Origin of the sequence: Mitsuaria sp. GD03876, assembly GCF_029840635.1 — a bacterium.
GTDB lineage: Bacteria > Pseudomonadota > Gammaproteobacteria > Burkholderiales > Burkholderiaceae_C > Roseateles.
The window spans coordinates 1-57,671 of sequence record NZ_JAOCCU010000016.1 but is presented as its reverse complement, the minus strand read 5'-3'; the positions used below and the strand labels follow the sequence as shown (position 1 = coordinate 57,671).

Sequence of the window (57,671 nt, the reverse complement as noted above, 5' to 3'; positions counted from 1 at the left end):
GAAGAACTCCTGCGGCGGCGTCGGCTGCATCTCCGACACGGCGCTGTAGGGGAAGGGCTCCTTGACGCTGATGGCGAACAGCTTGGCGTCGTGGAACTTGGCGAGCTTGATGGCGGTATCGATCGCCTTGGCGGTGATCTCGGAGCCGTCGGTGGGGATCAGGATGCGCTGGAACATGGCGAGCCTCCTTCGAGCGAACGGGTGGGCTGGGTGGGCCGGACCCCCTTCCGGGCGGGGTCAGGACTTGCCTTCGCAGTCTGACCTTCCCATGGTGCTCGCCCCATGCGCGTTGTCAATACGGACCGCCCGCCCGCCGGCGGTCCTCAGCCCTTGGCCAGCGGGTGGCGCGGATTGGCGCTCCATTCGCTCCAGGAGCCGGGGTAAAGCCGGCTGCCGCGCAGCCCGGCGTGGTGCATCGCCAGCAGGTTGTGGCAGGCGGTCACGCCCGAACCGCATTGGTGCACCGTCCAGCCCGGGTCGCCCGGACCGAGCAGCTCGGCGAATTCGTCGCGCAGCTGCGCCGCCGGCTTGAAGCGGCCTTCCGGCGTCAGGTTGGTCTTGAAGAAGCGGTTGGTCGCGCCGGGGATGTGGCCGGCCTGGGTGTCCAGCGGCTCGACCTCGCCGCGGAAGCGCTCGCCGGCGCGGGCGTCGATCAGGCGGACCTTGCCGAGCTGGGCGAGCAGCTCCTGCGCGGTCAACGGCTGTTCGAGCGCGGCGCCGGGTTCGAACACACCGGGCGTGGCCGTGGGCGTCTCGGCGGTCACCGCCTCGCCGGCCTGCTGCCAGGCGGCGAATCCGCCGTCCAGCACCGCGACCTCCGCGTGGCCCAGCCAACGCAGCATCCACCACACGCGCGCCGCGTACATGCCGTCGGCCGCGTCGTAGGCGACGACCTGCCGGCCCGGCGTCATGCCCAGCGCGGCCAGCCGCGCGGCGAAGGCGTCGCGCTCGGGCAGCGGATGGCGGCCGCGGAAGGCGCCGAAGGCGTCCTGCTTCGGGCCGCTCAGGTCGCGGTCCAAGTGAAGGTAGAAGGCGCCGGGCAGATGGCCCGCGGCGTAGGCGCGTTCGCCAGCGCCGGTGTCGGCGAGGTCGAAGCGCACGTCGACGATCAGTGGCGGCGTGGCCGACGCCATCAGCGCGCGCAGTTGCTCGACCGGGATCAGGCCGTCGGAGGCCGAGGGGGAGGAAGTCGTGCCGTTCATGATTCCTGGACCGAGTGCTGGGCGTCCTTGGGCGTGTTGCGGGCGCGCAGCAGCGTCGCCCCCAGGCCCGCGACGACGATCAGCACGATGCCGCCCCACGAGGCCAGGCTCAGCCGGTCGCCGAAAAGGAGGACACCATACAACGCCGAGAACACGATGCCCAGGTATTGCAGCGACGCGTTGACCAGCGGCTTGCCGGTGCCGTAGGCGCGGGTCATCAGCAGCTGCGCGGCGGTCGCCAGCACGCCGACGGCCAGCAGCAGCGCCGCGCCGGTCCAGGTGTGGCCATGCCAGCCGCCCTGCGTGACGATCGTCGTCAGCGCGCCGGCCACCACGCCGCCCATCGAGAAGTAGAAGACGATGCGGTACTCCGGCTCGCCCGCGCGGCCCAGCGAGGTCACCTGCAGGTAGGCCATCGCCGACAGCATCCCGGAGGCCAGGCCGGCCAGGCCGTGCCAGACCTGCTGGTCCTGCATGGCCGGCTGCAGCACCAGGCCCACGCCGACGAAGCCCAGCAGCACCGTGACCACCAGCCGCGGATCGACCCGGGCCGCGCCCATCAGCACCGCGCCGCCGATCAGGAACAGCGCCATCCAGACCGAGGACATGTAGTTCAGCGTCATCGCCGTGGCCAGCGGCAGCTTGCTGATCGCGAAGAACCACAGCGACAGCGCGATCACGCCCGACAGGCTGCGCCAGAAGTGCATCGCCGGCACGCTGGTCTTCAGCGACAGCCCCTTGGCCCGCGTCATCGCGAACAGGAACAGCGTGCCGACCAGGCCGCGGTACATGACGATCTCGCCGGCGCCGTAGTAGGCCGAAGCCAACTTGACGCAGACGCCCATGGTGGCGAACAGCAGCGTCGCCAACACCATCAGAAGGGGTGCAGACATGGCGCGGATTCTCGCGCCGGAGGGTCGCCACGCCCGTTGTGGGGATCCGCAAAAACGAACGCCCCGCGAGAGCGGGGCGTTGTGCGCACCGGGTGTCACGGCCCGGTGGGGCGGGTGTCAGCGCCGCGTCGGCGCGCGGGCGCTCAGCGCTTCATCAGGCCCCGGTACCACTCGTGGAAGTGCTTCATGCCGTCCTCCATCGGGCTCTGGTACGGACCGACCTCGTTGTCGCCGCGCTCCATCAGCGCCTTGCGGCCGGCGTCCATGCGCAGCGCGATCTCGTCGTCCTCGACGCAGGTCTCCATGTAGGCGGCCTGCTGGGCGTCGACGAAGTCGCGCTCGAAGGCGACGATCTCTTCCGGGTAGTAGAACTCGACGATGTTGGTCGTCTTCTGCGGGCCCTTGGGGAACAGCGTCGAGACGACCAGCACGTTGGGGTACCACTCCACCATGATGTTGGGGTAGTAGGTCAGCCAGATCGCGCCCTGCGCCGGGGCCTCGCCGCCGGAGAAGCCCAGCACCTGGTCGTGCCACTTGCGGTAGACGTCGGAGCCCGGCTTGGCCAGGTCCTTGTTCACGCCGACCGTCTGCACCGAGTAGTCGCGGCCGAACTCCCAGGCCAGGTCGTCGCAGGTGACGAACTGGCCCAGGCCCGGGTGGAACGGGCCGACGTGGTAGTCCTCGAGGTAGACCTCGATGAAGGTCTTCCAGTTGTAGTCGCACTCGTGGACATGGACCTTGTCGAGCTGGTAGCCGCTGAAGTCCAGCGCGCCGCGCGGGCCCAGACCCGCCAGGTCGGCGGCGATGTCGCGGCCGTTGTCCTCGAACAGCAGGCCGTTCCACTCGCGGATCTTGTAGCGGTTCAGGTGCAGGCAGGGGTCCTGCTTGAAGTGCGGCGCGCCGACGAGCTCGCCCTTCAGGTCGTAGGTCCAGCGGTGCAGCGGGCAGACGATGTTGCTGCGCGTGTTGCCGCGCCCGCGCAGCATCACGGCCTGGCGGTGGCGGCAGACGTTGGAGATCAGTTCCAGGCCTTGCGGGCCGCGCACGACCGCGCGGCCTTCGCCCTCCTGGGGCAGGGCGTAGTAGTCGCCGACCTCGGGCACGGCCAGCGCGTGGCCGAGGTAGCGGGGACCGTGCTGGAAGATCAGTTCCTGTTCGCGGCGGAACAGGTCCTCGTCGAAGTAGGAGGTGACTGGCAGCTGGAGGTGGCTGGGGGCCGTGCTGCGTTCAAGCGGACTGAGGGGGATGCTCAGGTCGGACATGATCCAAGAGGGTCTCCAAGAAACCAATGTCAACCGTCGCCGGCCGCCCCCCAGATTGGACGGACCGGCATGTTGGACTGAGTGAAACAACGCCGGACGAAGCCGGAGCCTCGAGGGGCCTCCACCGCGCGGCCGGTCGCCCGTACGAGGTACGGCAGGCCGGGCCGGGGGGGATGCCCCGGTGACCGCCGGGCCCTTTTAGGGCATCGGAACGGGCAGGGGAACCGGTGATTGTACCCGGGCGGCCTTCTCCGGGTTGGGGACGGCTGTCAACCCCGCTGTCGTTTGGCATGGATACACCCGCTGACGCCTGTGGCGCTCGGTTCACATCCCCCGACGGTCGGACCGGGGACGGGCGAGTGCCGGTGCTTACAATCAGCCTTTTCGCGTTTTGAAATGAGCAAGCCTTCCGCCAGCGCCAAGACGGCGCAGCCCGCGATCCAGGAGCAGGAGCCCGCCAGTTATGAACTGGCGGTCGAGGAGTTGGAGCGTCTGGTGCAGGCCATGGAGGCCGGACAACTGCCGCTGGACCAGTTACTGGCCAGTTACCAGCGGGGGGCGTCGTTGCTCAAATACTGCCGCGCGCGGCTCCAGGCCGTCGAACAACAAGTACAGGTCATCGAAGGTGGCAGCGCGCAGGCTTGGGGAGAAGAGTAAGTGGATGCGGGTGTGTTCGAACGTTGGGTGAAGCAGTCGCTCGAGGATGTCGAGCTGGCGCTGGAAGCCTGGGTGCCCGAAGACGCGCCGGCCGGTCTCGGCGAGGCGATGCGTTACGCGGTGCTGGGCGCCGGCAAGCGGCTGCGGCCGCTGCTGGTGCTGGCGGCGGCGGAAGCCGTCGGCGGGCAGCGCGAGGCGGCGCTGCGCGCGGCCTGCGCGGTGGAGCTGATCCATGCCTATTCGCTGGCGCATGACGACATGCCCTGCATGGACAACGACGTGCTGCGCCGCGGCAAGCCGACGCTGCACGTGCAGTACGGCGAGGCGCAGGCGATGCTGGCCGGCGACGCGATGCAGGCGCTCGCGTTCGACGTGCTGACGCCCGACGAGGGCGTGCCCCCGGCGCTGCAGGCGCGGCTGTGCCGGCTGCTGGCGCGCGCCAGCGGCTACGACGGCATGGCCGGCGGCCAGGCGATCGACCTGGCCAGCATCGGCAAGCCGCTGCACGAGGAGGCGCTGCGCGACATGCACCGCCGCAAGACCGGCGTGCTGCTGCAGGCCAGCGTGCTGATGGGCGCGGCCAGCGGCGATCTGCCGGCCGCGGCCTGGGACTCGCTGAGCCGCTATGGCGCGGCGATCGGCCTGGCCTTCCAGGTCGTCGACGACATCCTGGATGTCACCCAGGACAGCGACGTGCTCGGCAAGACCGCCGGCAAGGACCAGGACAACAACAAGCCGACCTACGTCAGCGTGCTGGGCCTGGAGCCCGCCCGCGCGTACGCGCTCCGGTTGCGCGACGAGGCGCACCAGGCTCTGGCCGCCAGCGGCCTGGCCGACACCGCCTGGCTCAGCCTGCTGGCTGACAAGGTCGTCGAGCGCGACAACTGACCGGCTGAACCGGCGAGAAAGAGGCCCGGCATGAGCGAGAACACCACGAACCCGACGGCGACGCAGACGCTGCTCGGCGCGATCGAGAGCCCCTCGGACCTGCGCCGCCTGTCGCGCGGCCAGCTGCCGCAGCTGGCCGACGAGCTCCGCGCGCACATCCTCAACAGCGTGTCCAAGACCGGCGGCCACCTGTCGTCCAACCTCGGCACGGTGGAGATGACGGTCGCGCTGCATTACGTCTACGACACGCCGCGCGACCGCCTGGTGTGGGACGTCGGCCACCAGACCTATCCGCACAAGATCCTCACCGGCCGCCGCGACGCGATGGCCACGCTGCGCCAGCAGGGCGGCATCTCGGGCTTCCCGCGCCGCGACGAGAGCGAGTACGACACCTTCGGCACCGCCCACTCGAGCACCTCCATCTCCGCCGCGCACGGCATGGCGATGGCGGCCAAGCTCAAGGGCGAATCGCGCCGCGTGGTCGCGATCATCGGCGACGGCGCGATGACCGCCGGCATGGCCTTCGAGGCGTTGAACAACGCCGGCGTCGCGCATGGCGGCCTGCTCGGCGACGTGCTGGTGATCCTCAACGACAACGACATGTCGATCAGCCCGCCGGTCGGCGCGCTGAACAAGTACTTCACCCGGCTGATGAGCGGCAAGTTCTACGCCGCCGCGCGCGAAGGCGCGAAGTCGGTGCTCAAGCACACGCCGCTGTACGAGTTCGCCCGCCGCTTCGAGGAGCACACCAAGGGCATGTTCGTGCCCGGGACGATCTTCGAGGAGTTCGGCTTCAACTACGTCGGCCCGATCGACGGCCACGACCTGGACGCGCTGATCCCCACGCTGGAGAACCTGCGCGACAAGAAGGGCCCGCAGTTCCTGCACCTGGTCACCCGCAAGGGCCAGGGCTACAAGCTGGCCGAGGCCGACCCGGTGAAGTACCACGGCCCGACGCCGTTCAATCCGGCCGAAGGCATCAAGCCGTCGACCGCGCCGGCGAAGAAGACCTTCACGCAGGTCTTCGGCGACTGGCTGTGCGACATGGCCGAGGCCGATCCGACGCTGGTCGCGATCACGCCGGCGATGCGCGAGGGCTCGGGCATGGTCGAGTTCCACAAGCGCTTCCCGACCCGCTACTACGACGTCGGCATCGCCGAGCAGCACGCGGTGACCTTCGCCGGCGGCCTCGCCTGCGAGGGCCTGCGGCCGGTGGTCGCGATCTATTCGACCTTCCTGCAGCGCGGGTACGACCAGCTGGTCCACGACGTGGCGCTGCAGAACCTGCCGGTGCTGTTCGCGCTGGACCGCGCGGGCCTGGTCGGCGCCGACGGCGCGACCCACGCCGGCAACTACGACATCGCGTTCACCCGTTGCATTCCGAACATGAGCGTGATCACGCCGTCGGACGAGAACGAGTGCCGCCGCGCGCTGTACACCGGTCACCTGCACGACGGCCCGGTGACGGTCCGTTATCCGCGCGGCGCCGGCGTCGGCGCGGAGATCCAGAAGGACATGGTCGCGCTGCCCTGGGGCCAGGGCGAGATGCGCCGCAGCTCGTCGCTGCCGCAGGCCAACGGCCGCGGCGCGCCGCGCATCGCGGTGTTGGCCTTCGGCACGCTGCTGTATCCGGCGCTGAAGGCGGCCGAGGCGTTGGATGCGAGCGTCGCCAACATGCGCTTCGTGAAGCCGCTGGACGTCGAGCTGGTGAAGGAACTGGCCCGCACGCACGACGCGCTGGTGACCGTCGAGGACGGTTGCGTGATGGGCGGCGCGGGCAGCGCGGTGATGGAAGCACTGCAGGCCCACGGCCTGGCGCTGCCGGTGCTGCAGCTGGGCCTGCCCGACGAATACGTCGAGCACGGCGAACCCGGCAAGCTGATGGCCCAGTGCGGGCTGGACGCCGCGGGCATCGAGCGCTCGATCCGCGAGCGCTTCCTCGCGCCGGCGGCCGCGCCGGTGGCGATCAAGGTCGCCTGATCGCCCGCTTCACCGCGTCGATGAAGTCCTGGCTCAGCGCATGCGCGGGCCGATGGGACGGCCACAGCGCCTGGATGCGGAACGGCACCGACACCGAGAACGGCCGCACATGCAATCCGGGACCCGCGCAGGCGCGCGCGGTCAGCGGATTCACGAGCGCGATCCCCAGGTTCTCCTGAACCAGCGCGCAGACGGCGATCGCGCTGTGCGTCTCCAGCTGCAGCCGCCGCTGGACGCCGGCGGCGCCGAAGATCGCGTCGAACTGCCGCCGATAGGGGTCCTCGGCGGACAGGCTCACGAAGCGTTCCCCTTCGAAATCGGCCGGCGTGAGCACCGCGCGGTCGAGCAGCCGATGCCCCGCGGGCAGCACGCAGACCTCGTCGAGCTCGGCCAGCGTCTCGCTGCGAGTGCCCGGCACGGTGGCGCTGACCTCGCTCAAGCCCAGGTCGAAACGCTGCGCCGCCATCCATTCCTCCAGGAGCGGCGATTCCTGCGGCGTGAGCGTCAGTTGCGCCTGCGGATGCCGGCCGAGCCAATCGGCGCTCGCCGCCGGCAGCAGCGCGTGGGCCAGCGCGGGCAAGGTCAGCACGCGCAGCCCTTCGTCCTCGGCCCGGCCCAGCGCCTGCGCGCGGGCGACCACCTGGTCCAGCCCCTGGTAGGCGCGCTGGACTTCGTCGAACAGCGCCAGCGCGCGGGCCGTCGGTCGCAGGCGGCCCGGGGCGCGGTCGAACAGCGTGTAGCCCAGCAGCGTCTCCATGCGCGCCAACTCGCGGCTCACCGTCGGCTGCGAGGTGAACAGGAGTTGCGCGGCGCCGGTGACGCTGCCGGCGGTCATGACGGCGCGGAAGACCTCGATGTGGCGATGCGTGATCGGTAAAGGCATCGGTTCAGCATATCAGGGCATATCAATGATGAATTCGGTTGGCAAAACAAAGCATTTGATTGAATGACGGCCGCCAGCGATGCTCGGGGAAGTTCCAGCACGCTCCCTGAAGGATTCCTGACATGCCGCAAGCCCTCACCCCCGTCCGCGCCCAGCAGCTGCAGGCGCTCGCCGCCCGGTACGGCAGCCCGCTGTGGGTCTATGACGCCGCCGTCGTCCGGGAGCGCATCGCGGCGCTGCGCGGCTTCGACACGGTCCGCTTCGCGCAGAAGGCCTGCTCGAACACCCACATCCTGCGGCTGATGCGCGAGCAAGGGGTGAAGGTCGACGCCGTCTCCCGCGGCGAGGTGCTGCGCGCGCTGGCCGCCGGCTACACCGTCGGCACCGGCGCGGACGCGGTGCATTCGGGCATCGTCTTCACCGCCGACCTGCTGGACCGGGAGACGCTCAAGACGGTCGTCGAACACCGCGTGCCGGTCAACGCGGGCTCCATCGACATGCTCGAGCAACTGGGCGACGCGTCGCCCGGCCATCCGGTGTGGCTGCGCCTGAATCCGGGCTTCGGCCACGGCCACAGCAACAAGACCAACACCGGCGGCGAGCACAGCAAGCACGGCATCTGGCACGAGCAACTGGGCGACGCGCTGGCGGTCATCGCCCGCCGAGGCCTGACGCTGATCGGGCTGCACATGCACATCGGCTCGGGCGTCGACTACGGCCACCTCGCGCGCGTCAGCGGCGCGATGGTCGAGCTGGTGCGCACGGTCCGGGCGCGGGGGATGGACCTGCAGGCGATCTCCGCCGGCGGGGGGCTGTCGATTCCCTACCAGGAGGGCGGCGAGCACATCGACACCGCGCATTACTTCAGCCTGTGGGATGCCGCCCGCAAGGAGGCGGAAGGCGTCGTCGGGCATCCGCTGGCGCTGGAACTGGAGCCGGGGCGTTACCTGGTCGCCGAATCCGGCGTGCTGCTGGCCGAGGTGCGGGCGGTGAAGGCGCAAGGCCGACAGCATTTCCTGCTCGTCGACGCCGGTTTCAACGAGCTGATGCGGCCGGCCATGTACGGCAGCTACCACGCGATGAGCCTGATCCCGGCGGACGGGCAGTCCCGGCCGACGAGGGAGACCGTCGTGGCGGGCCCGCTGTGCGAGTCGGGGGATGTCTTCACCCAGGCGGAGGGGGGCGTCGTGCTGGCGCGCGAATTGCCGCAAGCCCAGGTCGGCGACCTGCTGGTCATCCACGACACCGGGGCCTACGGCGCGTCGATGTCCAGCAACTACAACAGCCGGCCGCTGATCGCCGAGGTGCTCGTCGACGGCGGCTCGGACCGCCTGATCCGCCGGCGCCAGACGGTCGAGGAACTGCTGGCACTGGAAGCCTGTTGAGCCTGCGACAGGGATATGACGTTTTGCTATCGCACAATCGTTTCTTGATAGTTTGGCTCAATAGGAAATGGCAATAGGCCGCATTGGGGAATTCAACTCCGCCGATAGCCTTCGCCGCCTATCATTCCGTCCATCCCATCAACCCTGACCCCGAGAGACGAAGCAAATGTCCCTGATCAACACCCAAGTCCAACCCTTCAAGGCCCAAGCTTTCCACAACGGCAAGTTCATCGAGGTCACCGAAGAGTCGCTCAAGGGCAAGTGGTCCGTGCTGATCTTCATGCCGGCCGCCTTCACCTTCAACTGCCCGACCGAAGTCGAGGATGCCGCCGACAACTACGGCGAATTCCAGAAGCTGGGCGCCGAGGTCTACATCGTCACCACCGACACGCACTTCTCGCACAAGGTGTGGCACGAGACCTCGCCGGCCGTCGGCAAGGCCAAGTTCCCGCTGGTCGGCGACCCGACCCACGCGCTGACCAACGCCTTCGGCGTGCACATCCCGGAAGAAGGCCTGGCGCTGCGCGGCACCTTCGTGATCAACCCGGAAGGCGTCATCAAGACCCTGGAAGTGCACGACAACGCCATCGCGCGTGACGTCAAGGAAACTCTGCGCAAGCTCAAGGCTGCCCAGTACGTCGCCAAGAACCCCGGCCAGGTCTGCCCGGCCAAGTGGAACGAAGGCGACAAGACCATCGCCCCGTCGCTGGACCTGGTCGGCAAGATCTAAGGATCTCGCCCCGAAGGGGGCCGAAGGCGATCCGCAACGGATCCGCCTTCCCCCCGACCGGTGATCCGGATGAGGACGTTCCTCTCCCCCACCCTGCAAAGACGCCGCCCGTGGACCTCGCCGGTCCGCGAGCAGGCGCTCGGCCGCCCCTTCACTTGGACAGGGAGGCCGGTTCTCGAAGTCGCTTGAAGAAAACTGAAAGGAAGCAACGATGTTGGACGACAACCTGAAGGCGCAGCTCAAGGCCTACCTGGAGCGGGTCACGCTGCCGTTCGAAATCGAAGCCTCCCTGAGCGACTCCGAGAGCTCCAAGGAGCTCCAGCAGCTCCTGCGCGACATCGCCGCGATGTCCGACAAGATCACCCTGAAGCTGGACGGCAACGACGCGCGCAAGCCGTCGTTCAGCCTCAAGCGCACCGGCACCGACCAGAGCCTGCGCTTCGCCGCGATCCCGCTGGGCCATGAGTTCACCTCGCTGGTGCTGGCGCTGCTGTGGACCGGCGGCCATCCCCCGAAGGTGGAGCAGGCCACCATCGACCAGATCCGCGGCCTGGACGGCGACTACCTCTTCGAGGTGTACATGTCCCTGACCTGCCACAACTGCCCGGACGTGGTGCAGGCGCTGTCGCTGATGTCGGTGCTGAATCCGCGCGTCAAGACGGTGGTCGTGGACGGCGCGCTGTTCCAGGACGAGGTCAATGCCCGCGAGATCATGGCCGTCCCGACGATCTACCTGAACGGCCAGGAATTCGGCTCGGGCCGGATGACGGTCGAGGAGATCGCCGCGAAGCTGGACACCAACGCGGCGGCCAAGGACGCGGCCAAGCTGTCGGCCAAGGACCCGTACGACGTACTGATCGTCGGCGGCGGCCCGGCCGGCGCGGCGGCTGCGGTCTACGCGGCCCGCAAGGGCATCCGCACCGGCATCGCCGCCGAGCGCTTCGGCGGCCAGGTCAACGACACGCTGGCGATCGAGAACTACATCTCGGTGCTGTCGACCGACGGCCCGAAGTTCTCGATGGCGCTGGAATCGCACGTCAAGGATTACGGCGTCGACGTCATGAACCTGCAGCGCGCCGACAAGCTGGTCCCGGCCGCCACGCCGGGCGGCCTGGTCGAGCTGCAGCTGGCCAACGGCGGCTCGCTCAAGAGCAAGACGGTGATCATCTCCACCGGCGCGCGCTGGAGGAACGTCAACGTGCCGGGCGAGCAGGAATACAAGAACAAGGGCGTGGCCTACTGCCCGCACTGCGACGGCCCGCTGTTCAAGGGCAAGCGCGTGGCGGTGATCGGCGGTGGCAACTCCGGCGTCGAGGCGGCGATCGACCTGGCCGGCATCGTGGCGCACGTGACGCTGCTGGAGTTCGGCGACCAGCTGCGCGCCGACGCGGTGCTGGTGAAGAAGCTCGAGAGCCTGCCCAACGTCGTGATCCTGAAGCAGGCGCAGACGACCGAGTTCACCGGCACGGGCGGCAAGCTTGACGGGCTGAACTACGTGGACCGCGCGACCGGCGAAGCCAAGCGTGTCGAGGTCGAGGGGTGCTTCGTGCAGATCGGCCTGGTGCCCAACACCGAGTGGCTGCGCGGCACGGTGGAGCTGTCCAAGCACGGCGAGATCATCGTCGACGCCCGCGGCCAGACCTCGGTGCCGGGCGTGTTCGCCGCGGGGGACGCGACGACGGTGCCGTTCAAGCAGATCATCATCGCGGCCGGCGACGGCGCGAAGGCGGCGCTCAGCGCGTTCGACCACCTGATCCGGAACTGACGGGCCTCAGCGCCCGGCCCGAGACAACGCCCCGACAGGGGCGTTGTCGTTTCAACGTCGGCTGCGCCAGAGGCTCTCCGCGCTGTACACCGCCAGCGCCGACCAGATCAGCGCGAAGCCGACCAGCCGCGCGCCGGCCAGCGGCTCGTGGTACAGCCAGACGCCGAGCAGGAACTGGATCGTCGGCGACAGGTATTGGACGAGCCCCAGCGTCGTCAGCGTGATCCGCCGCGCGCCGGCGGCGAACAGCAGCAGCGGCACCGCCGTCAGCGGGCCGGCCAGCAGCAGCCAGGCGATCTGGCCGGCGTCGCCGGTGGCCAGCGCGCTGCTGCCCTCGCGGGTCCACCAGAACAGCGCGGCGGCGGCGAACGGCGACAGGATCAGCGTCTCCAGCGACAGCCCCTCCAGCGCGCCCAGGTGCGCCGTCTTGCGCATCAGGCCGTAGATGCCGAAGCTCAGCGCCAGCACCAGCGCGATCCACGGCAGCCGTCCCGCGGTGACCGTCAGCCAGAGCACGCCCGCGGCGGCCAGCCCGATGGCCAGCCATTGCACCGGCCGCAGCCGCTCGCGCAGGAACACGAACCCCAGCATCACGTTGACCAGCGGATTGATGAAGTAGCCCAGGCTGGCCTCGACCACATGGCCGTGCTGCACCGCCCAGACGTAGACCAGCCAGTTGGTCGACAGCAGCAGCGCCGACATCGCGCAGGTGGCCAGCAGCTTGGGCGAGCGCAACACCGGGCCGAGCCAGGCCCATCGGCGCAGCCCGGTCAGCAGCAGCGCGACGAAGACCATCGACCACAGCGTCCGGTGCGCGATCACCTCGAGCGCGTCGACCCCGCCCAGCCGCTTGAAGTACAGCGGGAACAGGCCCCAGGCGATGTAGGCCAGCGCGGCGTAGAGCATCCCGGTGCGGGCGTGGTCGGCGGCGTTGGCCGGCGTGGAGGCCGGCGCGGCGGACGCGGAGGCAGGAGCGGACGGGGCGGTGCGGGTGTCGTTGGTCATGGGCGGTCGGGGCGAGGGTGCGCGATTCTGCCCAGGACCTCCGGCGAAGGGGGACAGGCGACCGGGCGACCCCTCTTTTCAGCGGGCGATCGCTGGCGCAGGATGCCGCCCCATGGCCTACGTCGAATTCACCTCGCAGCTGCATCGCTTCGTCGACACCCCCAAGCTCGACTGCGATGCCCGCACCTTGGGGGAGGCGTTGACGCTCGCCTTCGACCGCAACCCCCGTCTGCGCGGCTACATCCTCGATGACCAGGGGCACCTGCGCACGCACGTGGCCGTGTTCATCGACGGCCACCGCGCGCGCGACCGCAGCCTGCTCAGCGATCCGCTGACGTCGCAGTCCAAGGTCTACGTGCTGCAGGCGCTCTCGGGCGGGTAGTCGGCGGGCCCCGCCAGCGTCGGAACCCCGCGTCGGCCTGTCGAAACCCGGCCTGCCCGCGCGTCGTGTCAGATCCAGTTCCCACAAGGAGACCTCGATGATCACCACCGCCTGGGCCGCGACCCGCAAGGGCTTGTTCGAACTTCGGCACGATCCCGCGCAGGGCGGTTGGTCGATCGGCCGCCACAGCTTCGTGGGGGATCCCGTCAGCATGGTGTTGCCCGCGCCGGCCGGCGGCGGGCGGATGTTCGCGGCGCTGAACCTGGGTCATTTCGGCGTCAAGCTGCAGGCCTCCGACGACGGCGGGGCGAGCTGGCGGGAACTCGCGCCGCCGGCCTTCCCCGAGCAGCCCGAGGGCGCCGAGGGGCCGCCCTGGAAACTGCAGCAGGTCTGGGCGCTGGAGCGCGGCGGCGACGGGCGGCTCTGGGCGGGAACGATCCCCGGCGGGCTGTTCGTCAGCGAGAACCATGGCGAGACCTGGACGCTGGTCGACACGCTGTGGCGCAAGCCGGAGCGGCTGGGCTGGTTCGGCGGCGGCTACGACGCGCCGGGCATCCACTCGATCAACATCGACCCGCGCGATCCGAAGCGCGTGCTGCTGGGCATCTCCTGCGGCGGCGCCTGGCGCAGCGAGGATGGCGGCGCGAACTGGCGCATCAGCGCCAAGGGCATGCGCGCCGACTTCATGCCGCCGGAGCAGCAGGGCGAGGAGAACACACAGGACCCGCACCGCATCGTCGCCAGCGCGGCCGATCCGGACGTGCTCTGGTGCCAGCACCACAACGGCGTCTGGCGATCGGTCGACGGCGGCGCGAACTGGTCGGAGATCAAGCCGCCGCTGTCGGGCTTCGGCTTCGCGGTGGCCGCGCACGCCGGCGATCCCGGCACCGCGTGGTTCGTGCCGGGCGTGAAGGACGAGAAGCGCCTGCCGGTCGACGCCGCGCTCGTGGTGAACCGCACCCGCGACGGCGGCAAGACCTTCGAGACGCTGCGCGCGGGCCTGCCGCAGGCGCATTGCTATGACCTGGTCTATCGCCATGGGCTGGTCGTCCATGACGACGGCCGTCGCCTGCTGATGGGCAGCACCACCGGGAACCTCTGGTCCAGCGACGACGCCGGCGATCGCTGGCAACTGGTGTCGGGGCACCTGCCGCCGATCTACGCGCTGCGCTTCAACTGAGCGTCGCTGACGCCGGGCCGACGCGTTCCCCCGTTCGACGGGACCGGGCGAATCCGCGGGCGATGCCGCTCAGAGGAAGGGTGCCCACTCCGGCCCCAGAGGGGCCTCAAGCTCCAGCGTCTGCCCGCTGACCGGATGCGTCAGCGTCATCCGCTGCGCATGCAGCCACAGCCGTTGCAGGCCGAGATGAGCCGCGAGCGCGCGGTTCAGCGGGCCCTTGCCGTGATTCGCGTCCCCGACGATCGGATGGGCCACGTGCTTCAGGTGGCGACGAATCTGATGGCGCCGGCCCTGCACCGGCTCGCAGGCGAGCAGCGACAGCCGCGTCGTCGCGAAGCGCGGATCGGTCGTGACCGGCAGCTCCAGCCGCCGCAGGCAGGACCAGCCGGTCTGCGCCTCCAGGTGCGGCTGCCCGGCCGAGGGCAACTCCGGGTCGCGCGCCAGCGGGTGGTCGACGACGCCGGCCTCGGCGGCCGGCCATCCGCGCACCAGCGCGAGGTAGCGCTTGCGGGTGAGGCGCTCGGCGAGCGCCTGCCCGAGCAGGCTGGCGACCGCCGCGTCCAGCGCGAAGACCAACACGCCGGAGGTGCCTCGGTCCAGGCGATGCGCCGGCCAGACGGGGCGGCCGAGTTGGTCGCGCAGCCGCTGCAGCGCGGCGTCGTCCTCGTGCGCGTCGATCGCGCTGCGATGCACGAGCAGCCCGGCGGGTTTGTCGATCACCGCGAGGTGCTCGTCCAGATGGAGGATCCGCAACGGCGCCCGGAGCGCCGGCTCGGAATCGGAGGGGGACGGGGAGGGGGAGATCGGGGATGTCATCGCTGCAAGGGACGGCCAACGCACGCCTGGTGCGGTTTTTGCCCTCTTTTCCCCGTTTGGGGGGAGCGGACGACAACAGGCCGCTTCGCCAAAATCCTGTCATGCCGCCTGCCGATCATCGCAGCAGGCATCCGGGATCAGCAGCCGCAGTCAGCCAGGAGTTCGTCATGCCTCAGGAGTTTCACATCGGTCATCGGTCCGCCCTGGTCTCGTGGCTGGGGCGGGTGTCGACGGCGCTGGGCGCGGTGCTCGGACGCACGCCCGGCGTGCGGCTGGTCAGCCCAGTTCCCCGTCCACGTACAGCCACGCGCCGTTCTCCCGGACGAACCGGCTGAGCTCGTGCATCCGGTGGGCGCGGCCGCCGGACTTGCTGCGGGCGACGAACTCGACGGTCTCATGGTCCGCGTCCTGGCGCACATGCCGGCGCACTTCCAGGCCGAGCCAGCGCAGGTCGGGCTCGCCGCGCTCCAGCGCCGCGGGCCGGGTGCTCGGATGCCAGGTCGCCAGCAGGTAGGGCACCAGGTCCAGCGTGTAGGCTGCGTAGCGCGAGCGCATCAGCGCCTGCGCGTCCGGCGCGGCGAGCGCGCCGGTCTCGGCGAAGGCGCGGTGCAGCGCGCCGCAGCAGTGGTCGTAGGCCTGGCCGCTGCCGCAGGGGCAGGGCGAGGCGGGTGTCCCGGCGACGGCCGCGCTGCGCGGCGCGGTCTTGGTCTTTTCAGGTTTCATGGGGTCGGCATCATGCCAAAACGGCGGCCCCGCCATCACGGGCCCGACGCGGAACTTCCCTAGAATGGCTGGATGAATTCCCAGGATTTCGGCGACCAGCGCCCGACCCCGCCGCAGGACGACCTGTTCACGCCCCGCGCGCCGCGCGGGCTGCTGGACAACCTCAACCCCGAGCAGTACGCCGCGGTCACGCTGGGCCAGGAGCCCGCGCTGATCCTGGCCGGCGCCGGTTCCGGCAAGACGCGGGTGCTGACCACCCGCATCGCCTGGCTGATGAGCCAGGGCCTGGTGACGCCGGCCGGCGTGATGGCCGTGACCTTCACCAACAAGGCGGCCAAGGAGATGGTGACCCGCCTGTCCGCGATGCTGCCGGTGAACGTGCGCGGCATGTGGATCGGCACCTTCCACGGGCTGTGCAACCGCTTCCTGCGGGCGCACTGGAAGCTCGCCGGCTTGCCGCAAGGTTTCCAGATCCTGGACGCGGGCGACACGGTCTCCGCGGTCAAGCGCGTGATCAAGGCGATGAACCTGGACGAGGAACGGTTCGTCCCGAAGCAGGTCTCGTGGTTCATCGCCGGCGCGAAGGAGGACGGGCTGCGTCCCAAGGACATCGACCTGCGCGACGAGCAGACCCGCAAGCTGGTCGACATCTACCAGGCCTACGAGGACCAGTGCACCCGCGAGGGCGTGGTCGACTTCGCCGAGCTGATGCTGCGCTCCTACGAGCTGATGCGCGACAACGCGCAGGTGCGCGAGCATTACCAGCGCCGCTTCCAGTACGTCCTCGTCGACGAGTTCCAGGACACCAACAAGCTGCAGTACGCCTGGCTGAAGATGTTCGCGCCGCCGGGACGCGGGCAGGGCGTGTTCGCCGTCGGCGACGACGACCAGAGCATCTACGCCTTCCGCGGCGCGCGCGTGGGCAACATGGCCGACTTCGAGCGCGAGTACCGCGTCCGCCAGGTCGTCAAGCTGGAGCAGAACTACCGCAGCTTCGGCAACATCCTGGATGCCGCGAACGCGCTGATCAGCAACAACAGCCGGCGCCTGGGCAAGAACCTGCGCACCGAGGCCGGTCCCGGCGAGCCGGTGCGGGTCTACGAATCCAGCAGCGACTTCGCCGAGGCGCAGTGGCTGCTCGAGGAGGCGCAGGCGCTGCATCGCCAGGGCCTGCCGCGCAGCGAGATCGCGGTGCTCTACCGCAGCAACGCGCAGTCGCGGGTCATCGAGTCGGCGCTGTTCAACGCCGGCATCCCGTACCGGGTCTATGGCGGGCTGCGCTTCTTCGAGCGCGCCGAGGTCAAGCACGCGCTGGCCTACCTGCGCCTGCTGGAGAACCCCAACGACGACACCAGCTTCCTGCGCGTCGTGAACTTCCCGGCGCGCGGCATCGGCGCTCGCACGATCGAGCAGCTGCAGGACGCGGCGCGCCCCAGCGGGCGCTCGCTGGTGCAGAGCATCGGCGCGGTCGGCGGCCGCGGCGGCGCGAGCCTGGCCGGCTTCGTCGGCCTCGTGGACGCGATGCGCGAGGCCACCGCCGGCCTGACGCTGCGCGAGATCATCGAGCACGTCATCGAGCATTCCGGCCTGGCCGATTTCTATCGCGCCGAGAAGGAAGGCGAGGAGCGGCTGGAGAACCTGGGCGAACTGGTCAACGCGGCCGAGGCCTTCGTGACGCAGGAGGGTTTCGGCAAGGACGCGGTGGCGCTGCCGGTGGACGAGCACTCGCCCGGCGCGATCGCCGACGGGCTGCCCGCGGCGGTGGCGCCGGCGGCGCCGGCGACGCCCGACGCGGAGACCGGCGAGATCATCTCGCCGCTGGCGGCCTTCCTGACGCATGCGTCGCTGGAGGCCGGCGACAACCAGGCGCAGGCCGGGCAGGACGCGGTCCAGCTGATGACGGTGCACTCGGCCAAGGGCCTGGAGTTCGACGCGGTGTTCATCACCGGGCTGGAGGAAGGGCTGTTCCCGCACGAGAACTCGCTGTCCGACTCGGACGGCCTCGAGGAGGAACGCCGGCTGATGTACGTCGCGATCACCCGCGCGCGCCAGCGGCTGTACATCAGCTTCTGCCAGACGCGGATGCTGCACGGCCAGACCCGCTACAACATCAAGAGCCGCTTCATGGAGGAGCTCCCGGAGGAGACGCTGAAGTGGCTGACGCCGCGCAACCAGGGCTTCGGCTCGGGCTTCGCGCGGGACTACCAGCAGGCCTGGCAGCGCGGCTCGGGGCTGAAGTCGATGGTTGGCGCCGGCCGCGTCGACCCGGGCGCGTCGTTCCCGCAGGCGCCGGTGCCCAGCGCGATGAAGCAGTCGGCCGCCGAGAAGACCGGCGACGAACACGGCGGCCTGCGCGTCGGCAAGGGCGTGTTCCACAACAAGTTCGGCGAGGGCGTGCTGCTGACGCTGGAGGGCAGCGGCCCCGACGCGCGGGCGCAGGTGAACTTCGGCCGGCATGGCACGAAGTGGCTGGCGCTGAGCGTGGCGAAGCTGACGCCGATCGACTGACACCATCCGCTCCGGCAGCCTCGGCCGCTGGAGCGCAGAATGCGGCGGGGCATCAAAGATTCCAGCAAACAGGAATCACGATGGCCGGGGAGGGAGATTCGATGAACAGATCCTTGATCCTGGAATCTCCATGCGCACTGTTGTACCGATCGATCCTCCGGACGATCCCATGATTGAAGACGCGATGGCGCTGGGCGCCGCCGTGCGGGCCGCGCGGACCACCGCGCGCCTGCCGCTGGTGGAAGCGGCCGAGGCGCTGGGCATGTCGCGCCAGACGCTGATCAACATCGAGACCGGGCAGGGCGGCGTGAGCCTGTCCACCGTGCTGAAGGCGGCGCGGGCGCTCGGCGTCAGCCTGTTCGCGGTGCCGTCGCAGCAGCGCGAGGTCGTGCGCCGCGCGATCCGCACCGCGCGGGACTCGAAGTTCTCCGACCTCGACGAGGATGCATGACCGGTCTGGCGGTCTGGCTCGACGAGCATGAGGTCGGCTGGCTGAAGCCGGCCGGCGGCGGCGGCGCGGCATCGCGGCTGTCGCTGGGTTACCTGGAACGATGGACCTCGGAGGTGCTGGCCTTCCCGCTGGCGCCGCCGCTGCCGCTGCCGGCGCGCGGCGGACCGGGCAGCGAGCGCGAGGACGAGGCCGCGGGCCGTTTCTTCGAGCGCCTGCTGCCCGACGGGGACGCGCGGCGGCGCAGCGCCGCGGCGCTGGGCCTGGCGCCGGACGATGTCTTCGGCGCGCTGCGCCACATGGGCCGCGACGCGGCCGGCGCGGTGCGGCTCATCGACGAGGACCGCCCGCGGCCCGCCGGGCCGGCGCAGCGGCTGGTCACGCGCGAGGAACTCTCCGAGCGGCTGCGCCATCGCGACGCGGCGCCGTTCGCGGTCTGGGACGGGCAGGTGCGCGGCGTCCTGGCGGGCGAGCGCGACAAGCTCGGTGTCTACGTCGAACCCGACGGCGGCTGGTACCTCGTCGACGGGCCGCAGATGGCGTCGACGCATGTGCTCAAGCCGGCGCCCGCGTCGCCGGCCCGGCGCGACCAGCCCTTCGACGAGTACTTCTGCATGCGGCTGGCCGCGCGGGTGGGCCTGGACGTCGCGGCGGTGCAGCTGCACTGCGTGCCCGAGCCGGTGCTGCTGGTGGCGCGTTTCGACCGCCAGCGCCTGGAGGACGGGCGCGTGCGGCGCCTGCATGCGATCGATGCCCGGCAGGCGCTGGGCAAGCCGCCGAGACGGGCATCGGGACATGCGCCGGAGCAGGCCGAGGAACAGGCGCCCGGCGCATCGGACGTCACCGATGCCGAGCGCTTCGCGCTGATCAAGCACAGCCCCACGCCGCTGATCGACGGCCGCGCGCTGCTGCGCTGGACCGTGTTCCGGCAGCTGATCGGCAGCGACGCCGCGGCGGCGGACAACCTGTGCTTCTTCGTCGACCACGGCGGACTGCGCCTGGCGCCGGCGTTCGGACTGGCGAGCGGGCCGGCGGACGGACCGGCCGGCGGACCTGCTGGCGGCGACGGGGTCATCGACGACTGGGCCGGCTTCGCGCGCGACTGCGACCTCGCGCCGCGCAGCCTCGCGCTGGAGCTCCGGCGCATGAGCGACCTGGTGCCGGCGCAGGCCCGGGCGCTCGCCGACGAACTGTCCGGCGAGGTGCCGCGGGCCGTCGTCGAGCGCCTCCTGGACACCGTCGACGAAAAAGCCCGCCGGATGGCGGGCTTCGCGGTCAGGGGCTGAGCTCGATCAGATGCCGATCTCGCCGCCGTCCTTGCGGGTGATGACGACGGTGGCCGAGCGCGGACGCTTCTTGGCGGTGGCGTCGGCCTGGTTGGCCGGCCAGTAGCTGCCGAAGGTCTTGGCGGCGAAGTCCGGCGTCGTTTCCTCGCCCGGGTGCTGCACGTTGAAGAACAGCGTCTTGTTGTCCGGCGTCATCGCGATGCCGGTGATCTCGCATTCCTTCGGACCGACCAGGAAGCGGCGCAGCGTGTCGGCCGTGGCCTTGGTGCCGGCGCGCGTCTGCGTGCCGCCCGCGGCCGTGGCCACGCCGCCGTCGCCGACCTTGCCCGGCAGGGCGGCCAGCATCATGCAGTTGGTCACGTCGGTGTAGGCGCCGTCGTCGGTCTGGATCCACAGCATGCCGCGCTTGTCGAAGAACAGGCCGTCCGGGCTGGAGAAGTCGTTCACGTCGGTCAGCGACGACAGGTTCACGTCCGCCGCCGCGTCCTGCTGCGCGCCGAACAGGTACACGTCCCAGGTCATCTTGGTGACGTCGGCCGCGTCTTCCTTCCAGCGGATGATGTGGCCGTTGGGGTTGCCCTTCTGCGAGGTCGCGCCCTTCATGTCCTCGTAGTAGCGCGGGTTCGCGGCGTCCGGCTTGAGCTGGCTGCCGGTCGGCGTGGCGGTGTTGGCCACGCGGTTGCTGTTGTTGGTCAGGGTCATGTAGACCTCGCCGTTGGTGGGGTGCACCGCGCCCCACTCCGGACGGTCCATCTTGGTCGCGCCGAGGATGTCGGCGGCGATGCGCGCGTTGATCACGACGTCGCCCTGGTCCGCGAACGGGTACGCGGCGGTGGCGGTCAGGCCGTTCTTGTTGAACGTCAGTTCCATCCAGTTGCCGGTGCCGTCGGCGTTGAACTTGGCCACGTACAGCGTGCCCTCGTCCAGGTACTTCGCGCCGGCGGCCATGCCCTTGCCCACGTCGGCCGCGTCCCAGTTGGCCTTGGACACGAACTTGTAGATGTACTCGTTGCGCGAGTCGTCGCCCATGTAGATGACGACCGGCTTGCCGGCGACCGCCTCGGCGGGCCAGGCGCCTTCATGGTTGAAGCGGCCCAGCGCGGTGCGCTTGGCCGGCGTCGAGTCCGGCGCGAACGGGTCGATCTCCACCACCCAGCCGAAGGTGTTGATCGTGTTGCGGTAGTCGGCCGTGGCGGCGGCGCCGGTCACCGACGAGTTCCAGCGGGCGTACAGGTCGGCGCTGCCAGCGGTTTCCCACAGGTAGGGGCTCTTGCGGTTCTGCGGCAGGCCGTAGCGGTTCAGGCTGGCCACTTCCTTGGCGCTGCGCGAGGCGTCGTCGCCGGCACCGCGGCTGATCACGTTGAGGTAGTTTTCCTCGCAGGTCAGGTAGGTGCCCCACGGGGTGTAGCCGTTGGCGCAGTTGTTGTTGGTGCCGCGGGTCTGCACGGCGGTCGGGCTGAACAGCGTCTGCAGCTGCGCGTTGCCCTTGGCCGGGCCGGTGAAGTCCATCGTCGTGGCGGAGGTCACGCGGCGGTTGTAGCGCGAGCCGCGCACCATCGTCGTGTTGGCGCCGTCGCGCTTGACCTCGACGACGCTGATGCCGTGGGCGTAGATCTCCTTCTCGACCTCGGCGGCGTTGCGCGCGGCGCCGGCGGCGCGGCCGGCCGGATGCAGCACGTAGGGGGCGACCACGTACTCGTGGTTCACCGCCAGCAGGCCGCGGTCGGAGCGCTTGGCGTCGAAGGCGCCGGCTTCGCCCAGGCCGAACCAGTACATGCCGTCATGGCCGTCGCCGATGCGGCGGTTGTAGGAGTCGGCGGTCTCGGAGCCGTCGTCCTTCCAGGACTCGTCGCCGAAGTGCATCGGGTCGCCCAGCGCGTGCAGGATGCTGACGTTGTAGCCGTCGGCCACGGTGACCAGGTCGTTCTTGTTCTTGGCCACGGCGGTGAAGCCCAGCTTGAGCTGCGGCGCGGGGGCCGGGGCGGGCGCCGGGGCAGGATCGTCGTCGCTGCCGCAGGCGCTCAGGATCGAGCCGCCAAGCAGCGCGGCGGCCGTGGTGCTGATGCCGCCCTTGAGGGCGACCCGGCGCGACAGGCGCGCGGCGAGGATGTCCTCGAAATGCGGGTTCGCGGACGGGTTGACCACCGCGTCCTCGTCGTAGTCGTTGACCGCGTTCTGGCTGGCAACGATGTCGTGCTGCTTGCTCATTCGTGAAGGCTCCGCTGCAAAGAAAGTGCGGGCGGATTCTGCGAAGGGCAGGTGACGACGCCGTGAAAAAGTCGTTAGAGATCCTTCAATCCGTTCACCGCGCGACGGCGGTGCGAATGGCGTTCAGGACGGGGTGCCGGAAGTCTCGGGCAGGTCGCGCGGCGCGCCGAACATGAAGCAGTCGATGAAGGTGAAGTACAGCGAGCAGTAGAAGCCCGTGGTCAGGATCATCGCCAGCGGCACCAGCAGGTAGGGCAGGAAGTTGGCCAGCCCGAGCAGCAGGCCGACGATGGTCAGCACCATCGTCGTGCCGAAGGTCAGCCCGACCCAGACCAGGCCCGACAGCGCGAAGGCGCCCTTGTTGCGCCACACGCCCAGCGTGCTGGAGAACAGCGCCTGCATCACGCCCTGGCCGCCCCAGTGGATCAGCGCCGGCGCGTGCCAGAAGGGGATGGAGATCAGCCCGGTCAGCAGCAGGCGCAGCCCGATGCCGGTGGTCAGCGAGGGGTCGGCCATCGTGGCCTCGACCGCCTTCGGGTCGGCCTTCTCGGCGCCGGCGGCGATCTGCCCGACCGCGCGCACCAGCGCGCCGCCGTCCAGCCAGTGGGCCAGGAACATCACCGCGATCGTGCTGCCGGCGTAGAGCAGGCCCAGCAGCAGCTGGTCGCGGCGGCGTTCCTTGGTCAGCTGCAGCGGCTGCGCGAAGATGGCCGCGGTCGGCGTGTGGGACTGCAGCACCTGGTGCGAGGCCAGCATGAAGGCCAGCGACACCAGCGGCAGCGCCGCCAGCACCACCAGTTGGCCCAGCAGCGGCACCAGCTGCAGCAGCGAGGACACCAGCAGGAACACCGCGAACAGGCCGATCAGCGCGATCGGCTTGCGCTGCAGCACCTTGAGGCCGTGGCGCACCCAGAGCAGGCCGTTGCGCGGCGGAACCGATTGCAGGTGCAGGATCATGGCAAGGACTCCAGCGCATGCCACGGATTGGCGACGCGCTCGCGCAGGACGCGCTCGAAATGGGTGGGATCGTGGGGTTGGAGGAGGCTGGCCTCGCGGGGCAAATGGAAGTCCCACAGGCGCGAGATCCAGAAGCGAAGCGCCGCGGCGCGCAGCAGGCCGGGCAGCAGCCGGTGCTCGGCGCCGGTCAGCGGCCGCACCGATTCATAGGCCCGCACGAAGGCGGACGCGCGCTGCTCGTCCAGCCGGCCGCTGTCCAGGTCGATGCACCAGTCGTTCAGGCAGACGCAGAGGTCGAACAGGAAGCTGTCGATGCCGGCGAAGTAGAAGTCGAAGAAACCGCTGAGCTGCTCGCGGCCGGGCAGGCCCTCGAACATCACGTTGTCGCGGAACAGGTCCGCGTGCACCGGCCCGCGCGGCAGCGCGGCGGCCGCCGGGGCGAGCTGTTCCTGGAAGGCCAGTTCCTCGCTCAGCAGCGCGGCCTGCGCCGGCGCCAGGTGCGGCAGCACCACCGGCACCGTCTCGCGCCACCAGGGCAGCGCGCGCAGGTTGTCCTGGTGCATCGGGAAGTCCTGGCCGGCGACATGCATCCGGGCCAGGCCGGCGCCGACCTGCTCGCAATGGAACTGGTCGGGCGCGAGCTGGTGGCCGCCGCGCAGCTTGTCCACGACGGCGGCCGGCTTGCCGGCGACGCGGTGCAGGATGCGGTCCTGCGCATCGGCCTGCGGCGCGGGCACCGGCACGCCCTTGCGGGCGAGGTGGCGCATCAGTTCCAGGTAGAAGGGCAGCTGCTCGAAGGTCAGCCGCTCGAAGATCGTCAGCACGTACTCGCGGCGCTCGGCGCCACGGGCGGTGGTGACGAAGTAGTTGGTGTTCTCGATGCCGGCGGTGATGCCCTTGAGCGACTGGAGTTCGCCCAGGTTCAGCGTGTCGAGCAGCGTTTGCGCCTGCTCGGGCGAGACGTCGGTGAATACGGCCATGAAGCGGAAAAAGAACGGACCGGGGGCGGGCCTGCGGCGGCCGTGCCCCGCCGGTCAGAAATTGAAGATGCGCCAGACGCGCGAACCCGCGTTGCCGCGGTCGGCGCCCTGGCGGGTGGGGAGGTCGCGTCCGGTGTCGCCGAGCAGGATCTCGTACTCGGGCGCCTTGCTGTCCTTGTTCTTGACCACGACCTTTTGGGTCAGGCCCCGCACCCGGGTCTCCTCGATGCGAACCTTGTCGTCTTCGTTGACGAGCTGCTCGACCTTCACGTCCGGCACGTCGCGGAAGGTCTGCGGCGCCGGGGCCTTGGCCGGAGCGGGCGCCGCGCTCGCCGGCGCGTCGGCGGCGAAGGCCGGCAGCGCGAGGGCGGTCAGGGCGGCGAACAGCGGGGCGAGGCGGGTGGTGTTCATGGTGGGGCCGATTCTATGCGCCGGGCCCGTCCGGACCCCCTCCCTCGGGCGAGGGCCCGACGCAGGCGGGGTCTGCTGACAGGGCGGGTGGCGCGCGCCTGCAACAATGCCGGGATGAGCAAACCTCTGATGCTGCTGGTCGACGGTTCCAGCTACCTCTACCGCGCCTACCACGCCTTGCCCGACCTGCGCGGCCCCGAAGGGCAGCCCACCGGCGCCCTGCACGGGATGGTGGCGATGCTGAAGAAGCTGCGCGACGACTTCGGCGCCGAGCACGCCGCCTGCGTCTTCGACGCCTCCGGCCCGACCTTCCGCGACGAGTGGTACCCCGAGTACAAGGCCCAGCGCGCCCCGATGCCCGACGACCTGCGCGCGCAGATCGACCCGATCCACGAGGTGGTGAAGCTGCTGGGCTGGCCGGTCCTGACCGTGCCCGGCATCGAGGCCGACGACTGCATCGGCACGCTGTCGCGGGTGGCGGCGCAAGCCGGGCACCAGGTGGTGATCTCCACCGGCGACAAGGACCTGGCGCAGCTGGTCACACCCGACGTCACGCTGATCAACACGATGAGCAACGAGAAGCTGGACGAGGCCGGCGTGCTGGCCAAGTTCGGCGTGGCGCCGGACCGCATCGTCGACTACCTGACGCTGATGGGCGACACGGTGGACAACGTGCCCGGCGTCGAGAAGGTCGGTCCGAAGACGGCGGCCAAGTGGATCGCCGAGCATGGCTCGCTGGACGGCGTCATCGCCAACGCGGACAAGATCAAGGGGGTGGCCGGCGAGAACCTGCGCAAGGCGCTGGACTGGCTGCCGATGGGCCGCAAGCTGGTCACGGTGAAGCTGGATTGCGACCTGTGCATGCATGTCGCCGGCTGGCCGGCGCTGGAGGCGCTGGCCTTCAACCCGGTCGACGAGGCCGGCCTGCTGGACTTCTACACGCGCAACGGCTTCAAGACGTGGAAGCGCGACCTGGAAGGCAAGCTCGGCGGCGCGGCGCCGAAGCACGCGGCGCCGGAGGCCGACCTTGGCGCGCGCCCGGGCGACGCCTTCGCCGAGCACCAGCCGCCGGCGATCCCGGTCGACAAGCAGTACGAGACCATCGTCGACTTCTCCCGGCTGGACGCCTGGGTCGAGCGGCTGCAGGGCGCCGAACTGGCCGCCTTCGACACCGAGACCGATTCGCTCGATCCGATGCAGGCGCGCATCGTGGGCATCAGTTTCAGCGTCGAGCCCGGCAAGGCGGCCTACATCCCGCTGCGCCACGAGGGGCCGGACGCGCCCGAGCAGCTGCCGATGGACGAGGTGCTGGCCCGGCTCAAGCCGTGGCTGGAGGATCCGCTGAAGAAGAAGGTGGCGCAGAACGTCAAGTACGACACCCACGTGCTGGCCAACCACGGCATCGCGGTCCAGGGCACGGCCTACGACACGATGCTCGAGAGCTATGTCCTGGAGGCGCATCGCGGCCACGGGCTGGAGGCGCTGGCCGACCGCGTGCTGGGCCGCAAGGGCTTGAGCTACGAGGACCTGTGCGGCAAGGGCGCGCACCAGATCCCGTTCGCGCAGGTGGAGGTGGCCAAGGCGTCGGAGTACTCGTGCGAGGACTCCGAGATGTGCCTGCACGTGCATCAGACGCTGATGCCGCGGCTGGCGGCCGACGAGGGCTTGAAGTTCATCTACGAGCAGATCGAGATCCCGGTCTCGGCGCTGCTGGCGCGCATCGAGCGCAACGGCGTGCTGATCGACGCGGCGCGGCTGCAGGCGCAGAGCGCCGACCTGGGCCAGCGCATGGTCGCCGCGGAGCAGTCGGCCTACGAGATCGCGGGCCAGCCGTTCAACATCGGCTCGCCCAAGCAGATCGGGGAGATCCTGTTCAACCGATTGGGCCTGCCCGTGGTCAAGCGCACCGCCACCGGCGCGCCGTCGACCGACGAGGAGGTGCTGGAGAAGCTGTCGGCGGACTTCCCGCTGCCGGCGAAGATCCTGGAGTACCGGGCGCTGTCCAAGCTCAAGAGCACCTACACGGACAAGCTGCCGCTGATGGTGAATGCGAAGACGGGCCGGGTGCACACGACCTACTCGCAGGCGGTGGCGGTGACGGGACGCTTGTCGAGCAACGAGCCCAACCTGCAGAACATCCCGATCCGCACGGCCGACGGCCGCCGCGTGCGGGAGGCTTTCATCGCGCCGCCGGGACACCGGATCGTGTCGGCGGACTATTCGCAGATCGAGCTGCGGATCATGGCGCACATGAGCGAGGACCCGGGCCTGCTGAAGGCGTTCCAGGAGGGCCAGGACGTCCACCGCGCGACGGCGGCGGAGGTCTTCGGCGGCGACCTGGAGGCGGTGACGCCCGAGCAGCGCCGTTACGCCAAGACGATCAACTTCGGATTGATCTACGGGATGGGGGCGTTCGGGCTGGCGCAGTCGCTGGGCATCGAGAACAAGGCGGCGAAGGACTACATCGATCGTTACTTCACCCGTTTCGCGGGCGTGCGTCGCTACATGGACGACACGAAGCAGTTCGCGAAGGAGAAGGGGTACGTCGAGACGGTCTTCGGGCGTCGGCTGTGGCTGCCGGAGATCAATTCGGGCAACGGTCCGCGCCGCAGCGGTGCTGAGCGCCAGGCGATCAATGCGCCGATGCAGGGCACGGCGGCGGACTTGATCAAGCTGGCGATGATCGCGGTGCAGCAGGCGCTGGACGAGCAGGGCAAGAAGACGCGGATCGTGATGCAGGTGCATGACGAACTGGTCTTCGAGGTCCCCGACGAGGAACTGGACTGGGTGAAATCCGAAGTGCCGACCCTGATGGCTGGTGTCGCCGCCCTGAAGGTTCCCTTGCTGGCCGAGGTGGGTGTTGGCGCCAACTGGGACGAAGCGCACTGAGTGGGGGGCTCTCCGCGCGGACGGTAGGGACGGCGCCCGGGCCGGCGGCGCACGGAGCGTGCCGGGCTGACCAGGGCGCCGTCTGTTTGAACGAAGCGAGCCGCAGGTGAGCGGAGTGAGTTGGCGCCCGGCGGAGTGCGCCGCCGGCCCGGGCGCCGTCCCGGACGTCTGCTGCTCATCAGCCTCGCATAAGCGGCTGTCGCCGGGTGAGCGGTTAGCATCCACCCCCTATGAACTGGCCCTATGAGTTGCAGATTGGCTGGCGTTACACGCGAGCCGGGCGCGGAGGTCGCCGCAACCGTTTCATCTCCTTCATTTCCGGCGTCTCGATGCTGGGCATCGCTCTAGGCGTTGCCGCGTTGATCATTGTGTTGTCGGTGATGAACGGCTTCCAGAAGGAGGTCCGTGAGCGGATGTTGTCGGTGATCGCGCACGTCGAGCTGCTGAACGACACCGGCGAGGGTCTTCCGGATTGGCGCACCGTCGCCGACGAGGCGAAGAAGAATCCCGAGGTCGTGGCGGCTGCGCCTTTCGTGTCGGGCCAGGCGCTGATCGCGCGGGGTTCTGACATGCGCGGGACGATCGTGCGGGGGATTGATCCGGCGTTCGAGCCGAGCGTGACCCCGATCGCGGCGCAGCTGGCGAAGGAGGGCCTGCTGGAACGCCTGCAGCCCGGCCAATGGAACGTGATCCTGGGCGTGGAGCTGGCGCGGCAACTGGGCGTGCAGCGGGGCGACAAGATCACGCTGGCGATCCCCTCGGGGCAGGTGACGCCGCTGGGCGTGCAGCCGACGCTGCGTCAGTTCACGCTGGTCGGCGTGTTCGAGGCGGGACATTACGAGTACGACAGCGGCCTGGCGTTGATTCACGTCGTCGATGCCGCCAAGGTCTTCAGGACCGGCACGCCGAGCGGCGTCCAGCTGAAGCTGCGCGACGTGCAGCAAGCGCGCGAGGTGGGCGCGCAACTCCAACGGCAGCTGAGCCGCGGCATCTACGTGCGCGACTGGACGCGGACCAACGCGAACTGGTACGACGCGGTGCAGGTCGAGAAACGGATGATGGGGATCATCCTGACGCTGATCGTGGCGGTCGCCGCCTTCAACCTGGTGTCGACGCTGGTGATGACGGTCACGGACAAGCAGGCCGACATCGCGATCCTGCGCACGCTGGGCGCGAGCCCGCGCTCGATCATGGGCGTGTTCATGATCCAGGGCGCGCTGGCCGGCGTGATTGGCACGCTGGGCGGCCTGGGCTTGGGGCTGGTGGTCGCGCACAACCTGGATGTGATCGTGCCGTTCATCGAGCGGCTGCTGCACACCACCTTCCTGCCGGCGAGCATCTACGTGATCAGCCACATGCCCAGCGATCCGCAATGGGCCGACATCGTGCCGATCACCGTGATCTCGCTGATCCTGGCCTTCGTCGCGACGGTGTATCCGAGCTGGCGCGCCAGCCGCGTCCAACCGGCGGAGGCGCTGCGTTATGAATGAAGTCAAGGCCAAGGGCGCGGGCGCGCCGGGCCAGGTGGTCCTGCAGAGCCTGGGGCTGGGCAAGCGCTTCGTCGAGGGACCCCTCGACGTGCAGGTGTTCAAGGACCTGGACCTGACGGTCAAGGCCGGCGAGACGCTGGCGGTGCTGGGCGCGTCGGGATCGGGCAAGAGCACGCTGCTGCACCTGCTGGGCGGGCTGGACGAGCCGTCGGCCGGCCGCGTGGAGCTGATGGGCCGCGACCTCGCGACGCTCGGCCAGAAGGCTCGCGGCGACTGGCGCAACCGGCACCTCGGGTTCATCTACCAGTTCCACCACCTGCTGCCGGAGTTCAACGCGCTGGACAACGTCGCGATGCCGCTGCGCATCCGCCGCATGCCGCAGGAACAGGCGCGCGAACAGGCGCGGCAGGTGCTGACGCGCGTGGGCCTGGGGCCGCGCGTGCTGCACCGTCCCGGCGAGCTGTCCGGCGGCGAACGCCAGCGCGTCGCGATCGCCCGGGCGCTGGTCACCGGTCCGGCCTGCGTGCTGGCCGATGAGCCCACCGGCAACCTGGACCGCGGCACCGCCGCGACGGTCTTCGACCTGATGCTGGAGATGGCGCGGGAACTGGGCACCGCCTTCGTGATGGTCACCCACGACCAGGACCTGGCCGCGCGCTGCGAGCACCAGCGCCGCCTGGTCGGCGGCGCGCTGCAGCCGATCGTGGCCTGAGCCGCGGCCCGCAGCGCACCGCATCGCACTGCCCGGAGCGGCCGAGGCTGGGTTGCCCGATCGCGAGGCGTCCGACCCCATGGCCAGGCGCCGTCCGGGCCGGCGCCGCGCGATCGCTGGATTACGATGCGCGGCATCATGACCGCCTCGACGCACCCCTCGGCCACTCCGTCCACCCGCTTCATCCTGAAGCTCAGCTGCCCCGACCAGGCCGGCATCGTGCATGCCGTCACCGGCGTCCTGCTGGAGCAGGGCGCCAACATCCTGACCTCGGCCCAGCACGGCGACGCCGACCACCGCCGCTTCTTCATGCGCATCGAATTCGAATGCGCCGAGCCCCGTCCCGCCGCCGCGCTGCGCGAGGTCTTCACGCCGCTGGCCCAGCGGCTGTCGATGGACTGGGAACTGGTGGACGCCCAGCGCAAGACCCGCGTGCTGCTGCTCGTGTCCAAGCTGGGGCACTGCCTGAACGACCTGCTGTTCCGCGTCCAGACCGGCCACCTCGCGATCGAGATCCCGGCCATCGTCTCCAACCACCGCGACTTCTATCAACTGGCCGCGTCGCACGACATCCCCTTCCACCACCTGCCGCTGCTGCAGGCCAGCGACGAGCAGAAGCAGGCGCAGGAACGCAAGATCCGCGAGCTGATCGAGGACCAGCAGATCGACCTGGTCGTGCTGGCGCGCTACATGCAGATCCTGTCGCCGGAGATGTGCCGCTTCCTCGAAGGCCGCGCGATCAACATCCACCACAGCTTCCTGCCCAGCTTCAAGGGCGCGCGGCCTTATCACCAGGCGCATGAGCGCGGCGTCAAGCTGATCGGCGCGACCGCGCACTACGTGACCTCCGACCTCGACGAGGGGCCGATCATCGAGCAGGACGTCGCCCGGATCGACCACTCGATGACGCCGGACCAGCTCGTGGCCATCGGCCGCGACGTCGAATGCGTGACGCTGGCCCGCGCGATCCAGTGGCATGCCGAGCACCGCGTGCTGCTCAACGGCCACCGGACGGTGGTCTTCCGCTGAAGCGCGCCGCGCGTCCCGGCGGACCCGATGTGGACCGACACGCACTGCCATCTCGACGCGTCGGAGTTCGACGCCGACCGTGACGCGGTCGTCGCGCGCGCCCGCGCCGCCGGCGTGTCGCAAGTCGTGATCCCGGCGGTCGTCGCCGGGAACTTCGAGCGGGTGAGGGCGCTCGCGCACGAGCACCGTTTCGCCTACGCGCTGGGCATCCACCCGCTGTACGTGATGCAGGCGCGCGAGGAGGACCTCGGCCGCCTGGACCGGATGCTGGCCGAGTGCCGCGACGATCCGCGGCTGGTGGGCATCGGCGAGATCGGGCTGGACTTCTTCGTGAAGGGGCTCGACGAGGCGACGCAGCGGCATTTCTACGTCGAGCAGCTCAAGCTGGCGAAGCGCCACGGCCTGCCGGTGATCCTGCACGTGCGCCGCAGCGCCGACCAGCTGCTCGCCGGCCTGCGCCGCGTCGGGCTGGCGACCGGCGGCATCGGCCACGCGTTCAACGGCAGCCGGCAGCAGGCGGACGCCTTCCTCGAGCTCGGCTTCAAGCTGGGCTTCGGCGGCACGGTGACCTTCGACCGCTCGCTGCAGATCCGCCGCCTGGCCGCCGAGCTGCCGCAGGAGGCGCTGGTCGTCGAGACCGACGCGCCCGACATCCCGCCGCACTGGCTCTACCGCACCGTCGAGGAGCGCGCCGCCGGCGCGAGCTCGCGCAACGAACCCGGCGAGCTGCCGCGCATCGGCGCCTGCCTCGCCGAGTTGCGCGGCTGGACGCCGGCCGAGGCCGCGGCGATCACCGCGCGCAACGCCCGCGCCGCGCTGCCGCGCCTGGGCGCGCTGGATGCCCCGGCCCCGCATGGCTGACACGATCGACTCCGCCGATGCCCTGGACCCCGCGCGCTGGCAGGGCCTGGCGCCAGTCCACGCGCCGGACGCCGAGTGGCTGCTGCTGGGCAGCTTCCCCGGCGTCGCCTCGCTGCGCGCGCAGCAGTACTACGGCCACCCGCGCAACCAGTTCTGGCGGCTGGTCGGCGACGTCTTCGGCGTCGACCTCGCCGCGATGGGCTACCCGGAGCGCCTGGCCGCGCTCCGCGCGCACCGCGTCGCCGTCTGGGACGTGATCACCGAGACCGAGCGCGAAGGCAGCCTCGACAGCGCGATCCGCAATCCCTTCGCCAGCGACCTCGGCCGGCTCATCGAGCAGCTGCCGGCGCTGCGCACCATCGGCTTCAACGGCGGCACGGCGCTGCGTTTCGGGCTCAGGCAGCTCGGGCCGCTTGCAGCCCGTTACCGCGTCCTGGGGCTGCCCAGCTCCAGCCCGGCCTACACGATGCCCTACGATGCCAAGCTTCGCGCCTGGCGGCAGCTCGCCGGGCCTTCGAACGACATCTGAAGCGACCGGGCCGGTGAGCCCGGCGCGGGAACGGCAGCCGTGAGCAAGAACCGGGACTCGAGGAACAAGGGCGGCAGGACGACCGAATGGGTCGAGGCGACGCTGAGCGAATTCGACGGCGTGCGTTTCCTCCACCTCGACTCGATCTGGGTGCAGGGGGCGATGCGGGTCAAGAAGCCCGAGAAGCTGGAGCTCGAGTACGTCCAGCGCATGATGGCCTGGATGCTGTGGCGCGACGCCCGCGAGATGACGCAGGGCCAGGCGGTGCAGCTGGGATTGGGCGCCGGCGCGCTGACGCGCTTCACCCGCAAGCAGCTGAAGATGAAGACCACGGCGGTCGAGATCAACCCGAGCGTCATCAGCGCCAACCGCCACTGGTTCCACCTGCCCGACGACGATGAGCGGCTGCGCGTGCTCAACGAGGACGCCGGCCGCTGGGTCGCCGACGCGGCGAACTGGGGCACGGCGCAGGTGCTCAACGTCGATCTCTACGACCACGAGGCCGCCGCGCCGGTGCTCGACGACGAGGGCTTCTACGCCGACTGCCGCCGCGTGCTGGCCGACGGCGGGCTCATGACGGTCAACCTGTTCGGCCGCAGCGCCAGCTTCGCGCGCAGCGCGGCGCGCATCGGCAAGGTCTTCGGCAGCGACCAGGTCTGGCACCTGACGCCGACCCGCGAGGGCAACACCATCGTCGTCGCCGCGCGCGGCGTGACGGTGCCCGAGCGCGAGGTCCTGGAGCAGCGCGCCGAGCACATCGAGGCGCGCCATGAGCTGCCGGCGCGCAAGTGGCTCAAGCTGGTCCGGCCGCTGCCGATGAACGTGATTCACCAGATCCATGCGGCCGCCGCCGCCGACGAGTGACCATGAAGCACAAGACCAAGGCCGAGGACACCGCCGGCACCAAGCTCGACTGGCGCCAGCTGCTGCACTGGCTGGCGGAGGACGGCGTCATCGACGCGGAGCAGGTGCAGCGCACCGAGACCCGGCTGGGCGCCGGCCACAGCGCGCAGCATCCGCTGGCGCGGCTGGCCAGCGCCAGCCTGGTGCGCGTGTCCAACGGCCGGCCGCTGGACGTCGAGCTGCTGACCGAGTGGCTGGCCGGCCGGCTCAAGCTGCCCTATGTCCGGATCGATCCGCTGAAGGTCGACGTCGGCCGTGTCGCCGACGTGATGTCGGCCAGTTATGCCGAGGCGCGCCGCTGCCTGCCGATCCAGGTCGGCCTGACCGACGTGACGATCGCCACCGCCGAGCCGCTGGACATCGGCTGGGTGCCGCAGATCGAGTCGCACACCCGCAAGCGGGTCAAGCTGGTGCTGGCCAGCCCGCAGGAGATCTCGCGCCTGACGACCGAGTTCTTCACGCTGGCGCGCTCGGTGCGCGCGGCGACGAAGTCGGGCGAGATCAACCAGCCCGCCAGCTTCGAGCAGCTGGTCGAGCTCGGCCGCAGCAACCGCCAGCTCGACGCCAACGACCAGGGCGTGGTGCAGGTGGTGGACTGGCTCTGGCAGTACGCCTTCGACCAGCGCGCCAGCGACATCCACCTGGAGCCGCGCCGCGAGATGGGCGTGATCCGCTTCCGCATCGACGGCGTGCTGCATACCGTGTACCAGCTGCCGCCGACGGTGATGAGCGCGATGACCGCGCGCATCAAGCTGCTGGGCCGCATGGACGTGGTCGAGAAGCGCCGCCCGCTGGACGGCCGCATCAAGACCCGCAATCCCGCCGGCGAGGAAGTGGAAATGCGGTTGTCGACGCTGCCCACCGCCTTCGGCGAGAAGATGGTGATGCGGATCTTCGACCCCGACACCGCGGTCAAGGACCTGGCGCAGCTGGGCTTCTCCGGCCACGACGCCGAGCGCTGGAACCGGCTGACCAGCCGGCCGCACGGGATCATCCTGGTCACCGGCCCGACCGGCAGCGGCAAGACCTCGACGCTGTACTCGACGCTCAAGCGCCTGGCCACCGAGGAGGTCAACGTCTGCACCGTCGAGGACCCGATCGAGATGATCGAGCCGGCGTTCAACCAGTCGCAGGTGCAGCCGGCCATCGACTTCAACTTCGCCGAGGGCCTGCGCGCGCTGATGCGCCAGGACCCGGACATCATCATGGTGGGCGAGATCCGCGACCTGGAGACCGCCGAGATGGCGATCCAGGCCTCGCTGACCGGCCACCTGGTGTTCTCGACGCTGCACACCAACGACTCGGCCTCGGCGATCACGCGGATGGTCGACCTGGGCGTGCCCAACTACCTGATCGACGCGACGGTGATCGGCGTGCTCGCGCAGCGCCTGGTGCGCACGCTGTGCCCGACCTGCAAGGAGCCCGATCCGGACGTCACCCGCGACACGCTCAACGAGATGCTCAAGCCCTGGCGGCTCAACGGCGGCGTCAAGCCGTACCGCCCGGTCGGCTGCCTGGACTGCCGCAACACCGGCTACCGCGGCCGCTCCGGCCTGTACGAGCTGCTGCTGCTCAGCGACAGCGTGCGCAAGCACCTGCATCCCAACACCGACATGGGGGCGCTGCGGCGCCAGGCGCTGCAGGAGGGCTTGCGCCCGCTGCGGCTGGCCGGCGCGATGAAGGTGGCCGAAGGGTTCACCACGATGGACGAGGTCCTGCGCAGCACGCCGACCTGGGAATCCTGAGCGCCGGCCGGGGGGGCCGCCCCCCTCATCCGGGTGGCGGCGTGAAGCCCGCCTCAGGCGGCGTGCGATTGGCGCCGTTGCCGCTTACGTGATAACCACAGACGCCGAGGGGGCGCGCGATTCCTAGAATCGCGCCCATTCAAGCCGATAGAGGTCCCCTCGATGAAGATCAAGAGTCAACGCGACTTCTGGTCAGGGCTGATGTTCGTGGTCGTTGGCGTCGCGTTCGCGTGCGGCTCGATCATCAACTACAGCTTTGGCACGTCCGCCCGCCCCGGGCCTGGTTATTTCCCGTTCGGGCTGGGCATCCTGCTCGCGCTGCTCGGCGCGGTGGTGCTGTTCAAGGCGCTGACCATCGAGTCGGAGGGCGGCCAGCCGGTCGGCGCCTTCGCCTGGAAGCCGCTGCTGATCGTGGTCGGGTCGATCGTCCTGTTCGGCTTCGCGCTGCCGCGGCTCGGGATGATCATCACGCTGCCGCTGCTGATCACCTGCGCCTCGATGGCCAGCGACGAATTCAAATGGCGCGACGCGCTGCTGAGCAGCGTCGTGCTGACCGCCGGCAGCTACGCGATCTTCATCTGGGGTCTGAATCTCGTGATCCCCATCTGGCCGACCTTCCTGGGCGGCTGAGGAGACACGCATGGATCTGCTCAACAACCTGATGATGGGGTTCGGCACGGCGTTCACGCCGGAGAACCTCCTGTACGCCTTCGGCGGCGCGGTGCTCGGCACCCTGATCGGCGTGCTGCCGGGCCTGGGCCCGGTCGCCACGATCGCGATGCTGCTGCCGTCGATCTATTCGCTGGACGCGACGCCGGCGCTGATCATGCTGGCCGGCATCTACTACGGCGCGCAGTACGGCGGCTCGACGACCGCCATCCTGATCAACGTGCCGGGCGAGTCCTCGTCCGTCGTCACCGCGATCGACGGCTACCAGATGGCGCGCCAGGGCCGCGCCGGCGCCGCGCTGGCGGCGGCGGGCCTGGGCTCGTTCTTCGCCGGCTGCGTGGGCACGGTCATCATCGCGGCCTTCGCGCCGCCGCTGACCGAGCTGGCCTTCAAGTTCGGCCCCGCCGAGTACTTCTCGCTGATGGTGCTGGGCCTGATCGGCGCGGTGGTGCTGGCCTCGGGCTCGCTGGTCAAGGCGATCTCGATGATCCTGCTGGGCCTGCTGCTCGGGCAGATCAACACCGACGTGATCTCCGGGACGCCGCGCTTCTCGTTCGACGTGCCCGAGCTGACCGACGGCATCAACTTCGTCGTGATCGCGATGGGCATCTTCGGCTTCGGCGAGATCATCGCGAACCTGGGCCAGCCGGCCGAGCATCGCGAGGTCTTCACCAAGAGCGTGAAGGGCCTGTGGCCGACCAAGCAGGACTTCCACGACGCCTGGCCGGCGGTGCTGCGCGGCACGACGCTGGGTTCGCTGCTGGGCGTGCTGCCGGGCGGCGGCGCGCTGCTGGCGTCCTTCGCGGCCTACACGCTGGAGAAGAAGATCTCCAAGACGCCGGAGAAGTTCGGCAAGGGCGCCATCCAGGGCGTGGCCGGTCCCGAGTCGGCCAACAACGCCGGCGCGCAGACCTCGTTCATCCCGATGCTGACGCTGGGCATCCCGCCCAACGCGGTGATGGCGCTGATGGTGGGCGCGATGACGATCAAGGGCATCCAGCCCGGCCCGCAGGTCATGACCAGCAACCCGGAACTGTTCTGGGGCCTGATCGCCTCGATGTGGGTCGGCAACCTGATGCTGGTGATCCTGAACCTGCCGCTGATCGGCATCTGGATCAAGCTGCTGACGGTGCCCTACCGCTTCCTGTTCCCGGCGATCGTCGTGTTCTGCTGCATCGGCACCTACACGCTGAACAACAACAACTTCGACGTGTTCATGACGGCGGCGTTCGCGGTGATCGGCTACCTCTTCTACAAGCTGAGCTGCGAACCCGCGCCGCTGCTGCTGGGCTTCATCCTGGGCCCGATGATGGAAGAGAACCTGCGCCGGGCGCTGCTGCTGTCGCGCGGCGACTGGAGCACCTTCCTGTCCCGGCCGCTGTCGGCGGGGCTGCTGATCGCGGCGGCGCTGATGGTGGTGGTGGTGATGCTGCCGTCCATCAAGAACAAGCGCGACGAGGCGTTCCAGGACGCGGACTGATCCGGGCGAGATGCCCCGGCGGGCGGCGCTGCCCGCCCCTCAAGAGGCCCTTCGGGGCCTCTTTTCGTTGGCGTGGCGGCGACAGGCCAGGGCGCCAGCCAGCAGGCCGGGCCGGCCGGGGAGGCCGACAGGAGCGCCAGGTCCGGGCGACAGGCGGAAAGCGACCGGTGCGTCTCGGTAGAGATGCGGGGAGGATCCGCCGGGGGCGGCCGGTATGCTGCCGGCTGGCCCCGACCGGGGCGGCAGTGGACGGAATGCACATGGCAGCGGGCGAGCGGAGCGAACGGGGCGAACGGGCCGATCGGGCAGAAGGCGCCGGCAAGGGCCGGGGCGCGCGGGCACGGGCCGCGGCCGCGCCGCGCGGCGGGGCGCCGGCCAAGGCGGTGTCGAACCCGCAGGCGCGCTGGGAGCGCCTGGTGATGCGCCGTCCCGGGCTGGCGCTGCCCCGGCTGCAGCGGCTGATCGCCCGCGAGAGCGAGCCGCCGTTCCAGGTGCTGCTCGGCGCCTTCTTCATCCTCGAGCGCTGGGGCCGCGGGCCGGAGCTGCAGGCGGAGCTGGAACGGGCGCTCGCGCGGGCGCTGCAGCACCGGCTGCTGGAGGAGGCAGCCGAGCTCAGCGAGGCGCTGGGCCGCATGCACTACCAGCGTGGCGACTACGTCCAGGCCTGCAATGCCTGGAGCCAGACACTCGAGCTGGCCGATGACGAGACGCGCTGGGCCTGCCTGGCGCGGATCGGCCTGGCGCACCTGTGCTTCGCGCTGGGCGACTGGGCGCGCGGCGGCCGGGTGCTCGATCAGGCCGAGCTGCACTACCCGCAGCTGGGCGACGACCCCTACATGCGCTCCAAGATCGCGCTGAACCGCGCGGTGTCGCTGCGCGCGACGCAGGGGCCGCAAGCGGCGCTGCCGCGGCTGGACGAGGCCCGCGCCGACGCGCGCGCGGTCGGGCATCGAGATTACGAGGCCGAGGCGATGTGGCACCACGCCCGCTGCGCGCGCGACAGCGGCGCGGTGGAGCATGCGCTGACGCTGGCGGTCGAGGCAGAGGACCTGGCGCGCCGTTGCCGTTACCGCTGGCTGCAGGCGCAGACGCTGCTGCTGATCAGCGAGCTGCGCCGCGGCGCGGAGGCCGCGGTCCCGGCGCAGCAGGCGCTGGCGCTGGGCGAGGCGATCCAGTCGCGTTCGCTGCAGGCGGCGGCGCATGGTCGGCTGGGGCAGTTGATGGCGGAACAGGAACAGCTCGGCCCAAGCTGGTTCCACCAGCAGCAGCGCCAGCGGCTGGAGGCGACGCTCGGTCAGACGGAACTGCCGGCGCGGCTGGAACAGCTGGCGCGCTTCGACACCGATCCGCATGGCGCCGAAGGCCTGCTGCTGGCGCTGGGCCGCGGCGGGGCGCCGGTGACCTCGGCCGCCGATGTCGACACCCAATGGCAGCAGGCGCGGCCGCGCCTGATGGAGGCGCTGGCGGTCAGCGACCTCGAGTTGCGTTGGACGGGGCTGGGTGGCGCGCCGGCGCCGGTGACGCCCGAGCGTCGGGACCGGTCGTCGCAGACGATGCCGTTGCGGGACGCGACGGGCGCGGTGGTCGGGGAGTTGGTCCTGGCGCGCGCGGCGGGGGCTGTCTGGTCCCGCGCCGACCGGAGCCGCGCGGAGCGGCTGGCCGGTTGGCTGCAACGGTTGATCGTGCAGGTGCCGGCGCCGGGCGCCGGCGGCGCGGCGGATGCGCCCGGAGAGCCGGGGCCGCAGGCCCGGGAGTTGGTGGAGCTGCTGGAACGGCTCGCCACCGCGGCGGACGCCGATGCCGACGCGCGACGCGCCGGCCTGTCCCAGGCGCTGGCGCTCGCGCGGCGGCTCGCCGCGCGGCTGGGCTGACGGCAGGCGCCGGGTCACTGCACGACCGGGTCACCACACGACCGCACGACCGGACGACCGGACGAGCGCCTGCCTCGCCGCGCCACGACACCGGACCGAGCCGCCCGACAGCTGGCGGCTGCTGGCGCAAAGCGGCGCGGCGGCCCGGCTCGTCCGATCAGACCACCGGCAGGCCCGCGTCGGCGCGGAACGCGAAGACCTCCGCCGGCCACGCCGTCGCCGCGAGGACGCCGATGCCGAGCCCGTCGAGGATCTCGCCGCCGCTGGCCGTGTCCAGCCGCAGGACGACCTGCTCGTCCTGCTCGCGCGCGCCATTCGCATGCACGGTGAAGCGGATCGACTGTTGTCGCTCGCCCGGCGCGAAGTCGACCAGACCGCAGCTCGCGCCGGTGAAGTCATGCGCCGAGGCCGGCCCGTCGCTGGTCGATCCGGCCGTGCTCGCGTCGCGGTCCACGGCGAAGCGGACGCTCCCGCGCTCGCTCAGGTCCCCGTCGCGGGTGACGGTGAAGGTCAGCGCGCCGTCGCCATCGCCGCGCCCGTTCACCTGCCCGTCGGACAGGCTGAACGTCGAGCCCGCGACCGTGGCCTCGACGTCGCGCACGTTGACGTTGCCGGCCAGATCGACGGCCGTGACGCGCGCATGCAGCAAGTCGCCGCCGTCGAAGCGGATCGCCGTCCCCGCGGCCGGCACCGCCGTCGCGGTGTCGACGCGCCAGTGGCCGGCGCCGTCGGCGCGCACCGCGTAGCGCAGTTCGTACCCGTTGCCGGGCTGCTGGTCCGTGTCGATCCCCACCGTGACCGCCGCGCCCGGATCGGTGGTGCCGGCCAGCACCGGCCGCGGCGTGACCTCGCGTCCGATGGCCGGCAGGTTGTCCGGCGAGCGCGTGTCGACGGTGATCTCGTGGATCGCCGAGGTCAGGCCGTCCGCGACCGCGCCGAGGCGGTGGTCGCCGTCCGCCAGCGCGTTCCCGGCCAGCTTCCAGGACCAGCGTCCATCCCCGCCGGCCTGCGTCGTGCCGAGTGTCTCGCCAGCGCCCGCCAGGCCGTCGCCGTCGGCATCGCGGAACAGCGTCACCGTCGCCCCCGCGCGGGCGAAACCGCCGAGCGCCAGCGGCGCCGCGGCGCTCCCGTTGGCGGCGGTGAGGTCGTCGTCGGCCGACTGGCCGGTGTCCGCGCCGGCCGCCAGCAGGAGCACCGGCGTGCCGGGCGCGCGGACGTCGAGGCGCGCGGTCGGCACGATCGCGGTCACGTTGCCGGCGATGTCGACGGCCTCGATCGTCAGCGTGCGTTCGCCTTGGGCGGCGCCGGCGCCGGCGGTGTAGGACAGCCGCTGCACCAGCAGCGCCGTCTGCGCGACGGTGAAGGGCTTGTCCGGCGTGATCACGATGACCGGCGAGTGGCCGGGACCGCCGTGCAGCTCCAGCGCGAAGGTCGCGCCCAGCCCCGTGATCCACGCGCCGCTGCCCATGCCGTCGCCGTCCCGCCCGAGCCGGAACATCCGGTCGAACTGGCCCGGACGGTCCGTGCGATGGAAGCCGAACAGCTCCGCGCGGCCCGGATCGGCGATGTCGAAGGCGCCAGTGACCGCGCTCTGGAAGGTCACGGTCAGCGAGGCGATCCGATGGTCCTCGTCGACGGCGACGCGCGACGGGCGGCCGATCGGGAACGCATGCGGCAGTCCGGGCGTCACGGCCACCGCATGGTCCTGGCCGGGCAGGGTGCCGTTCAGGTCGATGACCGGGCCGATCGTGTCGTATCCCAGCGTGGCGCTCGCGGTGGCCGTGCGGTCCAGTGCGTCGGCCACGGTGACGGTGAAGCGGCGATCGCCTTGTGGCGGCGCGGCCAGCGGGTTGTGCAGCGTCAGCGAGGACAGCATCGCCTGCACCTGGGCCGCGCTGGCCGCCGTGCCGTCGGCGAGCCCGCACACGTGGCGCTCGGCCTCCCGCTGCGCGTGCCACTCGACGCCGCCGACCCGGAAGCTGACCGAGGGGCCGTCGAGCGCCGTGGCGACCCCGCCGTCCCGGCTTGACAGCACGTCACCGCCGCCGAGACCCGAGCCGCCACGGGCGATCGAGACCTGCTTGAAGCTCGCCGCCGGGTTGTCGTGCGCGAGCGCGACGCCCGCCGGGAACAGCGCCTGAGGCGTCGCCAGCGAGGTCGTCACGAGCGATGGGCCGGTCGCCGCCGACGCGGGATCGAGGTCGAGCCGAGGCTGGCGGGAATCCAGCGTCACCGCCACGGTGGCGTCGCCGCCGACATGGCCCGCCTGGTCGACGAGGCTCAGGTGGACGAGCCGTTCGCCTTCGCGGGGACGGCCCTGCGGGTTGGCCAGCCGGATCGCGTTGGTCAGCGCCGCCGCGTCGGAGCCGGTCAGCTCGCGGCCATCGGTCGTCCACACGGCGAGCGCGACGCTGGCGGCGTCGAAGCGGTAGGACAGGTGAGGCACGCCGGCGATCTCGACATCGTCCACCTGCAGCGTCCGGTCCAATGACACCGCGCGATCCAGCACCAGCTGATCGTGGGCGACATCCAGGCCATCGCCGTCCAGCCGCAGGCGCAGTTCCTGGAGGCCGTCGTCGACCAGCGCGTCGGGCATCGCCGTCAGCGGCACGCCGGTCGCGAAGGCGGCGCGATCCACGATCAACGCCCGGGTCGATTGAAGGCCGGTCGCCGGGTCGAGGTCGAGATCTCCAGCGGCCGCGCGCAGCGTGAAGCGCAAGGCGGCGGAGTCGCCGGTGCCGGCGGCGGTCGTCTGACGGGCGAGCAGCGCGATTCGGCCGCCATCGGCGCGGGCGTCGGCGATGGCGGCGGCGGACACCGTGTCGCCCTGGCCGGAACGCCAGGAGACGCCGGCGTCGACGCTGTATTCCCATTGAGCGTCAGCAGCGAGGCCGCCGACCTGGATCGTGCCGTCGCGAGTGACGTGGTCATGGTCGGACCGTCCCGAGTCGACCGCCAGCCGGAGCGTCGGCGCGGGCGGTGGGCGGGGCGTCGGCACCTTGGTGTCGGTCGGGTCGGTCGGGTCGGGGGGCGCGGTCGGATCGACGGGAGCGACCGGGCTGTCGGGATTCGACGGTGTCGAGGGATTCGAAGGCCCCGCGGGATCGGAGGGGTTCGATGGCGGCGTCGGCGGTCCAGGCTCCTGCGGCAGGGAAGGCATGGACGGCTCGGAGGGCTCTGAAGGCTCCGAAGGCTCCGAAGGCGAAGAAGGCTCCGAAGGGGAAGAAGGAGGAGAAGGAGGAGAAGGAGGAGAAGGAGGAGACGGCGGCATGGACGGCGTCGGCTCGGGCACGATCGGCTGATCGGGCAGGAGCGGAATGACGGGGGAGGTCCTGTGAGCGGTGCCGGACGAGCCGCCGAGCACGCTGACCACCGCCAGCCCGGCCACGGCCAATGGGCCGAGTGCCATCAGCGGGACCGCCCCGTCTTCGTCGCTCTCCGATGCGCCTGCGATCGCGGGGCAGGTCGGGGATGCGTCGCGCGGCCCGGAGGGCTCGCCGTCGGACGGCGGATTCGCGTCGGGAAGGCAGTCCGGCGGGGAATCGGCCGCCGGCTCGTCGGCGCCGTCATGGGCGGCTGCTTCGCCGGGCGTTCTCTTGCGCTCGAGCGGACGGGAGGCGGAGACGGCCGGTGCCGTCGGGGCTTTCGCAGTGGGGTGTGCGGACATGGCAGGAACCATCGGAGTCGGGATGGCCGGCAGTCTCGGCATCCGGTTCCGTTCGTTCCATGACCTAGCCTGACGCCAATCAGGCGATGACTAGCAAGTCCTTGCTAGTCACTGCTTGATCGCTGCTTGATCGCTGATGGCGAACCGGCGGCAGCCGCCGCCGCGCCGGACGCTCGGCTACCAGATGGCGAGGCTCGACGTCAGCACCCGTTGCAGCCAGCTGCGCCGCGCGGCATCGGAGACCTCGCCCTTGCCGGCGAGTTCCATCCGCGCGTTGACGACGTCGGCCGACGCCACCTGGTTGCCGACCCGGATGTCCTGCGGGTTGACCACGCCGGAGAAGCGCAGCGTCTGCAGGCCGCCGTTCATCGCGATGCTGCGCTCGCCGGCCACGACCAGGTGGCCGTTGGGCAGCACGTTGATCACCGACACCGCCATCTGCCCGCTGAGGCTGCCGCTGGCCTCGGTGTCGCCGCTGCCCTTGTACGAGTCGCTGCCCGAGGCGTTGGCGTCCGCCTTGAGCAGCCGGTCGATCAGGCCGACGCTGCTGGAGCCGCCCGGCCCCTTCACCGCGAGCTTGTTGTCGCGGCTGGTGTCGGTATGGCTCTTCTGCGTGGCGCTGAGCGATTCGCTGATCGCGACCTTGAGCGAGTCGCCGACCTGGCGCGCCCGGCGTTCGGTGGTGAACAGCGAGGCCGCGGCCATGCCGGGCTGGTAGATCGCGCCGTTGTTGACGCGCTCGACGTAGGCGCCATCGGGCGCCGGCATCACCTGCACCGGCCCCTGCACCAGCATCGGCTCGCGCGAGGCGCAGCCCGCCAGCGCGGCGAGCAGCGCCAGCGGCAGCAATGGCCGTCGCAGGCACGGCCGCCGCAGGCACGGCTGCCGCAGCCACAGCCACAGCCGCAGCAGCCGCAGCCGCAGCCGCAGCCGCAGCCGCAGCCGTGGCGACGGTGACGACGACGACGACGACGACGACGACGACGGCGACAGCGACGGCGACGCGCCTCGGCGCGCGGTCGTGGAAACGCTCGAAGCGTTGGACATGATTCCCTCCTCGATGTGATCGTCGCCGGGTCGCGGCCCCCGCCGCGCCCGTCCTCAGCCCTCGAAACCGGTCAACAACGCCCGCACCACCGGCGCGAGCTTGTTGCGCGTGCTCGCCCATTTCCCCAGCCCGAGCGTCGCGTCGTCGGCGCGGTAGCTGCTCGCGGCCATCAGCCGGCCGCCGGCGTCGTGCAGGCTCAGCGTCGCCTGCGCCAGGTAGGGCCGGATCTGCTCCGACAGCGGCGGCCGGTCCCATTGCTGCAGCCCCTGGTAATGCACCCAGGCCGGACAGGCTTCGTCCCCAGGGCGTACGCCGGGCTCGAAGACGCGGGCCTGGACCTCGTGCTCGCGCAACTCCGCGATCAGCGCCGGCACGAATTCCGGCAGCGCGAGCGCGCGGTTGTATTCGATGCACACGCGCGGCGGCAGGGCCTCGCCGTGGAACACCGTCTGCGTCGCATGCACCGGCCCCTGGCCGATCGCCACGGTCGCCATGCCGGCCGTGGCCTTGGCCAGCTCGATGCTGGGCATCGGGCTGAGCAGCGTGCAGCCGCCCGTGGCCAGCGCCGCCGCGGCGGGCAGGGCGGTCCGGAGCAGCCGGCGGGCGAGGGCGGCGCGCATGCTCAGAGGATCTCGTCGATCAGCGCCTTGCCGGCGACGGCGCCCGCGGCCAGGTAGCCGCCGACGGTGCTGCCCAGGTCGCCGGCCTCCTTCATGACGGTGCCGGCGCCGCTGACGACGGCGTCCTTGACCTCGCCGGCCAGCGCCTTGGCCTCGCCAACACCGGTCGACACCGCCTGCCCCACGGCCTTGGCGCCGTCCTCGAGCGCCTGCAGACCTTCCTCGCTCCAATGCACGACGGTGCTGACGGCGTTCTCCCCGCCCTGGACCGCGGCCTGCGCCAGGCCGATGGCGCCGGCGGCGACGCTGCCGTATTCCCGCGCGTTGATCTCGAAGCTGCCGCTCGGCCGGTTGACGAGCTGCCGCGAGGCGACCGGCGGAGCGCCGGTGCCGTTCGTGGTGGTGACCGTGGTCATGACCCCTCCAGGGCTGTGGTTGCGATGAGGGCCATTCTTCCGGGCGCCGGCACGGCGGATGCCCCGATGACCCGCGGCCCCGCGCGTCTCTACAAACTTTCTATATTTCCTGCCGCACATCTGCCGCCGGCGTTGTTCGGCGACGGTGAACAAGCGTTGCCGGCGCGGGCAGCGCGCGTGTCGGAGACCGCGATGCGCCCGTCCATGTCGTCTGTTTGTCGCGTGCGTGCAGGTGCATGTCGACCCGGTGCCGGGGTCGTCACACACCGGTCGCGCCATGACCCTGGGATATGCTTGCCCGCTATGAGCGAAGTGCCCCTCGCCCCCGCCGCCACGCCGCTGCCGGCCACCGCCGAGCCGGTCGCGCGGCCCTTCAAGATTCCTGAATCCGTCCTGGTCGTGATCCACACCGCGGCGCTCGACGTGCTGATGCTGGAACGCGCCGACCGGCCCGGCTTCTGGCAGTGTGTGACCGGGTCGAAGGACACGCCCGACGAGCCCTTCGACGAGACCGCGCGGCGCGAGGTGCTCGAGGAAACCGGCATCCGCGTGCAAGACCTGGCCCCAGGCGCGCTGGCCGACTGGGCGCTGGCCAACGTCTACGAGATCTACCCGGTCTGGCGCCATCGCTACGCGCCGGGCGTGACCCGCAACACCGAACATGTCTTCGGCCTGACCGTGCCGGCCGGGACCGCGGTGACGCTGGCGCCGCGCGAGCACCTGCAATACCGCTGGCTGCCCTGGCGCGAGGCGGCGGACCTGTGCTTCTCGCCGTCCAACGCGGAGGCCATCCTGCAACTGCCTCGCCACCGGGGGGCGCCATGATCCGCCGGACGCCGCGCCACGCCGCCGTGGCCAATGCCGCCACCACCGATACCTCGCCGGCGGACAGCGTCGGCCGGTTGCGGGTGGCGACCTACAACATCCACAAGGGCGTGCGCGGCATGGGGCCGGGCAAGCGGCTGGAGATCCACAACCTGGGCATGGGCGTGCAGGCGATGGACGCGGACCTGGTGTTCCTGCAGGAGGTGCGGCTGTTCCACCACCGCGAGGCGCGCCAGTTCGAGCGCACCTGGTTCGGCTGGCCGGAGCAGGGCCAGGCCGAGTTCCTGGCGCCCGACGGCTACGAGGTGGCGTACCGCACCAACGCGGTCACGCGCCACGGCGAGCATGGCAACGCGCTGCTGTCGCGTTATCCGATCGGCGACGTCGGGCATCACGACGTCTCGGACCACCGCTTCGAGCAGCGCGGCCTGCTGCACGTGCCGGTGCGCTGGCAGGACACCGAGGTGCACGCGGTGGTCGCGCACCTGGGGCTGATCCACGGCAGCCGGGTGCGGCAGATCCAGAAGCTCGCGGCCTTCATCGAGGACCATGTGCCGCACGGCGCGCCGCTGGTCGTGGCGGGCGACTTCAACGACTGGGGCGAGCGGCTGGACGAACCGATGCGCGGGACCGGCCTGAGCCGCGCGATGCTGCCCGGCGCCAAGCGCTCGCTGCCGACCTTCCCGTCGCGGGTGCCGGTGTTCTCGCTGGACCGCATCTACACGCGCGGCCTGCGCTGCGTGGACATGAAGGTGCCGCGCGGGCCGGCCTGGGCGCGCATGTCCGATCACCTGCCGTTGCTGGCGGAACTCGTCCTGGAATCTTGAAGCGGCCCAAGGAACCCCTCTTTCCCTGGACCCTCGGGTCCCAGCCCAGCTTCACCGGCGGCAACGCGGTGCGGCTGCTGTGCGGCGGCGACGCGCTGTTCCCGGCGCAGATCGAGGCGATCGACCGCGCCCAGCACGAGGTCTGGCTCGCCACCTACATCTTTCATGACGACGAGGCCGGCGCCGCCACGGTCGGCGCGCTGCGCCGCGCGGCGCTGCGCGGGGTGCGGGTGCGGGTGGTCGTCGACGGCTTCGGCACCAAGGGCAGCCTGGGCTGGCTGCGCGGGCAGCTCGACGACGCGCCGGTGGCGCTGGCGGTGTTCCGGCCGATCGACCGCTGGTGGAACTGGCTGCATCCCGGCCAGTTGCGCCGGCTGCACCAGAAGCTGTGCGTGGTGGACGGGGAGGTCGGTTTCGTCGGCGGGATCAACGTCATCGACGACCGCGTCGACCTGCACCACGGCCGGACCGAGACGCCGCGGCTGGACTTCGCGGTGAGCGTGGGCGGGCCGGCGGTGCGTTCCATCGAGCAGGCGGCGCGCGCGGTCTGGACCCGCGCCTGGCTGGGCCACGACTTCGGCGACGAGATGCGCGCGATGATCCGCAGCGCCTCGCCGGCGCGGCGCGCCAAGCGGTTGATGCGGCGCATCCGGATGCCGCGCGGCGAGCATCGCCGGCGCGATCCGGACCGGCTGGCGCCGGTGCGCGCGGCCTTCGTGCTGCGCGACAACCTGCGCCAGCGCCGCACGATCGAGCGCGCCTATGTCGAGGCGATCCGCGGCGCGACGCAGCGCGTGGACCTGATCACGCCCTACTTCTATCCGGGGCAGCGCTTCCGCCGCGCGCTGAAGGACGCCGCGAAGCGCGGCGTGCAGGTGCGGCTGCTGCTGCAAGGCAAGGTCGACTACAAGATCGCCGCGATGGCCGCGCACGCGCTCTACGAGGAGCTGCTCGGGCACGGCGTGTCGATCTACGAGTACACGCCGGCCTTCCTGCATGCCAAGGTCTGCGTCGTCGACAACGACTGGGCGACGGTGGGCAGCTCCAACATCGATCCGCTGTCGCTGCTGCTCAACCTCGAGGCCAACGTGGTGGTGCGCGACGCGCCGTTCGCGGGGGATGTCGCGCGGGAGTTCGACGCGGCGGTGGCGCGGTCCCGGAAAGTGGAAAGGCCCGAGGCCCGCGGCTGGCGCGGGGTCCTCGGGCGGGCGCTGGTGGCGTGGGTGGCCTACGTCTACCTGCGGGTGGCGGGGCTCACGGGCCGGTATTGACCCGCGAGCCGCCGCGCGTCACACGACCAGGATGCCGGAGGCGGTGCGGATGCTGACGGGCTCGGCCATCGAGACCTGCTGCAGCGAGATCGTCATGTCCGGCGTCGCGAACTGGCCCTGGCCTTCCCAGTCGACACGCAGCACCGCTTCGCCCTGCGCGTTGGCGACCTTCTGGATGTAGGCCGATTCGTTGCCCGCCTGGAAGTTCTTCAGCAGCGCGCTGAGGTCGATGGTGTCGCCCTGCGCGGCGCTGTAGTCGGCGATGCGCTTCTCGCCGCCCTGGCCGGGCAGCCAGAGGAACACGTCCGCGCCGGCGCCGCCGATCATCAGGTCGCGCCCGCCGGTGCCGACGAGGACCTCGCCGAAGCGGCTGCCCAACACCAGCGTGTCGATGCGGTCGGTGTCGTGGGAGATCGCCTTGCCGTTGAAGACGACCTGGTCGCCAGCGTCCATCGTGACGGTCAGCGTGCTGGCGCCGTTGCGCGCCAGGGTCGCGCTGTCCAGCGTCAGCGTGTTGGCCGCGCCGTTGTCCATGCGGATCTGCTCGATGCCGGTCATGCCTTGGGCGAGGCTGGACAGGTTCAGGTGGTTGGCGCCGGAGAGGTACAGCGTGTCCTGGCCGGCCAGGCCGCTGATGCCCTGGATCGCTTCGCCGGAGAAGGTCAGCGCGTCCGCGCCGGAGGTGCCGGCCAGCGACTTGGCCGTCGGCGAGCTGTTGTCCTTGGCGAGGTAGACGAGGAATTCGTTGTACATCGCCTGTTGGTGGCGTTCCGAGTTCGGACCCGCTTCGGCGTGTCGTGCCAGGATCCATTTGGAGGAGGTGGGGAATCGATCCCCCACCATGCCATCGGCGGCCACCGCGACGCCGTTCTCGAAGATCGCTTGCGCGGCGTCGGTGTAGTTCAGATCGGCGGATCCTGCACCCTGGCCGCTGTGCGCCTCGAAGACGATGTCATTGGCGTTCTGCAGCATGGTGCTCCCGACCGGCGTGACGCGTGTGAGTCGTCCGTCGCCGATGTTGTCCACGTCGAAGATGTAGCCGTTCTCGCTGTGGTTGACCGTGTTGACGTTGGGATAGTGGCTGCTCAGCCGGGCGGAATTGGTATCACCCAGGTTGAACAAGGTCCCGGAGCTCGTCCCTTCCGACTGCACCTTCGCGTAGACGGCCACGCTTTTCCAGTCGGATCCGGCGACCCCGTCCGCGACCATGTAATCGTCGTGCCAGCCGTTGCGGTCGTTGTTGAAGCTGATCGCGAGCGACCCATCGGAACGGCTCACGGCGGCGCCACCGTCGACGATCACCCCTTGCTTCGCGGCATTCGCCTGGTACATGTCGCGACCGTGCCCGGATTGGTCGTACCAGCGCGTCACGAAGCCCTTGTCGCCGGCACCTCGCCCGACGAAGTCGAGCAGCGCCTGCTGGTCCAGGTCGCCGTTGACGTCGAAGCCGATGTCGCGCTCGGCGTTGTCCGACGAACGCCGGACGCGGATGGCGAAGTCGTTGCGTTGCGGGCTGAGGTCGCGCAGGCCGTAGGCGGCTTGCAGCTGGTCGACATCGATTTCATTGATGTTGCCGACGCCGACGCCGTCGCCGATCGTCCCGCCGGTGGCCGACTTCAGGTTGACGACCAGCTTGTCGTTGACTTCGCGGAAGTGGTCGCCCTTGACCGTGAACTTCACCAGCTTGGAGGTTTCCCCCGCCGCGAAGGCGACGCGGCCGTTCAGCGCGCCGGCGATGTCGTTGTCCGCGGGCGCGCCCGCCGCGTCGGCGCGCGCGGAGCTCGCGGCCGTGTCGACGGCGTAGTCGACCGAGCCGGCCGTGCTCACGTCGCCGGAGCGCGTGACGACGAACACCATCTCGCGCTCGCCGCCGGTGCCCTCGATCACGTGCGAGTCGGAGACGTCGAACAGGGACCGGTAGGCGGTGGACGTCGAGGTCGTGACGGTGGTGTTGCCGGCCAGGTCCGTCGCCGTGACGCGCGCCTGCACCTTCGCGCCGTCCGCGTAGGCGAAGGCCTGGCCGGCGATCGGCGCGGCCGTGGCGGTGTCCACGCTCCAGTGGCCGACCCGGTCGCTGAGCACCTGGTAGCGGACCTCGTAGCCGTTGCCGGCGTTGCCGTCCGTGTCGAGTTCCACCGTGACCGGCGTGTTCGGGTCGGTGATGCCCGACAGCACCGGCCGCAGCAGCGTCGCGTTGCCCAACGCGAAGACGCTGGCCGGCGGCCGCGTGTCCACGGTCAGGTCCAAGGGCGCGGACGTGATGCCGCCAGCGCTGATCCGCAGGTGATGTTCGCCGTCGGCGAGCGGGGGCTGGGAGAGCGTGTCGAGCCGCCAGGTCCCGTCCGCGCCCGCCTGGACGCTGCCGAGGCTTTCGCCGGCATCGATCAGGCCGTTGCGATTGATGTCGTCGAACAGCGTGACCGTCGAGGACGGCGCGGCCGTGCCGGTCAGCAGCAGTGGCCGGCCCGCGGAACCGTCGCGCTGGGTCACGTTGTCGTTGAGGAAGAGACCGGTATCGGCGGCGGGGTCCAGGAAGATCGTCGGCGTGCCGGCGGTCGACACGGTGATCGACGACGTCGCCGGCGTGGACCCGTTGCCCGCGATGTCGAACGCCTGCACCGTGATCTCGCGGACGCCGTTGACCGCGTCGGCCTGCGCGCCGTAGCGCAGCAGGCGCAGCACGATCGACGCCTCCTCCTGCGTCAGCGGCGTGTCCGAGGTGATGGTGAGCGTGCGATGGTCGGCGCCGGTCATGGTCAGCACCACGGGTTTGCGGGACAAGGGATTGATCGCGGTGAGCGTGCCTGCTTCGCCGATGCGCAACCGGTCCGTCATGCCGTCGCTGTCGTTGCCGTCGGAGAAACCCACGTGTTCCGCGTGTCCGGCCGTCACGCCGTCCAGCGCCTTGGGATCCGTCGAGGCGAAGCGGACCTCCAGCCGGGTCACCCCGCCGGACTCGACGACGGTGGCGGCGTTGGCGGAGGCGACGGCGACGACCCAGGGCGTGCCGGCGGCGATCGAGCGGGTCACCGGACCGGCGTGCGCGGCGGCCAGGTTGAGCACCGGCGCGGTCGCGTCGAGCGTGATCGTCGCGGTGGACGACACGGTGTAGCCGAAGTGGTCCCTGATGCTGATCGCATAGGACCGGTCGCCTTCGGTGGCCTGCGACGACGTGTTCTGGACCTGCAGCCCGCGCAACAGCGCCTGCACCTGGGCCGCGGTGGCGAGCGCCTCGCCGGTGGGACGCTGGAAGACGTGGTTGTCCGCCGTCTGGGTGACCTGCCAGCGCACGCCGTCGACGACGATTTCGCTCGATCCCGCGGGCAGGCGCGTGGTCGTGCCGGCGTGCTCGATCAACAGGGCGTCGTCCCGGCTGGCGCCGCTGCCGGAGACGGCGATGGTCACGCGCGAGAAGCCCGCGCCGGGGTTGGCATGGGAAACGCTGGCCTGCGCGCCCAGCAGCGACACCGGGGCGGCCAGGCTGGCGATGGCCAGCTGGGTCTGTTGGCCGGGCAGCGGGCCGTTGAGGTCCAGCACCGGGCGGCGCGAGTCCACGGTCAGCGTCACCGTCGCCTGGGCGCCGGTGTTGCCGGCGAGGTCCTCGTAGCCGATGGTGGCGGTTCGTTCGCCCGGCACGGACGTGCCGGTGGGGTCGCGCAGCTTGGTGGCGTTGGTGATGATCGAGGCGTCCTCGCCCGAGAAGACGCGGCCGTCGGACCGGGTCACGGTGAGCGTGCGGGTCGCGGCGTCGTAGGTGTAGGACAGGCCGGCGATGCCGCCGATGGCGACGTTGTCGGCGCGGCTCGAGACCCGGAGGTCGAGCGCCTTGTCCAGGACGAGCTGGTCTCGCGTCACGTCCAGCGCCGCGCCGCCCAGGCGCACGGTCAAGGCGCGCATGTCGCTGTCCGCGAGCGCGGCGGTGGTGGCGGTGAGGGCGACGCCGGTCTTGACCTGGGTTTCGCTGGCGATCAGGTCGAGACGGGATTGCGCGTCGTGCGCGGCGCTCAGGTCCACGGCCGGGGCGCTGCGGTCCACGGTGATGTCCAAAGGCAGGACCGTGCTCACGTTGCCGGCGGCATCGATCTGACGGAAGGACAGGGTGTGCTTGCCATCCGTCAGCGCGCTGCCGGGTAGTTCGTTGCCGACGCCGTCGTGCCAGCCCGGCTCGCCGTCCACGCGGTACTGCCATTTGGCGCCGCTCTCTAGCCCGTCGATCCGGATGGTCGCGTCGCTGGTGACGCGATCGGAAGGATCCGCGCCGGTATCCGCCTTCAATGCGGCCTTCAAGGCGCTGGGCGGGGTGTTGTCGACAGTCACCGGGATGGTGGCGGCCGGACCGCGGTTGCCCGCGGCATCGACGACGGCGACCTGGACCTGGTTGCTGCCTTCCTTGAGCTCGGAGCCAGGGATGGTGGTGCCGGTGCCCGGCTTCCAGGTGGTGCCACCGTCGGTGGTGAATTGCCAGTTGCTGCCGCTCGGGACGTTGACTTGCACGCCGCCGGCGTTGTTGATGGCGCCCGTGCCAGTGGAGGTAACCACGGTGGCCTTCTCTGTCGGCGGGGTGTTGTCGACAGTCACCGGGATGGTGGCGGCCGGACCGCGATTGCCTGCGGCATCGACGACGGCGACCTGGATTTGGTTGTCGCCTTCCTTGAGTTCGGAGCCGGGGATGGTGGAGCCGGTGCCCGGCTTCCAGGTGGCGCCGCCGTCGGTGGTGAATTGCCAGTTGCTGCCGCTCGGGACGTTGACCTGCACGCCGCCGGCGTTGTTGATGGCGCTGGTGCCGGTGGAGGTGACCACCGCAGGCTTCTCGGTCGGGGGCGTGTTGTCCACGGTCACCGGGATGGTGGTGGCCGGACCGCGATTGCCGGCGGTATCGACGACGGCAATCTGGATCGTGTTGTCACCCTCTTTGAGCTCGGAGCCAGGGATGGTGGAGCCGGAGCCCGGCTTCCAGGTGGTGCCGCCGTCGGTGGTGAATTGCCAGTCGCTGCCGCTCGGCACGGAGACTTGCACGCCGCCGGCGTTGTTGATGGCGGCGTTGCCTGTCGAGGTGACGACCGCAGGTTTCTCCGTCGGAGGCGTGTTGTCCACGGTCACCGAGATCGGCGTGGCTGGGCCGCGATTGCCGGCCGCATCGACAACGGCGATCTGGATCTTGTTATCGCCTTCCTGGAGTTCGCCGGCCGGGATGGTGGAGCCGTTGCCCGGCTTCCAAGTCGTGCCGCCGTCGGTGGTGAATTGCCAGTTGCTGCCGTTAGGCACGGAGACCTGCACGCCGCCGCTGGCGTTGATGGCCTCGGTGCCAGTCGAGGTGACTGCAGCGGGCTTCTCGGTCGGTGCCGTGTTGTCCACGGTCACCGAGATCGGCGTGGCTGGGCCGCGATTGCCGGCGGTATCGACAATGGCAATCTGGATCGTGTTGTCACCCTCCTTGAGCTCGGAGCCAGGGATGGTGGAGCCGGAGCCCGGCTTCCAGGTCGTGCCACCGTCGGTGGTGAATTGCCAGTTGCTGCCGCTCGGCACGTTGACCTGCACGCCGCCGGCGTTGTTGATGGCACTCGTGCCGGTCGAGGTGACCACCGCAGGCTTGTCGGTCGGTGGCGTGTTGTCCACGGTCACTGGGATGGTGGCGGCCGGACCGCGGTTCCCTGCGGCATCGACGACGGCAACCTGGATCTGGTTGTCGCCTTCCTTGAGTTCGGAGCCGGGGATGGTGGAACCGGTCCCCGGCATCCAGGTGGTGCCGCCGTCGGTGGTGAATTGCCAGTCGCTGCCGCTGGGCACGTTGACCTGCACACCGCCGGCGTTGTTGATGGCGCTCGTGCCGGTGGAGGTGACTGCGGCAGGCTTCTCGGTGGGTGGCGTGTTGTCCACGGTCACCGGAATGGTGGTGGCCGGACCGCGATTTCCGGCGGCATCAACGACGGCAACCTGGACCTGGTTGGCGCCTTCCTTGAGCTCGGAGCCAGGGATGGTGGAGCCGGAGCCCGGCTTCCAGGTGGCGCCGCCGTCAGTGGTGAATTGCCAGTCGCTGCCGCTCGGGACGTTGACCTGCACGCCGCCGGCGCTGTTGATGGCCTCGGTGCCGGTCGAGGTGACTGCAGCGGGCTTCTCGGTCGGTGCCGTGTTGTCCACGGTCACCGAGATCGGCGTGGCCGGACCGCGATTGCCGGCGGCATCGACGACGGCGATCTGGATCTTGTTATCGCCTTCCTGGAGCTCGCCGGCCGGGATGGTGGTGCCGGTACCCGGCTTCCAGGTCGTGCCACCGTCGGTGGTGAATTGCCAGTCGCTGCCGCTCGGCACGGAGACCTGCAGGTCGCCGGCGTTGTTGATCGCGCTGGTACCGGTCGAGGTGACCACGGCTGGTTTTTCCGTCGGCGGCGCGTTGTCCACGATCACCGGGATGGTGGTGGCCGGACCGCGATTCCCAGCGGCATCGACGACGGCAACCTGGATCTTGTTATCGCCCTCCTGGAGTTCCGAGCCAGGGATGGCTGAGCCTGCACCCGGCTTCCAGGTGACGCCGCCATCGGTGGAAAACTCCCAGTTGCTGCCGCTCGGCACGGAGACCTGCACGCCGCCGCTGGCGTTGATGGCGTCGGTGCCGGTGGAGGTGACCACCGCGGGCTGCTCGGTCGGCGGCGCCGGCGGTGCAGGCGCCTCGACCGGCGGCATCGGCGACACCGGCAGCTCGACCGCCGGCGTCGTCTGTCCCGGCTTCGACGGCTTGACGACTTGTTCGGGCGGCTCAGACGGCAGCGGCTTCGCCAGCTCCTGGCCCGAGACGCTTCCCGCGACAGCGGCGACGCTGCCGAGCATCACCCCACCCATCGCCAGTCCCGTGATCCCGGAAACCGCCGACATGCCGAGGCTCGACGCCGCCTGCACCGTCCCCGATGCCTCGCCGACGATCCCCTCCGCCACGCCCGAACCGCCCTCGGCGGCCCCGACGTCTTCCGCGAGCGCCTCCGCCGGCGTCGCCGGCGTGCCGGCCGGGGCCTCGGTCACCTCCGCCTCGCCTGGCAGGCGCTTCGGTCGCCGTGCCGCTGTCTCCTTGACCGGGAGCGACGTGCCGTCGGCGGCAGGAAGGTTCGAGGACTGCAGGGGGCGATGTTGGCTCATGGCGGACTCGTTGAAGGGAAATGGCGCGCAGTCTGACCACCCGGTCATCGCGCTGCCATGACATCAATGAGTCGGCAGTCCCCCCATCAACTAGCGCCTATGAGGCGTCGCCATCCCCCATCAGGAGGTCAACGGAAAAATGCCTTGATCGAACGCAGGGTCATTCGCCCCCTTCAGGCCGACGGCCCCGGGCCTCACTGGTTGTACGTCCCCGGCCCCGGCGGCATCGACGGCCGCACGCCGCTCGGGAACGGATCGCGCTGTTCGCGATTGGACCGGCCCGGCTTGGCGTTGAACTGCCGATCGACGAAGCGCAGCATGGGCTCGACCCGCGCGGCCCAGCTGGCCTCGTCATGCGTCGCGCCCTGCGCCTCCAGGTAGCCGAGGTCGGCGCTCGCCCAGCCGCGCGCCTCCAGCACGCCGCGCAGCTTGCGCAGCTGCGGGATGGCGTCGGGGCCTTCGCCGGTCCCCATGTCCAGCCACAGCTTGGGACGCGGCACCGACATCGGCAGCGGCGTCGTCTTCGTGTCGCGGATCGGGAATTCATCGTCCCACCACAGCGACGGCGACACCACCAGCGCCGTGCCGAACACGTCGCCGTGGTGCACCGCCAGCCACAGGCTCATGATCCCGCCCAGCGACGAACCGCCCACCGCCGTGTGCGCCGCGTCGGGCTGCGTGCGGTAGCGCGCGTCGATCGCGGGCTTGAGCTGCTCGATCAGGTAGCGGGCATAGGCCGGCGCCTTGCCGCCGCGCGAGACACCTTCATGCGTGCGCGCGGTCGCCGTGTACTCGTCGACGCGCGCCGGCGAGTTGGACACCGCCACGATGATCATCGGCTGGATCTGGCCCGAGACCGTCAGTTCCTGCGCCGTCTCGTCGACCCGCCATTCGGCGCCCGCCGCCGCCGCGTCGAACACGTTCTGCCCGTCGTGCAGGTACAGCACCGGATACCGGCGCTGCGTGTCGCGCTCATAGTTCGGCGGCAGCCAGACCTGCACCGCGCGCGCCGCGACGAAGCGCTCCGGCAGCGGCGCCAGGCGCTCGATGGTGCCGGCGCGGCTCAGCGACACCGGCGCGCCCGGATCGTTGAAGGCCCGCGCGACGCGCAACTCGTCGCTGACGAGTTCCAGCGAGCGGTTCTGGCCGTCCTCCCACACGCCGTCGGGCAACTGGCGGCCCGGGCGGTCGACGTGGAACTTGTAGGGCACGTTGCCGCCCGGCGGCACGCGCTCGAACACGACGCTCGCGCCGTACCAGCCCTCGCGCAGGCCGATCGCCGGCGCGATCAGCGACTGCGACCAGTTCAGCGGCGCCGCGCCGCCGCGCACGCCGACCACGTCCTTGGCCGGATCGAAGCGGCCCGCGGCGATCTCGGCGCGCATGTCGATCTCGAAGACCACCCGCGTCGCGGCGAAGGCCCGCGGCGCGGTCAGCACCGCCGCCACCAGCAGCAACAGCGCGGCAACGAAGCGGACAAGCGCGGGCGATGCGCGTTCCGGCGCGGGGAGGGCGGAAGCGAAAACGGCGCGCGGTGGGCGCGCCGTCGAGGCGGTGTGGGTCATGCGGACTCGCCAGGAGGAGGCGGGCCGGGCCCGCCGAGGCCTCGGATGTTAGTCCAGCACGACCATCTCGGTGCGCGCGCGCAGCAGCGCCGCGGGACCGCGCGGGCCGTCGTCGTTGACCAGCGCGAAGGCGCGCTCGATGTCCGGCGCCAGGTAGTGGTCGGTGGGCATCGCGGGGCAGCGCTCGCGCAGCAGCGCGTGCACGTCCTCCAGCGGCGCGGAACTCCGCAGCGGGCGCAGGAATTCCACGCCCTGCGCGGCCGCCAGCAGCTCGATCGCGACGATGTGCGCCGTGTTGTCCAGCATCGCGGCCAGGCGGCGCGCGCCAAAGGTCGCCATCGAGACGTGGTCCTCCTGGTTCGCCGACGTCGGCAGGCTGTCCACGCTGGCCGGATGCGCCAGCGACTTGTTCTCGCTGGCCAGCGCGGCCGCGGTGACGTGGGCGATCATGAAACCGGAATTCAGCCCGGCGTTGTCCGTCAGGAACGGCGGCAGGCGCGACACCCCGGTGTCGATCAGCATCGCGATGCGGCGCTCGGCGATCGCGCCGACCTCGGCGATCGAGCAGGCCAGCGCGTCGGCGGCCAGCGCGACCGGCTCGGCGTGGAAGTTGCCGCCCGAGACCATCGCCGCCGGGCCGTGCTCCGACGTGAACACCAGCGGGTTGTCGGTCACCGCGTTGGCCTCGCGCAGCAGCACGTCGCGGACGTAGCGCGACTGGTCCAGGCAGGCGCCCATGACCTGCGGCTGGCAGCGCAGGCAGTACGGGTCCTGCACGCGGTCGTCGCCGTCGCGATGCGACTGGCGGATCGCGCTGCCGGCCAGCAGCGCGCGGTAGGCGGCCGCCGCCTCGATCTGGCCGGGCTGGCCGCGCACCTCGTGGATGCGCGGATCGAAGGGACCATCGCTGCCGCGCGCGGCGTCCAGGCTCAGCGCGCCGCTGACGACGGCGGTGGCGTAGACGGTCTCGAAGCGCAGCAGCGCGTCCAGCGCCAGCGCGGTCGAGGTCTGCGTGCCGTTGATCAGCGCCAGGCCTTCCTTGGCCTCCAGCACCAGCGGCTTCAGCCCGGCCTTCTCGAGCGCCGCCAGCGCCGGCTTGCGCTGGCCGTCGACCAGCATCTCGCCTTCGCCCATCAGCGCCAGCGTCATGTGCGACAGCGGCGCCAGGTCGCCCGAGGCGCCGACCGAGCCCTGCGCCGGCACGTAGGGCACCAGCCCGGCGTTGAAGGCGTCCAGGATGGCCTGCACCACCGACTCGCGCACGCCGGAGAAACCGCGCGCCAGCGAGGCGGCCTTGGTCGCCAGCATCAGCCGCACGACCTGGGGCGCCAGCGGCGCGCCCACGCCCACGCAGTGCGAGCGGATCAGGTTGCGCTGCAGCGCGGCCAGCTCGTCCTTGCCGATGCGCTTGGAGGCCAGCTTGCCGAAGCCGGTGTTGACGCCGTAGACCGGCTCGTCGCCGGCGGCGGCGGCCTGCACCACCGCGGCGCCGCGGCGGATCGTCGGCCAGGCGTCGGCGTGCAGCGCCAGCGTCACGTCGCCGGCGCGGATGCGGCGCAGCTGCTCCAGCGTCAGCC

Annotated in this window: 44 protein-coding genes (1 of these 44 running past the window's edge); 25 read left to right on the top strand and 19 right to left on the bottom strand. The window is 70.6% G+C overall.

Features of this window, described 5'->3' with window-relative positions; all coding sequences use genetic code 11:
• The 4 genes from N5D62_RS12215 to N5D62_RS12200 all read right to left on the bottom strand — a co-directional run.
• On the bottom strand, positions 1-177 hold the start of the coding sequence (locus tag N5D62_RS12215) for a universal stress protein (protein WP_279758086.1). Its footprint begins 276 nt before the window's first position; 177 of the gene's 453 nt are visible here — the first part of the coding sequence; the start codon lies at positions 175-177; the stop codon falls past the left edge of the window.
• A 146-nt stretch (positions 178-323) separates the two neighbouring features.
• Positions 324-1,202, bottom strand: coding sequence for a sulfurtransferase (locus tag N5D62_RS12210; protein WP_279758085.1), 879 nt, complete (start codon positions 1,200-1,202; stop codon positions 324-326).
• Positions 1,199-2,095 (bottom strand): DMT family transporter, encoded by an 897-nt coding sequence (locus tag N5D62_RS12205; RefSeq protein WP_279758084.1) that lies wholly within the window; start codon positions 2,093-2,095, stop codon positions 1,199-1,201. Before N5D62_RS12205 ends, N5D62_RS12210 begins: the two co-directional genes overlap by 4 nt.
• A 143-nt stretch (positions 2,096-2,238) precedes the next feature.
• Positions 2,239-3,357 carry an aromatic ring-hydroxylating dioxygenase subunit alpha gene (locus tag N5D62_RS12200; protein WP_279758083.1) on the bottom strand — a complete coding sequence of 373 codons (1,119 nt, stop codon included), beginning with the start codon at positions 3,355-3,357 and terminating at the stop codon, positions 2,239-2,241.
• Between the two features lie 396 nt (positions 3,358-3,753).
• Here N5D62_RS12200 and xseB point away from each other — a divergent pair, with 396 nt between their 5' ends.
• The 3 genes from xseB to dxs are packed head-to-tail and all read left to right on the top strand — an operon-like array spanning position 3,754 to position 6,882.
• Positions 3,754-4,014 (top strand): exodeoxyribonuclease VII small subunit, encoded by a 261-nt coding sequence (gene xseB, locus N5D62_RS12195; RefSeq protein WP_279758082.1) that lies wholly within the window; start codon positions 3,754-3,756, stop codon positions 4,012-4,014.
• Positions 4,015-4,902 (top strand): farnesyl diphosphate synthase, encoded by an 888-nt coding sequence (locus N5D62_RS12190; RefSeq protein ID WP_279758081.1) that lies wholly within the window; start codon positions 4,015-4,017, stop codon positions 4,900-4,902.
• A 30-nt stretch (positions 4,903-4,932) separates the two neighbouring features.
• Positions 4,933-6,882 (top strand): 1-deoxy-D-xylulose-5-phosphate synthase, encoded by a 1,950-nt coding sequence (gene dxs / locus N5D62_RS12185; RefSeq protein ID WP_279758080.1) that lies wholly within the window; start codon positions 4,933-4,935, stop codon positions 6,880-6,882.
• Here the strand turns inward: dxs and N5D62_RS12180 are convergent.
• Entirely contained in the window at positions 6,869-7,765 is an 897-nt protein-coding gene (locus N5D62_RS12180; protein WP_279758079.1) for a LysR family transcriptional regulator, read from the bottom strand. The genes dxs and N5D62_RS12180 overlap by 14 nt on opposite strands.
• 122 nt (positions 7,766-7,887) lie before the next feature.
• Here N5D62_RS12180 and lysA point away from each other — a divergent pair, with 122 nt between their 5' ends.
• From lysA to ahpF, 3 genes are all read left to right on the top strand, one after another.
• Positions 7,888-9,150, top strand: a complete 1,263-nt coding sequence (gene lysA / locus N5D62_RS12175; RefSeq protein ID WP_279758078.1) for a diaminopimelate decarboxylase — start codon at positions 7,888-7,890, stop codon at positions 9,148-9,150.
• Positions 9,151-9,316: 166 nt separating this feature from the next.
• Positions 9,317-9,880, top strand: coding sequence for an alkyl hydroperoxide reductase subunit C (ahpC, locus tag N5D62_RS12170; RefSeq protein ID WP_091725431.1), 564 nt, complete (start codon positions 9,317-9,319; stop codon positions 9,878-9,880).
• A 211-nt stretch (positions 9,881-10,091) separates the two neighbouring features.
• Positions 10,092-11,645, top strand: coding sequence for an alkyl hydroperoxide reductase subunit F (gene ahpF, locus N5D62_RS12165; protein ID WP_279758077.1), 1,554 nt, complete (start codon positions 10,092-10,094; stop codon positions 11,643-11,645).
• A gap of 51 nt (positions 11,646-11,696) precedes the next feature.
• Here ahpF and rarD read toward each other — a convergent pair whose 3' ends face one another.
• Positions 11,697-12,551 carry an EamA family transporter RarD gene (gene rarD, locus N5D62_RS12160; protein ID WP_279758159.1) on the bottom strand — a complete coding sequence of 285 codons (855 nt, stop codon included), beginning with the start codon at positions 12,549-12,551 and terminating at the stop codon, positions 11,697-11,699.
• A 211-nt stretch (positions 12,552-12,762) separates the two neighbouring features.
• Between rarD and N5D62_RS12155 the strand changes: the two genes are divergently transcribed.
• A complete protein-coding gene (locus N5D62_RS12155; protein ID WP_279758076.1) occupies positions 12,763-13,032 on the top strand; it encodes a MoaD/ThiS family protein in 270 nt (89 codons plus the stop codon).
• Between the two features lie 97 nt (positions 13,033-13,129).
• Complete coding sequence (locus N5D62_RS12150; RefSeq protein WP_279758075.1) at positions 13,130-14,212, top strand: exo-alpha-sialidase; 1,083 nt, start codon at positions 13,130-13,132, stop codon at positions 14,210-14,212.
• 69 nt (positions 14,213-14,281) lie between these two features.
• On the opposite strand, the gene N5D62_RS12145 is transcribed toward N5D62_RS12150, so the two are convergent.
• Both N5D62_RS12145 and N5D62_RS12140 read right to left on the bottom strand, forming a co-directional pair.
• Positions 14,282-14,932 (bottom strand): pseudouridine synthase, encoded by a 651-nt coding sequence (locus N5D62_RS12145; RefSeq protein ID WP_279758074.1) that lies wholly within the window; start codon positions 14,930-14,932, stop codon positions 14,282-14,284.
• 372 nt (positions 14,933-15,304) lie between these two features.
• Entirely contained in the window at positions 15,305-15,751 is a 447-nt protein-coding gene (locus N5D62_RS12140) for a YchJ family metal-binding protein (RefSeq protein WP_279758073.1), read from the bottom strand.
• A 72-nt stretch (positions 15,752-15,823) separates the two neighbouring features.
• Between N5D62_RS12140 and N5D62_RS12135 the strand changes: the two genes are divergently transcribed.
• The 3 genes from N5D62_RS12135 to N5D62_RS12125 all read left to right on the top strand — a co-directional run bounded on the left by N5D62_RS12135 (position 15,824) and on the right by N5D62_RS12125 (position 19,993).
• On the top strand, positions 15,824-18,259 hold the full coding sequence (locus N5D62_RS12135; protein WP_279758072.1) for a UvrD-helicase domain-containing protein: 2,436 nt from the start codon (positions 15,824-15,826) through the stop codon (positions 18,257-18,259).
• Positions 18,260-18,428: 169 nt separating this feature from the next.
• Positions 18,429-18,710 carry a helix-turn-helix transcriptional regulator gene (locus N5D62_RS12130; protein WP_279758071.1) on the top strand — a complete coding sequence of 94 codons (282 nt, stop codon included), beginning with the start codon at positions 18,429-18,431 and terminating at the stop codon, positions 18,708-18,710.
• The gene (locus tag N5D62_RS12125; RefSeq protein WP_279758070.1) at positions 18,707-19,993 is read left to right on the top strand and encodes a HipA domain-containing protein; all 1,287 of its coding nucleotides are present in this window, start codon (positions 18,707-18,709) and stop codon (positions 19,991-19,993) included. The genes N5D62_RS12130 and N5D62_RS12125 overlap by 4 nt, the downstream gene beginning before the upstream one ends.
• Positions 19,994-19,999: 6 nt before the next feature.
• On the opposite strand, the gene N5D62_RS12120 is transcribed toward N5D62_RS12125, so the two are convergent.
• The 4 genes from N5D62_RS12120 to N5D62_RS12105 all read right to left on the bottom strand — a co-directional run bounded on the left by N5D62_RS12120 (position 20,000) and on the right by N5D62_RS12105 (position 24,549).
• Positions 20,000-22,201, bottom strand: coding sequence for a PhoX family phosphatase (locus N5D62_RS12120; RefSeq protein ID WP_279758069.1), 2,202 nt, complete (start codon positions 22,199-22,201; stop codon positions 20,000-20,002).
• 123 nt (positions 22,202-22,324) lie between these two features.
• Positions 22,325-23,158 (bottom strand): BPSS1780 family membrane protein, encoded by an 834-nt coding sequence (locus N5D62_RS12115; RefSeq protein ID WP_279758068.1) that lies wholly within the window; start codon positions 23,156-23,158, stop codon positions 22,325-22,327.
• Positions 23,155-24,138 carry a homoserine kinase gene (locus N5D62_RS12110; protein WP_279758067.1) on the bottom strand — a complete coding sequence of 328 codons (984 nt, stop codon included), beginning with the start codon at positions 24,136-24,138 and terminating at the stop codon, positions 23,155-23,157. Before N5D62_RS12110 ends, N5D62_RS12115 begins: the two co-directional genes overlap by 4 nt.
• A 54-nt stretch (positions 24,139-24,192) precedes the next feature.
• Positions 24,193-24,549 (bottom strand): hypothetical protein, encoded by a 357-nt coding sequence (locus N5D62_RS12105; RefSeq protein ID WP_279758066.1) that lies wholly within the window; start codon positions 24,547-24,549, stop codon positions 24,193-24,195.
• Between the two features lie 114 nt (positions 24,550-24,663).
• On the opposite strand from N5D62_RS12105, the gene polA reads away from it, so the two are divergent.
• The 11 genes from polA to N5D62_RS12050 all read left to right on the top strand — a co-directional run bounded on the left by polA (position 24,664) and on the right by N5D62_RS12050 (position 38,727).
• Complete coding sequence (gene polA / locus N5D62_RS12100) at positions 24,664-27,438, top strand: DNA polymerase I (RefSeq protein ID WP_279758065.1); 2,775 nt, start codon at positions 24,664-24,666, stop codon at positions 27,436-27,438.
• A 230-nt stretch (positions 27,439-27,668) separates the two neighbouring features.
• Positions 27,669-28,928, top strand: coding sequence for a lipoprotein-releasing ABC transporter permease subunit (locus N5D62_RS12095; RefSeq protein ID WP_279758064.1), 1,260 nt, complete (start codon positions 27,669-27,671; stop codon positions 28,926-28,928).
• Positions 28,921-29,640: an ATP-binding cassette domain-containing protein gene (locus N5D62_RS12090; RefSeq protein WP_279758063.1), complete on the top strand. Its 720-nt coding sequence runs from the start codon at positions 28,921-28,923 to the stop codon at positions 29,638-29,640. Before N5D62_RS12095 ends, N5D62_RS12090 begins: the two co-directional genes overlap by 8 nt.
• 138 nt (positions 29,641-29,778) lie before the next feature.
• Positions 29,779-30,669: a formyltetrahydrofolate deformylase gene (gene purU / locus N5D62_RS12085; RefSeq protein ID WP_279758062.1), complete on the top strand. Its 891-nt coding sequence runs from the start codon at positions 29,779-29,781 to the stop codon at positions 30,667-30,669.
• A gap of 27 nt (positions 30,670-30,696) precedes the next feature.
• On the top strand, positions 30,697-31,530 hold the full coding sequence (locus tag N5D62_RS12080) for a TatD family hydrolase (RefSeq protein WP_279758061.1): 834 nt from the start codon (positions 30,697-30,699) through the stop codon (positions 31,528-31,530).
• The gene (locus N5D62_RS12075) at positions 31,523-32,059 is read left to right on the top strand and encodes a DNA-deoxyinosine glycosylase (protein WP_279758060.1); all 537 of its coding nucleotides are present in this window, start codon (positions 31,523-31,525) and stop codon (positions 32,057-32,059) included. The genes N5D62_RS12080 and N5D62_RS12075 overlap by 8 nt, the downstream gene beginning before the upstream one ends.
• 39 nt (positions 32,060-32,098) lie before the next feature.
• Positions 32,099-32,923 carry a spermidine synthase gene (locus tag N5D62_RS12070; protein ID WP_279758059.1) on the top strand — a complete coding sequence of 275 codons (825 nt, stop codon included), beginning with the start codon at positions 32,099-32,101 and terminating at the stop codon, positions 32,921-32,923.
• A 2-nt stretch (positions 32,924-32,925) separates the two neighbouring features.
• Entirely contained in the window at positions 32,926-34,707 is a 1,782-nt protein-coding gene (locus N5D62_RS12065; RefSeq protein WP_279758058.1) for a GspE/PulE family protein, read from the top strand.
• A gap of 162 nt (positions 34,708-34,869) precedes the next feature.
• Positions 34,870-35,337, top strand: coding sequence for a tripartite tricarboxylate transporter TctB family protein (locus tag N5D62_RS12060; protein ID WP_279758057.1), 468 nt, complete (start codon positions 34,870-34,872; stop codon positions 35,335-35,337).
• A 10-nt stretch (positions 35,338-35,347) separates the two neighbouring features.
• Entirely contained in the window at positions 35,348-36,856 is a 1,509-nt protein-coding gene (locus tag N5D62_RS12055; RefSeq protein ID WP_279758056.1) for a tripartite tricarboxylate transporter permease, read from the top strand.
• A 383-nt stretch (positions 36,857-37,239) separates the two neighbouring features.
• Positions 37,240-38,727: a hypothetical protein gene (locus tag N5D62_RS12050; RefSeq protein WP_279758055.1), complete on the top strand. Its 1,488-nt coding sequence runs from the start codon at positions 37,240-37,242 to the stop codon at positions 38,725-38,727.
• A gap of 157 nt (positions 38,728-38,884) precedes the next feature.
• Here the strand turns inward: N5D62_RS12050 and N5D62_RS12045 are convergent, their stop codons facing one another.
• From N5D62_RS12045 to N5D62_RS12030, 4 genes are all read right to left on the bottom strand, one after another.
• Positions 38,885-41,725, bottom strand: coding sequence for a hypothetical protein (locus tag N5D62_RS12045; RefSeq protein ID WP_279758054.1), 2,841 nt, complete (start codon positions 41,723-41,725; stop codon positions 38,885-38,887).
• A gap of 846 nt (positions 41,726-42,571) precedes the next feature.
• Positions 42,572-43,441, bottom strand: coding sequence for a flagellar basal body L-ring protein FlgH (locus tag N5D62_RS12040; RefSeq protein ID WP_279758053.1), 870 nt, complete (start codon positions 43,439-43,441; stop codon positions 42,572-42,574).
• A 54-nt stretch (positions 43,442-43,495) separates the two neighbouring features.
• Positions 43,496-44,062: a cell division protein FtsI gene (locus N5D62_RS12035; protein WP_279758052.1), complete on the bottom strand. Its 567-nt coding sequence runs from the start codon at positions 44,060-44,062 to the stop codon at positions 43,496-43,498.
• Between the two features lie 2 nt (positions 44,063-44,064).
• Positions 44,065-44,478 carry a hypothetical protein gene (locus N5D62_RS12030; protein ID WP_279758051.1) on the bottom strand — a complete coding sequence of 138 codons (414 nt, stop codon included), beginning with the start codon at positions 44,476-44,478 and terminating at the stop codon, positions 44,065-44,067.
• A gap of 303 nt (positions 44,479-44,781) precedes the next feature.
• On the opposite strand from N5D62_RS12030, the gene nudB reads away from it, so the two are divergent.
• The 3 genes from nudB (at position 44,782) to clsB (ending at position 47,401) form a co-directional block, all read left to right on the top strand.
• Positions 44,782-45,303 (top strand): dihydroneopterin triphosphate diphosphatase, encoded by a 522-nt coding sequence (gene nudB, locus N5D62_RS12025; protein WP_279758050.1) that lies wholly within the window; start codon positions 44,782-44,784, stop codon positions 45,301-45,303.
• Positions 45,304-45,422: 119 nt separating this feature from the next.
• Positions 45,423-46,130 carry an endonuclease/exonuclease/phosphatase family protein gene (locus N5D62_RS12020; RefSeq protein WP_279758158.1) on the top strand — a complete coding sequence of 236 codons (708 nt, stop codon included), beginning with the start codon at positions 45,423-45,425 and terminating at the stop codon, positions 46,128-46,130.
• Positions 46,127-47,401, top strand: coding sequence for a cardiolipin synthase ClsB (gene clsB, locus N5D62_RS12015; RefSeq protein WP_279758049.1), 1,275 nt, complete (start codon positions 46,127-46,129; stop codon positions 47,399-47,401). The genes N5D62_RS12020 and clsB overlap by 4 nt, the downstream gene beginning before the upstream one ends.
• A gap of 18 nt (positions 47,402-47,419) precedes the next feature.
• Here the strand turns inward: clsB and N5D62_RS12010 are convergent, their stop codons facing one another.
• The 3 genes from N5D62_RS12010 to hutH all read right to left on the bottom strand — a co-directional run bounded on the left by N5D62_RS12010 (position 47,420) and on the right by hutH (position 57,669).
• Entirely contained in the window at positions 47,420-54,529 is a 7,110-nt protein-coding gene (locus N5D62_RS12010; RefSeq protein WP_279758048.1) for an Ig-like domain-containing protein, read from the bottom strand.
• Positions 54,530-54,723: 194 nt separating this feature from the next.
• Entirely contained in the window at positions 54,724-56,094 is a 1,371-nt protein-coding gene (locus N5D62_RS12005) for an alpha/beta hydrolase-fold protein (protein ID WP_279758047.1), read from the bottom strand.
• 48 nt (positions 56,095-56,142) lie between these two features.
• Positions 56,143-57,669, bottom strand: a complete 1,527-nt coding sequence (gene hutH / locus N5D62_RS12000; RefSeq protein WP_279758046.1) for a histidine ammonia-lyase — start codon at positions 57,667-57,669, stop codon at positions 56,143-56,145.
• Positions 57,670-57,671: the final 2 nt, after the last annotated feature.

Coding starts and splice junctions, on each gene's coding strand:
- N5D62_RS12075 (WP_279758060.1), top strand. CDS start 31,523: ATGGCTGACACGATCGACTCCGCCGATGCCCTGGACCCCGCGCGCTGG.
- N5D62_RS12030 (WP_279758051.1), bottom strand. CDS start 44,478: ATGACCACGGTCACCACCACGAACGGCACCGGCGCTCCGCCGGTCGCC.
- N5D62_RS12205 (WP_279758084.1), bottom strand. CDS start 2,095: ATGTCTGCACCCCTTCTGATGGTGTTGGCGACGCTGCTGTTCGCCACC.
- N5D62_RS12135 (WP_279758072.1), top strand. CDS start 15,824: ATGAATTCCCAGGATTTCGGCGACCAGCGCCCGACCCCGCCGCAGGAC.
- ahpF (WP_279758077.1), top strand. CDS start 10,092: ATGTTGGACGACAACCTGAAGGCGCAGCTCAAGGCCTACCTGGAGCGG.
- N5D62_RS12010 (WP_279758048.1), bottom strand. CDS start 54,529: ATGAGCCAACATCGCCCCCTGCAGTCCTCGAACCTTCCTGCCGCCGAC.
- purU (WP_279758062.1), top strand. CDS start 29,779: ATGACCGCCTCGACGCACCCCTCGGCCACTCCGTCCACCCGCTTCATC.
- dxs (WP_279758080.1), top strand. CDS start 4,933: ATGAGCGAGAACACCACGAACCCGACGGCGACGCAGACGCTGCTCGGC.
- ahpC (WP_091725431.1), top strand. CDS start 9,317: ATGTCCCTGATCAACACCCAAGTCCAACCCTTCAAGGCCCAAGCTTTC.
- rarD (WP_279758159.1), bottom strand. CDS start 12,551: ATGCTCTACGCCGCGCTGGCCTACATCGCCTGGGGCCTGTTCCCGCTG.
- N5D62_RS12115 (WP_279758068.1), bottom strand. CDS start 23,158: ATGATCCTGCACCTGCAATCGGTTCCGCCGCGCAACGGCCTGCTCTGG.
- N5D62_RS12095 (WP_279758064.1), top strand. CDS start 27,669: ATGAACTGGCCCTATGAGTTGCAGATTGGCTGGCGTTACACGCGAGCC.
- nudB (WP_279758050.1), top strand. CDS start 44,782: ATGAGCGAAGTGCCCCTCGCCCCCGCCGCCACGCCGCTGCCGGCCACC.
- N5D62_RS12105 (WP_279758066.1), bottom strand. CDS start 24,549: ATGAACACCACCCGCCTCGCCCCGCTGTTCGCCGCCCTGACCGCCCTC.
- N5D62_RS12060 (WP_279758057.1), top strand. CDS start 34,870: ATGAAGATCAAGAGTCAACGCGACTTCTGGTCAGGGCTGATGTTCGTG.
- N5D62_RS12120 (WP_279758069.1), bottom strand. CDS start 22,201: ATGAGCAAGCAGCACGACATCGTTGCCAGCCAGAACGCGGTCAACGAC.
- N5D62_RS12065 (WP_279758058.1), top strand. CDS start 32,926: ATGAAGCACAAGACCAAGGCCGAGGACACCGCCGGCACCAAGCTCGAC.
- N5D62_RS12200 (WP_279758083.1), bottom strand. CDS start 3,357: ATGTCCGACCTGAGCATCCCCCTCAGTCCGCTTGAACGCAGCACGGCC.
- polA (WP_279758065.1), top strand. CDS start 24,664: ATGAGCAAACCTCTGATGCTGCTGGTCGACGGTTCCAGCTACCTCTAC.
- N5D62_RS12150 (WP_279758075.1), top strand. CDS start 13,130: ATGATCACCACCGCCTGGGCCGCGACCCGCAAGGGCTTGTTCGAACTT.
- N5D62_RS12005 (WP_279758047.1), bottom strand. CDS start 56,094: ATGACCCACACCGCCTCGACGGCGCGCCCACCGCGCGCCGTTTTCGCT.
- N5D62_RS12090 (WP_279758063.1), top strand. CDS start 28,921: ATGAATGAAGTCAAGGCCAAGGGCGCGGGCGCGCCGGGCCAGGTGGTC.
- xseB (WP_279758082.1), top strand. CDS start 3,754: ATGAGCAAGCCTTCCGCCAGCGCCAAGACGGCGCAGCCCGCGATCCAG.
- N5D62_RS12055 (WP_279758056.1), top strand. CDS start 35,348: ATGGATCTGCTCAACAACCTGATGATGGGGTTCGGCACGGCGTTCACG.
- N5D62_RS12110 (WP_279758067.1), bottom strand. CDS start 24,138: ATGGCCGTATTCACCGACGTCTCGCCCGAGCAGGCGCAAACGCTGCTC.
- N5D62_RS12210 (WP_279758085.1), bottom strand. CDS start 1,202: ATGAACGGCACGACTTCCTCCCCCTCGGCCTCCGACGGCCTGATCCCG.
- N5D62_RS12130 (WP_279758071.1), top strand. CDS start 18,429: ATGATTGAAGACGCGATGGCGCTGGGCGCCGCCGTGCGGGCCGCGCGG.
- N5D62_RS12040 (WP_279758053.1), bottom strand. CDS start 43,441: ATGTCCAACGCTTCGAGCGTTTCCACGACCGCGCGCCGAGGCGCGTCG.
- N5D62_RS12080 (WP_279758061.1), top strand. CDS start 30,697: ATGTGGACCGACACGCACTGCCATCTCGACGCGTCGGAGTTCGACGCC.
- lysA (WP_279758078.1), top strand. CDS start 7,888: ATGCCGCAAGCCCTCACCCCCGTCCGCGCCCAGCAGCTGCAGGCGCTC.
- N5D62_RS12020 (WP_279758158.1), top strand. CDS start 45,423: ATGGGGCCGGGCAAGCGGCTGGAGATCCACAACCTGGGCATGGGCGTG.
- N5D62_RS12140 (WP_279758073.1), bottom strand. CDS start 15,751: ATGAAACCTGAAAAGACCAAGACCGCGCCGCGCAGCGCGGCCGTCGCC.
- N5D62_RS12125 (WP_279758070.1), top strand. CDS start 18,707: ATGACCGGTCTGGCGGTCTGGCTCGACGAGCATGAGGTCGGCTGGCTG.
- N5D62_RS12155 (WP_279758076.1), top strand. CDS start 12,763: ATGGCCTACGTCGAATTCACCTCGCAGCTGCATCGCTTCGTCGACACC.
- N5D62_RS12035 (WP_279758052.1), bottom strand. CDS start 44,062: ATGCGCGCCGCCCTCGCCCGCCGGCTGCTCCGGACCGCCCTGCCCGCC.
- N5D62_RS12180 (WP_279758079.1), bottom strand. CDS start 7,765: ATGCCTTTACCGATCACGCATCGCCACATCGAGGTCTTCCGCGCCGTC.